The organism is Brasilonema sp. UFV-L1, assembly GCF_012912105.1.
GTDB lineage: Bacteria > Cyanobacteriota > Cyanobacteriia > Cyanobacteriales > Nostocaceae > Brasilonema.
Genome location: NZ_QMEA01000005.1, coordinates 115,343 through 164,673, shown reverse-complemented (window position 1 = coordinate 164,673; position 49,331 = coordinate 115,343). Strand labels below are relative to the sequence as shown.

General features: G+C 42.3%; 44 protein-coding genes, 3 pseudogenes and 1 CRISPR repeat array. Of the genes and pseudogenes, 22 read left to right on the top strand and 25 right to left on the bottom strand.

Annotated features, from left to right (window positions below):
* Window positions 1-326 (bottom strand): annotated as a pseudogene (locus DP117_RS03235) (outer membrane protein assembly factor); the annotation flags it as partial.
* Between the two features lie 403 nt (window positions 327-729).
* Here DP117_RS03235 and DP117_RS03230 point away from each other — a divergent pair.
* Window positions 730-2,106 carry a lipid-A-disaccharide synthase-related protein gene (locus tag DP117_RS03230; protein WP_169216886.1) on the top strand — a complete coding sequence of 459 codons (1,377 nt, stop codon included), beginning with the start codon at window positions 730-732 and terminating at the stop codon, window positions 2,104-2,106.
* 265 nt (window positions 2,107-2,371) lie between these two features.
* Window positions 2,372-3,109, top strand: a complete 738-nt coding sequence (locus DP117_RS03225) for a Uma2 family endonuclease (protein WP_169216885.1) — start codon at window positions 2,372-2,374, stop codon at window positions 3,107-3,109.
* 24 nt (window positions 3,110-3,133) lie between these two features.
* Here DP117_RS03225 and DP117_RS03220 read toward each other — a convergent pair whose 3' ends face one another.
* From DP117_RS03220 to DP117_RS03210, 3 genes are all read right to left on the bottom strand, one after another.
* Window positions 3,134-3,664: a DUF2085 domain-containing protein gene (locus DP117_RS03220; protein WP_169216884.1), complete on the bottom strand. Its 531-nt coding sequence runs from the start codon at window positions 3,662-3,664 to the stop codon at window positions 3,134-3,136.
* A 123-nt stretch (window positions 3,665-3,787) separates the two neighbouring features.
* A complete protein-coding gene (locus tag DP117_RS03215; protein ID WP_169216883.1) occupies window positions 3,788-5,899 on the bottom strand; it encodes a TIGR00300 family protein in 2,112 nt (703 codons plus the stop codon).
* Between the two features lie 970 nt (window positions 5,900-6,869).
* The gene (locus DP117_RS03210) at window positions 6,870-7,724 is read right to left on the bottom strand and encodes a TetR/AcrR family transcriptional regulator (RefSeq protein WP_169216882.1); all 855 of its coding nucleotides are present in this window, start codon (window positions 7,722-7,724) and stop codon (window positions 6,870-6,872) included.
* Between the two features lie 211 nt (window positions 7,725-7,935).
* Here DP117_RS03210 and DP117_RS03205 point away from each other — a divergent pair, with 211 nt between their 5' ends.
* From DP117_RS03205 to DP117_RS03195, 3 genes are all read left to right on the top strand, one after another.
* A complete protein-coding gene (locus DP117_RS03205) occupies window positions 7,936-9,243 on the top strand; it encodes an ABC exporter membrane fusion protein (RefSeq protein WP_169216881.1) in 1,308 nt (435 codons plus the stop codon).
* The gene (gene devC, locus DP117_RS03200; RefSeq protein ID WP_169216880.1) at window positions 9,240-10,418 is read left to right on the top strand and encodes an ABC transporter permease DevC; all 1,179 of its coding nucleotides are present in this window, start codon (window positions 9,240-9,242) and stop codon (window positions 10,416-10,418) included. The genes DP117_RS03205 and devC overlap by 4 nt, the downstream gene beginning before the upstream one ends.
* Before the next feature lie 266 nt (window positions 10,419-10,684).
* Complete coding sequence (locus DP117_RS03195) at window positions 10,685-11,389, top strand: DevA family ABC transporter ATP-binding protein (protein WP_169216879.1); 705 nt, start codon at window positions 10,685-10,687, stop codon at window positions 11,387-11,389.
* Between the two features lie 18 nt (window positions 11,390-11,407).
* On the opposite strand, the gene DP117_RS03190 is transcribed toward DP117_RS03195, so the two are convergent.
* The 9 genes and pseudogenes from DP117_RS03190 to DP117_RS03155 form a co-directional block, all read right to left on the bottom strand.
* Entirely contained in the window at window positions 11,408-14,233 is a 2,826-nt protein-coding gene (locus DP117_RS03190) for a DEAD/DEAH box helicase (RefSeq protein WP_169216878.1), read from the bottom strand.
* A 452-nt stretch (window positions 14,234-14,685) separates the two neighbouring features.
* Window positions 14,686-15,390 carry an ankyrin repeat domain-containing protein gene (locus DP117_RS03185; RefSeq protein WP_169216877.1) on the bottom strand — a complete coding sequence of 235 codons (705 nt, stop codon included), beginning with the start codon at window positions 15,388-15,390 and terminating at the stop codon, window positions 14,686-14,688.
* 7 nt (window positions 15,391-15,397) lie between these two features.
* Complete coding sequence (locus tag DP117_RS03180; RefSeq protein ID WP_248277505.1) at window positions 15,398-15,877, bottom strand: DUF2656 domain-containing protein; 480 nt, start codon at window positions 15,875-15,877, stop codon at window positions 15,398-15,400.
* A 2,309-nt stretch (window positions 15,878-18,186) separates the two neighbouring features.
* Complete coding sequence (locus tag DP117_RS36865; RefSeq protein ID WP_339381305.1) at window positions 18,187-18,270, bottom strand: hypothetical protein; 84 nt, start codon at window positions 18,268-18,270, stop codon at window positions 18,187-18,189.
* Window positions 18,271-18,356: 86 nt separating this feature from the next.
* Window positions 18,357-18,680: a HAMP domain-containing sensor histidine kinase gene (locus DP117_RS03170; RefSeq protein ID WP_282440247.1), complete on the bottom strand. Its 324-nt coding sequence runs from the start codon at window positions 18,678-18,680 to the stop codon at window positions 18,357-18,359.
* A gap of 87 nt (window positions 18,681-18,767) precedes the next feature.
* Window positions 18,768-19,051: pseudogene (locus tag DP117_RS35895) on the bottom strand (response regulator); the annotation flags it as partial.
* A 177-nt stretch (window positions 19,052-19,228) separates the two neighbouring features.
* Window positions 19,229-19,915 (bottom strand): NYN domain-containing protein, encoded by a 687-nt coding sequence (locus DP117_RS03165; RefSeq protein ID WP_169216876.1) that lies wholly within the window; start codon window positions 19,913-19,915, stop codon window positions 19,229-19,231.
* A 972-nt stretch (window positions 19,916-20,887) separates the two neighbouring features.
* Window positions 20,888-21,094 carry a ribbon-helix-helix domain-containing protein gene (locus DP117_RS03160; protein ID WP_348982990.1) on the bottom strand — a complete coding sequence of 69 codons (207 nt, stop codon included), beginning with the start codon at window positions 21,092-21,094 and terminating at the stop codon, window positions 20,888-20,890.
* A gap of 591 nt (window positions 21,095-21,685) precedes the next feature.
* Window positions 21,686-22,162 (bottom strand): hypothetical protein, encoded by a 477-nt coding sequence (locus DP117_RS03155; RefSeq protein ID WP_169216875.1) that lies wholly within the window; start codon window positions 22,160-22,162, stop codon window positions 21,686-21,688.
* Between the two features lie 338 nt (window positions 22,163-22,500).
* Between DP117_RS03155 and DP117_RS03150 the strand changes: the two genes are divergently transcribed.
* From DP117_RS03150 to DP117_RS03130, 5 genes are all read left to right on the top strand, one after another.
* A complete protein-coding gene (locus DP117_RS03150; protein ID WP_169216874.1) occupies window positions 22,501-23,574 on the top strand; it encodes a metal ABC transporter substrate-binding protein in 1,074 nt (357 codons plus the stop codon).
* An 88-nt stretch (window positions 23,575-23,662) separates the two neighbouring features.
* Entirely contained in the window at window positions 23,663-24,499 is an 837-nt protein-coding gene (locus DP117_RS03145) for a metal ABC transporter ATP-binding protein (protein ID WP_169216873.1), read from the top strand.
* Window positions 24,500-24,507: 8 nt separating this feature from the next.
* On the top strand, window positions 24,508-25,362 hold the full coding sequence (locus DP117_RS03140; protein ID WP_169216872.1) for a metal ABC transporter permease: 855 nt from the start codon (window positions 24,508-24,510) through the stop codon (window positions 25,360-25,362).
* Window positions 25,363-25,824: 462 nt separating this feature from the next.
* Entirely contained in the window at window positions 25,825-26,631 is an 807-nt protein-coding gene (locus DP117_RS03135; protein ID WP_169216871.1) for a DUF3050 domain-containing protein, read from the top strand.
* Between the two features lie 280 nt (window positions 26,632-26,911).
* Window positions 26,912-27,661, top strand: coding sequence for a globin family protein (locus DP117_RS03130; RefSeq protein WP_169216870.1), 750 nt, complete (start codon window positions 26,912-26,914; stop codon window positions 27,659-27,661).
* Between the two features lie 128 nt (window positions 27,662-27,789).
* Here the strand turns inward: DP117_RS03130 and DP117_RS03125 are convergent, their stop codons facing one another.
* The 4 genes from DP117_RS03125 to DP117_RS03110 form a co-directional block, all read right to left on the bottom strand.
* Window positions 27,790-28,620, bottom strand: coding sequence for an ABC transporter ATP-binding protein (locus DP117_RS03125; protein WP_169216869.1), 831 nt, complete (start codon window positions 28,618-28,620; stop codon window positions 27,790-27,792).
* Window positions 28,621-28,664: 44 nt separating this feature from the next.
* Window positions 28,665-29,462: a cobalt ECF transporter T component CbiQ gene (gene cbiQ, locus DP117_RS03120; protein ID WP_169216868.1), complete on the bottom strand. Its 798-nt coding sequence runs from the start codon at window positions 29,460-29,462 to the stop codon at window positions 28,665-28,667.
* Complete coding sequence (locus tag DP117_RS03115; protein ID WP_169216867.1) at window positions 29,446-29,760, bottom strand: energy-coupling factor ABC transporter substrate-binding protein; 315 nt, start codon at window positions 29,758-29,760, stop codon at window positions 29,446-29,448. Before DP117_RS03115 ends, cbiQ begins: the two co-directional genes overlap by 17 nt.
* Window positions 29,761-29,877: 117 nt before the next feature.
* The gene (locus DP117_RS03110) at window positions 29,878-30,642 is read right to left on the bottom strand and encodes an energy-coupling factor ABC transporter permease (RefSeq protein ID WP_248277504.1); all 765 of its coding nucleotides are present in this window, start codon (window positions 30,640-30,642) and stop codon (window positions 29,878-29,880) included.
* Window positions 30,643-31,130: 488 nt separating this feature from the next.
* Between DP117_RS03110 and DP117_RS03105 the strand changes: the two genes are divergently transcribed.
* The 8 genes from DP117_RS03105 (at window position 31,131) to DP117_RS03070 (ending at window position 38,489) form a co-directional block, all read left to right on the top strand.
* On the top strand, window positions 31,131-32,141 hold the full coding sequence (locus DP117_RS03105) for a multicopper oxidase domain-containing protein (protein ID WP_169216866.1): 1,011 nt from the start codon (window positions 31,131-31,133) through the stop codon (window positions 32,139-32,141).
* A 212-nt stretch (window positions 32,142-32,353) separates the two neighbouring features.
* Window positions 32,354-32,914, top strand: coding sequence for a phycobiliprotein lyase (locus DP117_RS03100; protein WP_169216865.1), 561 nt, complete (start codon window positions 32,354-32,356; stop codon window positions 32,912-32,914).
* A gap of 662 nt (window positions 32,915-33,576) precedes the next feature.
* Window positions 33,577-34,425 (top strand): phycobilisome linker polypeptide, encoded by an 849-nt coding sequence (locus DP117_RS03095; protein ID WP_169216864.1) that lies wholly within the window; start codon window positions 33,577-33,579, stop codon window positions 34,423-34,425.
* Between the two features lie 273 nt (window positions 34,426-34,698).
* Window positions 34,699-35,454, top strand: a complete 756-nt coding sequence (locus DP117_RS03090; protein ID WP_169216863.1) for a phycobilisome rod-core linker polypeptide — start codon at window positions 34,699-34,701, stop codon at window positions 35,452-35,454.
* Window positions 35,455-35,877: 423 nt separating this feature from the next.
* A complete protein-coding gene (locus DP117_RS03085; RefSeq protein ID WP_169216862.1) occupies window positions 35,878-36,642 on the top strand; it encodes a phycobilisome rod-core linker polypeptide in 765 nt (254 codons plus the stop codon).
* A gap of 221 nt (window positions 36,643-36,863) precedes the next feature.
* Entirely contained in the window at window positions 36,864-37,439 is a 576-nt protein-coding gene (locus DP117_RS03080; RefSeq protein WP_248277503.1) for a phycobiliprotein lyase, read from the top strand.
* Window positions 37,440-37,520: 81 nt separating this feature from the next.
* The gene (locus DP117_RS03075) at window positions 37,521-38,126 is read left to right on the top strand and encodes a chromophore lyase CpcT/CpeT (RefSeq protein ID WP_169216861.1); all 606 of its coding nucleotides are present in this window, start codon (window positions 37,521-37,523) and stop codon (window positions 38,124-38,126) included.
* Between the two features lie 12 nt (window positions 38,127-38,138).
* Complete coding sequence (locus DP117_RS03070; protein ID WP_248277502.1) at window positions 38,139-38,489, top strand: CpeR family transcriptional regulator; 351 nt, start codon at window positions 38,139-38,141, stop codon at window positions 38,487-38,489.
* A gap of 252 nt (window positions 38,490-38,741) precedes the next feature.
* Here DP117_RS03070 and DP117_RS03065 read toward each other — a convergent pair whose 3' ends face one another.
* Window positions 38,742-39,311: a cupin domain-containing protein gene (locus DP117_RS03065; RefSeq protein WP_169216860.1), complete on the bottom strand. Its 570-nt coding sequence runs from the start codon at window positions 39,309-39,311 to the stop codon at window positions 38,742-38,744.
* A gap of 509 nt (window positions 39,312-39,820) precedes the next feature.
* Window positions 39,821-39,997: a nitroreductase family protein gene (locus DP117_RS03060; protein ID WP_248277501.1), complete on the bottom strand. Its 177-nt coding sequence runs from the start codon at window positions 39,995-39,997 to the stop codon at window positions 39,821-39,823.
* Between the two features lie 25 nt (window positions 39,998-40,022).
* Between DP117_RS03060 and DP117_RS03055 the strand changes: the two are divergent.
* Together DP117_RS03055 and DP117_RS03050 are read left to right on the top strand one after the other, a co-directional pair.
* Window positions 40,023-40,428: pseudogene (locus DP117_RS03055) on the top strand (transposase); the annotation flags it as partial.
* A gap of 114 nt (window positions 40,429-40,542) precedes the next feature.
* The gene (locus tag DP117_RS03050) at window positions 40,543-40,809 is read left to right on the top strand and encodes a Uma2 family endonuclease (protein ID WP_339381300.1); all 267 of its coding nucleotides are present in this window, start codon (window positions 40,543-40,545) and stop codon (window positions 40,807-40,809) included.
* A gap of 144 nt (window positions 40,810-40,953) precedes the next feature.
* Here the strand turns inward: DP117_RS03050 and DP117_RS03045 are convergent, their stop codons facing one another.
* From DP117_RS03045 to DP117_RS03025, 5 genes are all read right to left on the bottom strand, one after another.
* Window positions 40,954-41,565, bottom strand: coding sequence for a HEAT repeat domain-containing protein (locus tag DP117_RS03045; RefSeq protein ID WP_169216859.1), 612 nt, complete (start codon window positions 41,563-41,565; stop codon window positions 40,954-40,956).
* An 11-nt stretch (window positions 41,566-41,576) separates the two neighbouring features.
* Window positions 41,577-42,854, bottom strand: coding sequence for a HEAT repeat domain-containing protein (locus DP117_RS03040; protein WP_169216858.1), 1,278 nt, complete (start codon window positions 42,852-42,854; stop codon window positions 41,577-41,579).
* A 377-nt stretch (window positions 42,855-43,231) separates the two neighbouring features.
* Window positions 43,232-43,726: a bleomycin hydrolase gene (locus tag DP117_RS03035; RefSeq protein WP_169216857.1), complete on the bottom strand. Its 495-nt coding sequence runs from the start codon at window positions 43,724-43,726 to the stop codon at window positions 43,232-43,234.
* A 73-nt stretch (window positions 43,727-43,799) separates the two neighbouring features.
* Window positions 43,800-44,354: a C-phycoerythrin subunit beta gene (gene cpeB, locus DP117_RS03030; protein WP_169216856.1), complete on the bottom strand. Its 555-nt coding sequence runs from the start codon at window positions 44,352-44,354 to the stop codon at window positions 43,800-43,802.
* A gap of 232 nt (window positions 44,355-44,586) precedes the next feature.
* A complete protein-coding gene (locus tag DP117_RS03025; protein ID WP_248277500.1) occupies window positions 44,587-44,763 on the bottom strand; it encodes an NblA/ycf18 family protein in 177 nt (58 codons plus the stop codon).
* Between the two features lie 321 nt (window positions 44,764-45,084).
* Here DP117_RS03025 and DP117_RS03020 point away from each other — a divergent pair, with 321 nt between their 5' ends.
* Complete coding sequence (locus DP117_RS03020; RefSeq protein WP_169216895.1) at window positions 45,085-45,738, top strand: phycobiliprotein lyase; 654 nt, start codon at window positions 45,085-45,087, stop codon at window positions 45,736-45,738.
* Window positions 45,739-45,791: 53 nt separating this feature from the next.
* Window positions 45,792-46,313 carry a hypothetical protein gene (locus DP117_RS03015; protein ID WP_211175887.1) on the top strand — a complete coding sequence of 174 codons (522 nt, stop codon included), beginning with the start codon at window positions 45,792-45,794 and terminating at the stop codon, window positions 46,311-46,313.
* 10 nt (window positions 46,314-46,323) lie between these two features.
* On the opposite strand, the gene DP117_RS03010 is transcribed toward DP117_RS03015, so the two are convergent.
* Window positions 46,324-47,400 (bottom strand): putative CRISPR-associated protein, encoded by a 1,077-nt coding sequence (locus DP117_RS03010; RefSeq protein WP_169216854.1) that lies wholly within the window; start codon window positions 47,398-47,400, stop codon window positions 46,324-46,326.
* Between the two features lie 360 nt (window positions 47,401-47,760).
* Window positions 47,761-48,973: a CRISPR direct-repeat array (repeat unit 36 nt; unit sequence GTTTCCAACTAATCCGATTTAACCCAATCGGTAGGG).
* Between the last annotated feature and the right edge of the window lie 358 nt (window positions 48,974-49,331).

Sequence of the window (49,331 nt, the reverse complement as noted above, 5' to 3'; positions counted from 1 at the left end):
GGGGAAGGTGAGGGAGATGAAAAACTCACTTCCCTCATCTGTTCTTTTTCGTTGTTTTCTTTGGGAGTTTCTTGTATGACGACTGATTTATTGCTACTGTCAGTTTGCACACTACCTGATTTTTGAGAGAATTGTCCAGTGACTACTGTCTCTGGGGGTGCAATCGTTTCTATTCGTGCGGGCGTTTCTTCTGTCGCTGGCACTACTACGTTATCAGGTTTTTCCGTTTGATGAGAAGTGTCAGAGGGTGCAGCTAACACCGCCTGATTTGCATGGCCAGCTGCCAAAGTTGTTAAAGTCAAAATTGCTGCAGAAGAAACTCGCATAATAATAGTAGCCTAATTAACAGGGAGTTAGTTTGTACTTTCTGTACTGAGGTTAGGTCATCAGGATAGTGAGCAATTGAAAATTCGCTGCCTACGGCACGCTACTAACACATTCAAAATTCAAAAAAGAAGAAGTCTAGTACGGTGGGCGTGTAAATAGACATACCATTTGACAAAGCCCAAGAGTCTAGATTATAAACTTTTGACTTTTTAGCTCCTGACTTTTCCGTTTTTGTACTAGTACTGGCAAACATTCTGTGTGTCAATTGTGTATAAATTGTGTATAAATTGTGTATAAATTAAAGGCGTGATAGCTTACTAACGTCTATCTACATTGCCGATTTATATCCCCCATTGATTGCTCTTGTTCCAAACGACAGTTATTTTTAAATTTTTGTTTCTCATGAGTGATTCATCACCTGCACCGCTAACTTCTGATTTCGATAAAGATACTCCAGACTTACGGTTACTCGTTTTAAGCAATGGACATGGAGAGGATGTGATTGCAGTCCGTATCTTGAAACAACTTCAGCAACAACCTAGCCCACCGGAAATCTTCGCTTTACCGTTGGTGGGACAAGGATACGCTTATCAAGGGTTGGATATTCCCCTGATTGGTTCAGTACGCACGATGCCATCGGGTGGTTTTGTTTACATGGACGGACGCCAATTTGTACGGGATGTACAAGGTGGTTTGTTACAACTCACCGTCAGTCAAATCAAAGCTGTACGTCATTGGGTAAATACTCAGAAAAAATCAGGTTACAGAATTGCGATTTTAGCAGTGGGCGATATCGTACCACTTATCTTTGCCTGGTTGAGTGGTGCTCAATATAGCTTTGTAGGCACAGCAAAATCAGAGTATTATGTGCGGGATGAAGTGAGTTTATTAAAACGGAAAGCAAAAGGAGCATGGTGGGAAAGTTTTTCTGGCTCAGTTTACCATCCTTGGGAACGTTGGTTAATGAGTCGTCAGCGTTGCAAGGCGGTGTTTCCTAGAGATTCGCTCACAGCAGAGATTTTGAAAAGCTTGTCGATTACTGCTTTTGATTTGGGGAACCCAATGATGGATGATTTGGAACCAACAATTTCACATCCAAGATTTTATAATACTGATGTCGAAAACCAAGAATTAGCTCGACCTTTAGTTGTCACTCTCCTACCTGGTTCTCGTCCTCCAGAAGCATATGCGAATTGGCAGCAAATGATGATTGCTGTCTCTGCAATCATGGCACTTTTTAGCGAGCAAGAGTTTCTCAGACACACTACTTGTGGAACAGTCGTGTTTTTGGGTGCGATCGCCCCAAGTTTACACATTGAAAGTATACGTCAAATTCTCGAATCTCAAGGCTTTTGTCCTTATGCTGAACCTCCAATCCAAATTCCCGACAAAAGTGCCTTGACATTTAAGCAAAAAAATGGGTTTTTTCTTCTTTCACAAAATGCGTATAACGACTGCTTGCATCAGGGGGATTTGGCGATCGCAATGGCGGGAACAGCAACAGAACAATTTGTGGGTTTAGGAAAACCAGTCATAACCATTCCCGGAAAAGGTCCTCAGTTTACCTATGCCTTTGCGGAAGCACAAAGCCGTCATTTGGGACCATCTATTATTTTAATAGAAGAACCTACACAAGTTGCTAAGGAAGTCAAATCACTACTTGCCAACCCAGACAGGTTACAACTGATTGCAGAAAATGGTATACGACGGATGGGAAAACCAGGAGCAGCCAAACGAATTGCTGAGTATTTAATGGAGCTATTATGGAATGAATATTGATTTTCAAGAGCTTCAATATGCTGACTGCGTTAATCAGGTGGAACACTTAGCTACATTAAATTTATTGGCGTTGCTGAATCCATGTATGAAAAAGATGTCGTGTGATTCCAAACCCTTGTAGAGAACGCCACATCGGGATACGCGGGAAACCCGCGCACGCGAGTGGCGCAGTTGCATGCAACGTCTCTACACTTGGATTCATACTTCAAATCAGCAACGCCAATTTATTAAATTTACTTTCTTATAATTTCGGCGAGGTCATGTCATGGTAAGTGAAACTAAAACTCAAATTTTACCAGACCATACCCAGTTACCAGAGTCTGATGGTACCTTTGTGAAGAACTTTCAAGAACATCCTCAGAGTATTTTATTGACCGACTCTATCCAACCTCGCTTGAAAGAAATTCATCCAGATGGGCAATATTGCATCGGGCAAGACTGTGGTATATACTGGCGGTTGACAGAACCTCCGGAAAGAGGTGCAGAAGCACCAGACTGGTTTTATGTATCTAATGTACCACCAACTCTTAAAGGTGAAATACGGCGTTCCTATGTTCTTTGGCAAGAACTTATCGCACCTCTTATTGTTCTAGAATTTGTTTCTGGTGATGGAAAAGAAGAAAGAGATAACACTCCTTACCAAGGCAAATTTTGGATTTACGAACAAGTGATTCGTCCACCTTTCTACGGAATTTATGAAGTCAAAAAAGCATCAGTAGAAGTTTATCGATGGGTTGCAGGAGGCTACGAACAAATAAATGCCAACGAGAGAGGACATTATCCTATTGTTCCTATGGGTGTGGAATTGGGTATTTGGCAAGGTTACTATTTAAATGCAGAGTTACCTTGGCTACGTTGGTGGGATGAAGCAGGAAATTTGTTACTCACAGGAGAAGAACGTGCTTTACAACAACGCCAACGAGCAGAAAAAGCAGAACAGGAGAATGGGCGTTTGCGGGAACAATTACGTGCTTTGGGTGTAGATCCAGAGAGATTAGAATAGTGAACAATTTCTCATAAATGAGTTCTAAATTGCATCTGCTCGCCGCCACTCATGCAAAATTGGCATAGTAAACAAACCCCATGCCAAACCTGTCATCAACCCAAAAAGCATAACAACATAATTATGAAAACTCCACCAACCTAAAACCTCTGCTGCCAATTCCAATGGATAAGCCATCATCAACACAGTAGCAAGCACTGCACCATTCCAACCGTACTGATTTAACCAGTAAAAACCTTTGCCACCCGTCACTCCATATAAAACGCGAGTGATCAACAATCCTGTAACAGTACCGTAGCAACGCATACACACAGCCATAATATAAGGTGGTGACAATGCTACCCCCATCTCCGGCTGTGGACACACATGAGTTCCCATGAAATAAATAATATTTGCTATCATTGGTAACATCGGTAACCCAGACGCCGCCAAAAATGGAGCAGCAAATGGTCCTACCACCATCCCTACTAATAAGAAATCAGCAATTGCACTCACCCAACGAATTTGAAAGTGCTGAGTGGAAAAACCTTTTTTAAAAACTAATCCTGGCAACATTTCTTTCTTCTTTCGTTTTTTCTTGGCGTCCTTTGCGTCCCTTCGCTTCGCTCGAGGGCAGGCTTGGCGGTTCGTTTTTTTAAACACGAAGGTGGGCAATGCTACCCACCCTACTTTCTTAACTTAACCCACTTTAGCAATATACGGACTAGTCAACTTCTGTAACTGCTGTACCAACAGACTGAGGAACAACCCAACATCTGTCACAACACCAACCGATTCTATAGAACCTCTGTCACTCAACTTTGTCACCACAGCTGGATTGATATCCACACAAACCATCTTCACACCAGCAGGAGTCATATTTCCCACACCGATTGAGTGCAGCATACTCGACAGCATCAAAATCATATCTGCACCTTTGAGCAGTCGGGCGTATTCAGTTTGCGCCGTTATCAAATTCATCTCGGTATCCGGCAAAGGACCATCATCGCGAATCGAACCGGCAAGACAGAATGGAATCTGATTACGGACGCATTCATACATAACGCCACTCTGAATGATCCCAGCTTCAACAGCTTTGGCTATGCTACCATAACGACGAATCGTATTAATCACTTTCAGGTGATGGCGATGTCCTCCGCGTACAGCCACACCCCGCTTCATATCCACACCCAGAGAAGTTCCCATCATTGCTTGCTCGATGTCGTGGACGGCGATCGCATTTCCACCCAGTAACGCCTGCACGTATCCTTCTCTGATTAGTTGTGACAGATGCTCACCGCCTCCAGTATGAATCACCACAGGTCCTGCTGTGACAACAACTTTACCACCACCATCTCGGATTTTACGTAATTCCCAAGCGACTTGCTCAACGACGAGTTCCACGCGCCGTTCACTGGAAACACCCGCCGACATAAAGCTGAATTCTTGAGCGTTACGTTGTTCCCGTGATTCTGTTTTCCGGATGGTGCGAATACCTAACACATCGACAACGACTTCTTCGCCAACTTCTAAATCACGTAAAATTTTACACTTTGCTAATATGCCTTTGGGTGTTCGAGTGATGGCGATCGCCCCATCCATCCGCTGATTTTGTACCTTCACCCACTCACCATTAATCCGCACTTCTGTGGGATAAATCGTGCTCACATAAAAATCATCCGGAGCAACCCCTGCTTGAGTTACCGGCTCCAATTTAGCATCGCGCTCATCTTGGGGCAAGTCTACCGCACCCAAATCAATCAGATGTGATATGATGCTTTCCATCACTTCATGGGAAGGCGCAGATACCTTCACCTCAGCTGCTGATGTACTTTGCCGCTGTTCTCCCAGTGAGAAATTCAGAACTTGAAAACTACCGCCGTTATCGACAATCAAATCCAAAGCGCGGTTAATCAAGCCAGAGTCAAGCAAGTGTCCTTCTAAGGTAAAGACGCGACTTTCAACTGACACATTGGCATGAACTTCTTCCCGTACTGGTTCGGTGACTCGTAGCGTCAAGCATTTTGCTGCGCCACCAGCTTTAAGAAACTCCGTCAATGGCGTTTCAAGCACTCGGAAACCAACTTCTGCAAGACGTGCTTTGAGTCGTTCACTCGCCTTATTCATGACGACGATGCTGTCCACATTCACCGCATTGCAAGCGAAGTGTACCGCGTCAGCTTCTGTAATAGCTATCCGCTTTTCTTGTGATACCCGCATTTCAATTAAGCGGTTAGAGTAGGAATCAAACGCAGGTGGATAGTACAGCAAGTAACCATTGGCAAGCGGACAGAAACAAGTATCCAGGTGATAGAAACGCTCATCAATCAGCCGCAACGAAAGCACTTCAATATCTAACCACTTTGCCAGGTAAGGGTGAGAATCTAACTCTGTCCGGAAACCGTATCCAGCCCAAAGCCAGCGTCCTTCCCGATCCAACAGTGCGTCTCCCGCACCTTCAAAAGGTAAGTCTTTCGGCAATTCGTGGACAGTGTACCCGTTCTCTTCAAACCACTGCTTGAAATAAGGCTCTTCGCCCTGACGCTCTTTATGTAAAAAACGACTTAATACAACAGTCTTTCCTAGTACCAAACCAGCGTTTGCCGTGAATACCATATCCGGCCAGCCTTTCTGAGCTGGTACTATGTCAACAATTGCGTGTTCTTTCAAGACGTGATGTAATTTGTCCCACTGTTCTACGGCACGCTCTTGCGATGATTTGTGAATGTTCCCTTCCATCCAAGGGTTAATCACATAATCCACATCATAGTGGTTAGGGGGACACATTAAAAAGCGAATCTGGGAAGTCATATGGTTAGATGCAGTTAGCCTTTATTTAATACAAATTTTTACTGATTTAATTTGTATATTTCAATACTTAATCGCTTTCTTGAAAATTAAGTTTTTGAATTTTTGTAAAAAGTCGCACGAAGACTATGGTCTATTGTATCTCGAAGAGGGCTTTTATTTGTAAGTTATTTTAATCCCTTACGGAAAAATCCACAGGTTTAGTATTAAATCTGTGTTAATCAACACAGATTTTTGTAATCTGAACTCCAGCTATAGAAAGAGTTTTACAAATACTCGTATCAGTAACATAAACAGATGAAAACGGTTTAGTGACAGCCTCCAGTAACACGCCTGGAGGCTTTTAATTGTAAGTCACTTCATCTTTTTCAAGGGGTTATTTAACTGAGTGTTGGTACTAAACCCGCTACAGCACTGACTGGGCGGGTTTTTTGTTGTTTTTACTTATCAGAGAGTAAAGTTCTTGTATTGATATTCGGATTACCATTGATGTGCTTCCCGACTAAAAGTTTGGGGGATTCTTAAAAGATGTTAAAAAGTAGGTTAAAATCATTATGCAGAAAAAAATTTAAATGAAGTAAACACTAAACCAGAACTTAAGAAAGAATGTATTGAAATACTGAATAGTATTAGGGATGAGTCAGTAGACAATTATTTTGAGAAGCGCAAAGCTGCCAAAAAAGTAGAAAATATAGCAGTCAGAAACATGGTAAAGAATACCAAGCTGGCTAAATCAATTAGCGATGCTGGATAGGGTCAATTTTGCACCATACTGAAGTGACAATGCTTGATGAGACGCAACAACCATGTATATACAATTACTTCTGTAATCAAGATTGCCAGTGCGGCCTTAAAATAATCATCATATCTTTAAGTTGTAAGACTAGTTTTTACTATAACCACTCAGATGATTTAAACTTTTACAACCATGTATATACAAAAAATGCTAAACCTGAAAACTCGTTCCAAGTCCTCAACTAAGTCCACCATCGCGAGCAATGATTTCAATCATCTCACTGCGAGTCAATTGATGTTTAGCTGCAACTTGGGCTAGTTTTTCCCAAGCTGTATCTGTTAGTCTGATAGATCTTAAACGTTTCGGCTCAGAGTTATAGTCTTGCTCAAATTGACCGGAATTTTTACGGTTACGCCTGGAAGATTTCTGCCTTGTCCCTGAGTATTGATCTACAGGTGAATGCTTTGTCGTCTGATTTATAGTCAACAAGTCAATCAGGTTGTTAATCAGACGCTCCGGCTCGATTGGTAAAATATCCTTGCCATATAGTATCTCCGAAATCAGGATGAAATGTACTAACGTCCCAACTAAGACTCGCGCAGCAACCTCTGAATCAGGTAAGTTGAGTTCAGTACGAGATTCGAGGAATTGACACAAATCCTCTAAGAATGGTTTTTCAATGTTAAGAACGAAGGCTCGCGCTAACTCTGGAAAACGTCCAGACTCACTAACTATCAAGCGCATTAATCCTAACACCTGTTGGTCACCTATAATGTGGTTTAGCATACTGAATGCCAACTGCCGCAGGATGATAGATGCTTCACCTTGCATAAGTTGAGCTTTTTGCGGATTAAACGATGCATAATACTTGGACAGTACCAATTGCTGCATGAGAGCAGTAAATAGTCCTTCCTTGTCTTGAAAGTGGCTGTAGACTGTTGTTTTAGACACACCTGCTGCTGCTGTCACCCGATCCATTGTTGTCGCAGCGTAGCCATGTTCTAGAAACTCTTGCATTGCACCTGCCAAAATGGCATCCATTTTTTCGTCTGACAGCTTACGATCGCGATTATTAGCTTCTGTCTTACTCATTTTTCACTTTCTCTACTTTTAGCAGGTTATAGCTGTTTGTAACTCTTGTGCAATAAAGGTTTTTTGTAGGGACACAACAATCCTCCCGAATACGGAATCTATATAACTAACCACTACTAGAAAATTTCTCTTGACAAAATTGTACTGTACAGTTTAGTTTAAAACAAGAAACTAAACTATCTAGTTTATTTTGTCCCATAGGAGGCACCTTATGGTGCGCGATGCAACAGCTAGCGGTTCCGTATTCTTCAAGCATAGCCGTCGCCCACTGACGATATTGGCGGTTGTCATAACATTTGTTGTTGCAGGGGTGACAACATACCGGTTTTGGCAATTAAAGTCACACCAGTCTAGTGTGACTCAAAAGTCTCAAGTGAGCATTCCTAAAGTCATAAAAGTCGTTGCTTTGGGAAGGCTAGAGCCACACGGAGAAGTCATTAAAGTTTCTGCGCCGACATCTAGTCAAGAAAATCGAGTTGAGCAATTGTTAGTAAAGGAGGGGCAAGAAGTTAAAAAAGGTCAAGTGATTGCGATTCTTGACAGCAAAGATCGTCTTCAAGCTGCTGTCATTAAAGCACAGCAACAAGTAAAAGTGAAGCAGGCAAACCTTGCTAAGGTGCAAGCAGGTGCAAAACGCGGTGAAATTGAAGCACAAAAAGCCACAGTTGAGCGACTCAAAGCGCAGTGGTTAGGTGAGAAGACAGCGCAACAGGAGACGATCGCCCGACTCAAAGCGCAGTGGAAAGGTGATAAAATAGCTCAGCAGGCAACTATTGAGAAATTCCAAGCAGAACTCAACAACGCTCAAGCTGAATATGAGCGCAATCAGCAACTTTATTCTGAAGGTGCAATTTCTAAGTCTTCATTTGACAGTAAGCGCCTCAGTGTAGAGACTGCAACACAGCAACTGAAAGAAGCCAGAGCAATACTTACTCGTATTGATGGTACGAGTAGTAGGCAAATCAGCGAGGCTCAAGTTGTTCTCACCCGCATTAACACCACGTTTAGCAAACAAATCAGCGAAGCTCAAGCTACACTCCAGAAAATAGCCGAAGTACGTCCAGTGGATGTGGAAGCAGCAAAAGCAGAAGTTGATGATGCTCAAGCAGATGTCAATAAGGCTGAGAAAGATTTGCAACAGGCTTACGTGCGATCGCCACAAAATGGTCAGGTGTTGGACATACACACACGTGCTGGGGAACTCGTGTCGAATGATGGAATTGTTGAGATTGGGCAAACCAGTCAAATGTATGTAGTTGCAGAAGTTTACCAAAGTGATATTAACAAAGTTCATCCAGGACAGAATGTGCGAATAGTCAGTGATTCTCTACCTGGTGAATTGCAAGGAAAAGTGGATCGAATAGGCTTACAAGTGCGTCGTCAGAGTGTCGTCAACACTGATCCTAGTAGCAATATTGATGCCAGAGTTGTGGAAGTACATATCCGACTTGATAAAATATCAAGCCAGAAAGCAGCTACGTTAACCAATTTGCAAGTTAAGGCGGTGATTTTACTGTGATTGGATTTATACAACAACAATTACAGCGGCGAACACCTCTAGGTTGGCTGCAGCTAAATCATCAGAAAAGCCGTCTGCTTGTCGCATTGTCAGGTATTGCTTTTGCTGATGTCCTTATGTTTATGCAGCTTGGTTTTCAGAATGCACTGTATGATAGTAATACTCGTCTCAACCGAGTTTTGCAGACAGACATCGTTTTAGTTAGTCCCAAAGCTCGTAATATGCAAAGTTTGTCTACATTTTCCCGGCGGCGACTGTATCAAGCTTCTGCTATATCAGGAGTGAAATCAGCAGAAGCATTATATGTCAGTCTGATCACTTGGAAAAATCCACAAACCCGTCGTGAAAGTTCAATTCAAGTGCTTGGCGTTAATCCTGAACAACCAGCTTTTGAACTACCAGAAGTAGACCAACAATTGGATAAAATTAAGTTACCAGATACTTTCTTATTGGACAAAGATTCTAAAGGCGAATATCAAGAAGCGATCGCCAAAATTGAACAAGATAAAACCGTTACCACTGAAGTAGAGAATCGCACGATTACTATTAGTGGCTTATTTAAATTAGGGACTTCGTTTGGGGCTGATGGTAACCTGATTACCAGTGAGCAGAATTTTTTACGACTCTTCCCTGCACGAAAAGCAGCGAGTATTAATCTGGGTTTCATTTCTCTTGAACCGGGCTATGATCCACAGCAAGTGGTAACAGCATTGAAAGCTTACTTACCCAATGATGTCAAAGTTCTGACTCATCAAGAATTTATCCAGCTTGAGGAAAACTATTGGCAGACAGAAAGCCCTATTGGCTTTATTTTTGGTCTGGGTGTATCAATGGGGTTCATAGTTGGCATCATTATTGTTTATCAAGTTCTTTCTACGGATGTCAATGCACACCTGAAGGAATATGCAACTTTTAAAGCAATGGGGTATCGCAATCTCTACTTGCTAGGAGTCATTTTTGAAGAGGCTCTCATTTTAGCATTTCTAGGCTTTATTCCAGGAACAATAGTTCCTTTAGGACTTTACTTTTTGACAAGAACAGCAACAAATTTGCCTATATATATGACTTTAACACGAGCTTTTGTGGTGCTCATATTGACCATTATTATGTGTGTTCTTTCTGGAGCGATCGCCACTCGCAAACTCCAAGCTGCTGACCCTGCTGATATGTTTTAAAAACCACAGGCTGCGCCCCGCTACGCTAACAGAACAGAGAATTCAGTAGTCATAATGATAAACACAAACAAATAAGAACACAAGCCCCATTCACTACGCTCAAATTCGTACAGTGAGAAATCCAAGGTATGACCTTCGGACATAACTTTGCATTGTGTTCGCTTAGCGTACACAAGAAAGCATATTTTGAATTTCCCAGAGGGGTGTTGCTAAAAACTGAGTTCTTCTTAAAGTCATTTACGAATAATTGAGTTTTTTCTCATATCATGAGTGAGTCTGTCATTTCTATCCAGAATCTTGACCATTATTTTGGTCGAGGTCAACTTAAGAAGCAAGTTCTGTTTAACATCAACTTGGAAATCAATGCTGGTGAAATTATAATTATGACAGGTCCTTCTGGTTCTGGCAAAACAACCCTTCTGACGTTAATAGGTGGATTGCGTTCCGCACAGTTTGGTAGTTTGCGTGTTTTGGGACAACAACTATGCGGTAGTAGTGCTGAAAAATTAACAATTGCACGACGCAGTAACGGTTATATTTTCCAAGCACATAATCTACACGGTAGTTTAACAGCATTGCAGAACGTCAGAATGGGTTTGGAACTGCACAAAAATGTGAGCGCCGAACAGATGGTGAGCCGCTCAATTGCGATGCTAGAACAGGTAGGATTAGGAAATCGCCTCAATTATTATCCTGACGATTTGTCGGGTGGACAAAAACAAAGAGTGGCGATCGCCCGCGCCTTGGTAGCAGAACCTAAAATTGTCCTTGCTGATGAACCCACAGCAGCACTCGATAAAAAATCCGGTCGCGATGTGGTAGAATTAATGCAACGCCTTGCGAAAGAAAATGGTTGCACAATTCTGCTAGTCACCCACGACAACCGCATTCTTGATATCGCTGACCGAATTATATATATGGAAGATGGTCGTTTGGTTGACAATAACAATGCTGTTGTCATGGCGGAGTGATGAATCCTCTACATTTTTCTATTTATATATTGCATCCAACAAAAACAATCCAATATCCTTATGTAGTCCCATATTCTGCTGTGAACACCCACAAATGTGCAAACATCGCGGACAACCCGCTTCACAATCACATTCGGCGGCTAGGGCATATGCTTTAGCAGCAAAACGAGGTAATTCATGAAAAATGGCTTCCGCTGCACCATTACCACCTTCGTTAGTGTCGAAAAAGTAGCCAATTGTTTCACCTTCTTTTTGCGTGACTATTCCATCCACATCTAGGCTAGAGGACAAAACTACCAGTGGTACAGCTTTGACTATCTGGTGTTCGATGCTATGTAAAGCCGTAAAATCAGCACTGCTAGTCCACAAAGCCTTAAATTGTTCCGGAATTTCCCTATCTTCACCAGAATGTTCGGCAATTTCTCTCTTGTAGAGATTAACTTGAGTAGAAAGTGCTTGTTTTAGAGGTGCGTTTACCTCCACCAACACGCAAGGTGCTTGATATTTAGTAACATATGGCTCTTCAAAAGCCACTTCTGATTGAACTTGTGTGACTTCTCCCGAATATAGAGAAAGCTTGCAAGAAGGACAGGTTCTACCTTCTAGGGGTTTTTTGTAATTAATGCAGCGCTGGTTTTTACAAGTCGTCCCGTAAATACGTTTCATCAACTTGTAACCAGTTACACTTGTTGTCATTTCTCCCCAAACTAAAGTTAACTGTAATTTACCATCTTTGATATTAGTGGGAATAATCTTGGGTTGTGCAAGTGTAGAAAGTGGTACGATATCAAGGTCTGATTCTGCTTCAGTAAATGAGTCGGTGTCTTTACCCAAAAAGGCGAGTTTTGCTTCTCCTCGTATTTGATCCAAACTTTCACAGCGGTAAGCAATCAGTTCGCCACTTTCATCTTGCACAGAATAGATCGCTTCGGGAAAAACTTCCCGGTAAGCAACAGAGAGTGACATTGTTTCTAAAGTTTCGCCTGTAAGCTTATCAATTAAAGAAATCGAAGTTTGAGTGCTGCTTCTAATATTGAGATCTTTGTGTGGGTATCCTTTCCCCCACAATTTGCCGTTATGACTTAAAAAAAGTTTATTTTGTTGCATGAGTGAATCTGCAACTGCACCAGCCACATTACCAAAACGGCTGTTTAATTCCTTCAAGGCAAGACTGCTTTCAACGCAGCCGCACTCCAAATGCTTGCCTAAAATTGTCGGATAATCTGGGTTAAAAGCCGCAGATTCAACTTCTTGCGACAGTAACTCTGTAGGATGTTGGGAGTAGAAGACATCAATTGGATTTTGTCCCACAGGTAAATACATTACCAACCCGTGTTTTTTGCGTCCGGCGCGTCCTACTCGTTGCCAAAAGGACATCAAACTACCAGGAAAACCACGAATTAAACAGCAATCTAATTCAGGTAAATCAATCCCAGCTTCCAAACTAGAAGTTGCAATAATGACTTTAATTTGTCCAGTTTGCAGGTTTTGGATGATTTGCTGACGGCGATCGCCTGTCAAAGAACTGTAGAAGATCGCCACTTTGTCAGCCAGTTGTGTCAATCCTTGGCGTTGTGTTTCCCGTTGGATTAATCCTAACAAACCTTTGACTGCTACGCGAGAATTGCAAAATACAATCCCGCTCAAATTGTGCTGCAACCAACCAATAACTATTTGGCAAGCTTCCACATTGGCGGCGCTACTTGGTGCAAGAGATAATAAAGTACGTCCGGCACTTGGCGCGCCACTGCGTGCAATCAGGTGTAACCTTTCGTGTTGATTACTTCTGCCGCTAAACCGCAATGCCATTTCTTGAGGATTGCCAATTGTTGCACTCGAACAGATAACTTGCAGCGAGTGAGAATTTCCGCCAACAGCATCAACTGCTAACCTGAACCGCCGCATGAGATTGGCAAAATGTGCGCCAAAAGCACCAACATAGGTGTGGCTTTCGTCAATCACCACCCAGCGCAACTGTCTTAAAAATTGCCGCCAGCCTTCTCCTTCCTCACGCCGCCGCACATTATATAGATAGTGATGCAACAAGTCGGGACTGACTGCCAGAATATTTGGGGGACTAGGGATAAACAAGCGCTGTCGTTCTTCTTTTGGTGTATCTCCCGTCATCAATGCGACTTTGAGGCGGTTGTTGGGTATTGCCTTCACCAATGAAAGCAACTTTCGCATTTGGTCGAGGGCTAATGCCTTCAGTGGAAAAATATACAACGCTGTTGTTTGCGGTTGCTTGATGCAAGATTCCAGAATCGGGAGGTTGTAGCACAACGTCTTTCCGCTTGCTGTGGGCGTAGTGATACTCAAGTCAAAACCAGCACGCAACTTTGCCAGTGCTTCTAATTGATGTGAAAAAATACTGGTGATACCGCTATTTTGCAAACCCAAACGCAAAGCGGGCGGTAAATCATTGGGTATGGGGTGAATCATCCCTTGGTTGGGATTTTTAATATCTACCGTGGTGACGGTTGCTATCAGTTCTTGAGCGATAGACTGAAATGCTATGTGGGGGATTTGTTGAATTTGTTCACGAATGATTACAACGTTGGGATTGGTTTCCTCAACGAAACCAGTGGAGTCAGCCAAATTGGTGTTGCTTGCTTTAATTGAGCCTTTCGCGAGTGCATCTTCCCAGTTAGCAAATTGGGTTGGCTTAACTTCTTCCACAAACTTGACAATTAACCGCTTGCCCAATATCGCCATGACTTCACCTACGCCATATTCAGGGGAGTAGACGTGTTTACCAGCTGCTAACCATTCGGGTGGTTCAGAAACAGTTTGGTTAGCAGCGCGGATGATGGCGGTGTAATCAGTTGGTTTGTTGTCGCTCACAAAGAAAATGTTTTTAACTTGTGGTTCTTATAATTTATAAGTGTGACACTCCCAGCACTTTCAGCCGTGGATTAAGGACAAATCTTTTTGTAACCGTTTGCAGTGTCCAAACCCGGTTTCTGCTGTCTTAACGAGCATTATATCAGAAATTACGCTCGTTAAAACGAGCCGTGCTCACATTCTTCGCCCCGAACTGAAGTTACGGGGCTACCACGCTCCCGTGTTATCTAGGTGTAGTGAGGTTCTACTGCAAATGCCAGTTTTTCATACTTGTTGGCAAAGTATTCAACCGATATTCCGCACCCTCAACTGTCACAATCGGTTTTACGTGTAAGACCCCCGCCCGTTTGTGGACTTCTTACTCGTTAACTTGTAATTCGGCACCGCAGTTTTTCAGTACGAGCGATGAAGCGGCACGGAGCTAACGCTATCGGCTCTTGGTGGGGAGAATGTCAATCGATTGCGCCTGCCTGTTGTAAAATTTGAGCCGCACTAATGGGACGAAACGATCGCTTGGCTTCACTCAATGCTGTTGCCCCCCAACGGTTTCTGGGACGAAAGTCCGCGCCATGCTCTAGCAAGAGTTCCATAACCTCTAAATCTCCTCGTGCCGATGCCATCATTAAAGGAGTCCAGCCACCGATGTTCTGCGTATTCACAGATGCTCCTCGTTCAATGAGCGCCTTCACTGTGTAAAACTGCCCATTGTCAACTGCCAAGTACAGCGCTGTATCGCCAATCTTGTTGGTTGCATGTACATCTGCTCCCAAGTCAATCAGGCGTAGAATCACATCTGTTAGACCAAACCGAGCAACGGACATGAGTACAGTCTCACTGTAGTGGTTTCTCGGATGGATATCAGCTCCATAATCTAGCAACGCATAAATGCATTCTGAATAGCCACCCTCTGCGGCGTACATCAGAGCTGTGTAGTTCGCATCATTGATGACATTTACATTTGCGCCATGCGTCAGTAGAACGTTAACTACATCAACATAACCTTCTCCAGCTGCCCACATGAGTACGGTATTGCTTTGTCCAACTGGGGTAACTCCCCCAGTTGTGTTGACGTTTGCCCCTTGATTTAAAAGGGTTGTGACCAACGTGGCATCTCCCCGAACAACTGCTCGGATCAATTCATGGTCTAACGAAGACATAATTTAGCTAGCCCCACTGCACTAGTTCAACCTTAAATATACTATCAGCAGGTTTTTGAGCAATGGTTGCTTCCCAAGCGATCGCCTGTAAAAACTGCTTTATCGAAGGAGTTTCCACCACATCCACCCCCCATTGTCCAGGTTGTAGCGATTCCGGAGCAGGATTGATTGCCAAAGTCGTTTTCATTCCACCCAAAACCAAAATATCTGGAAGTGGTTGTTCGCAAGACAACTGCTCTCGACGCTTTTGAGCTAGTATTTTAGCGCAGCGATCGCCTAGAAGCTGCGGCGAAAGTTCGTCGATGGAAAACAAAATTTCTAGGATCCAGTGAGGATTGTCCACTAGCCGACATTTGATATTTTCCTCATCACTGAATCCTTCAATAAAGATCGTGGCGAACTGCTCTCGACTGAGTTCGGGGACACTGTTGTCGGACACATTAAAGTTATGGGAAAGCAACATTCGTTGCTGGGGTAGGCTGCTCATCTGATTAAAGATTGTAGTTATCGAGACTGATAGCTTTCAATTTATAATTTTTCGGCTATCCTTCGTAACTCTTTTATTTTTCCTTCAATTGATAAGGTAAATTAATTCAATAACATTTATGCATCAGCTATTTCTATTCATAAATCGATACTTAATGCAATCTTCACTTAACATATGAAGAATAATTGACAACATTCTCAAGTATTCACGTATTTACAAGGCTTTGCTAATGTAGTATGATTTTTTATAATCTTGGCCTGGTTTGATCAAAAAACAAAAAAACTCAGTTTGTCTTCAAAAAACACTCTAGATTAGAAAAATCAGGCAACTTCATTGTAGTATCAACGCATTCTTGACTCCTATTTTGATGATTTTCACAGATAAAATAATTAATTTTTGTGAACTAGCTTGATAAAGAATTATTGCGCAAGTGTCTTACTCAGATCTTGGTCTGCTATGCGACGAGCAGTTTGCTCAAAGTCAGTTGCAGCAATTTTGTCTAAATAGGAAGCAATGTAATCTGCGCCCAAAGCGGCTGCAATTAGAACTTGGTGAATAGCGTAGGCCCTAGTTAGCGTAACTCGAGTCTCCTGTGCAATCAGCTTTGAGGCAGCCTTGGTTCCAATTTTGGTAATCAGCACCTTGACTACAATCCGTTCATTGATCGCTGTTCAGTTTTCACCAATGAATTAACTGTGGTTCCTCAGGTCTGGAGATGGACTTCTTTAGCCTTTAGAGAAAACGCTTGCTTGGCTAGAGCCTTTAACTGTGAAACCAGTTACAGTTGCTACTATCCACCAGTTTTTATATTTATGCCACCATATAACTTTTTAGTTTTTTGCGGGTGTAATGGTAAATGCAAAGTGGCAGTTTGTTTTATGCACAACAATTATGATACGCAAGGTACAGCCAATGTTAATAGCAAAAATCAAACTAAAAGTAACTAACCCATGTAAAGTGTAAGACTGAATGTAAAGACTGTAATCAGAACTGGAATCACAGTATTAAACTCTACTTTCTGTGTCTTTAATATTTTTAGAAAAGACATCGGAACAGTGATAGGCCATAAAATAGTACTGATGATAAGCATCACAAAAGACAAAAAATGATCATCTGGAGAAGAGCTAGGATGACGGATAAAAAATCTTAACCAGTTGATAAAAAAATAACAAGTTGTTAGCAGATAATTAATCAGAAAAGCCAATTGCACCTTATTCACTGTAGCGACTCCTTGGTTATCAAAGATTCAGAAAACATAACTTACGGCTCATCTATTACAAAAAATCATCAGTATAAGCTAGAGGTTAGTCAAACAACTATCCTAATTGATGAAGCAGGTACATACACTTTTTGATAATTTAGCTAAATGTTAATATAACCATAAAAAATTACAAATCAGTACATACACCTAATTCATACAAATTTGAATGGAACGGAAATTTTACGGATATGTTTTGACTATCTTACCTTTGCTTATCCATAGACCAGAAATTTTACTGATTCATCATAACTATCTCACCTTTTGTATAGTTTTAATATTAAAAAATTAAAAAATAAAATTGATATGTCATAAGTTAACTTGAACAAAACTGATACCACTTTGGAAGTTGCCCAACAGTCTTGAATATAAAGACATTTACATAGATACAAAAGAAAATCAAGTATAGAATGATTGATTTTGATTGGGCATCATCAATAGCTATATATGTCTTTTTATACAAAATAGTTTTCGGAAAAAGTTCAGTAACTCTTGGTTAGAATCCCAGATATCCTAATCAAAAAGCAACCCTGTGTTATAACGCACAACATAGGAAAGAGAAATTTATACTACACAAAAAGTTGGACTATACTTAAGTTCAATAGATAAAAAGAAGAGTATTACGCGTTTAATTGCTGTACAGTGAAGAAGTAAAGTACTTTCCAGTTGTAAATATTTTTATTTTTTGTTTTCAATTTTTGAATTTTGAATGATTTATGTACCATATCTTAATCTTGAGAATAGTTCTGTGAGAACAGATAAAGTGAGATGAATTTGACACAAGAGGTGTAATCAGTTGTGTCATTAGCTTGTATACTTAGTGCAGGTTAATTTTTAAAACAGTGAACAGTACACAGTGAAGGAGTCAGGAGTCAGGAGTCAGGAGTCAGGAGCGGAGCAAGGAAAGCTCCGCCTCCGGTCAGGAGTCGCAATTCTTTATTTATTTCTTCTGAATACTGAATTCAGAATTGCTGTTAGCGTAGCGGGGCGAAGCCCATTCTTCTTCAAACTGACAACTGATAACTGATAACTGGTAACTGTTAAAGTTAACTTAAGCCAAAGGCAGAAAAAAACGAAACGTGCTACCCAATCCTAGTTGACTTTCGACTTCAATCTGACCGCTTTGCAGTTCCACTAAACGGCGCGAGATGGTTAAACCTATGCCTGTTCCTCCAGAATGGCGATAGCTAGCCCCTTAGGGGGCCTGCGCTAACGCTTGCCTTACGAGCGCAAAGCGCACGCTACGCGCTTCGGCAGATCGCGAGATTTGTGAGCTCGCCAGAAGCGCTCAAAGACGTAGGGCAAATCTTCTTTGGCAATTCCCATTCCTGTATCAATGACTGCAATCCATAGCCTAGAGGGCTCAGCCCAAACACGAAGAGTAATCAAACCTTTAGTGGTATAACGCACTGCATTACCAAGAAGATTGACTAGCACCTGTTCTGTACGGTCAATATCTGCCAATACTATGGGGAGTTTCGATGGACACTCTAAGCGCAAAACTGGTCCATCTTCTAGTAGTTGGTCAGCAAATGTCTCGACCATTGACTCCAGCAAAGGACGCAGATTGACTGGCTGTATCTTTATTGGAAGATAACCCGCTTCTGCTTTGGAAAGTTCTTGCAAATGGTTGACTAAGCGCTCTAAACGCTTGGTTTCTTTTGCTAGTCGTAAATAAATTTCTGAATATATGGGTCTTTTCCACCAGGTTTCTGACGAATTCTTGCACAAACTTCCAAATCATCTAAACCAGGAATCATTAAATCTAAAATAATTAAATCTGGTGATTGCTACTGAAAGATTCGTAAGGCGTTCAAACCGTCGCTGCTTATGCAACAGGAAAAACCTTCTTTTTCCAAAGACATTTGGATTAACTGGGCAATTTCAGGCTCATCTTCAATAATTAAAATGTTCATATTCTACAGTAGGCAAGCAAGATATGGATAGTCATTTTCTGGCTTGCCATTGTCACTGATATTTGAGAGTAAAACTTTGAGTTGACAGTTCAGTAATAGTCGAATTATTTACAATTTGTTACTATGTTTTTCTCTATAGCGAAGTCTGGTGTAAGCCGTCCTTAGAAAAACCTTCTTTTACAAACTAGAATTCGACAAAGACCGGTAATTGTAACAGGGATGGGAATCTTTTTGAATATTTTGTTTGATTGTTTCTATGTCAACAAAATAATCAGTCACATCAATCAAACTGTCGCTCGTCATTGAGCGTATACTGACAACTTCAACTCGAACCCCTTGATACGAAAGAGCATTAACCGCATATGCTAAATCTCCATCTCCACTCACTAATACAGCAGTGTCGTAGTAAGGAGCTAAATTCATCATATCTACAGAAATTTCTACATCTAGATTGGCTTTTTTAGAACCATCTGGAAACTGTACTAAATCTTTGGTTACAACACGGTAGCCGTTTCGACGCATCCAGAGCAGAAAACCCTGTTGCTTTTCATTTGTGCGATCCACTCCAGTGTAGAAGAAAGCACGCAAAAGCTTTGCATTTTCAGTTAAACAACAAAGAAGTTTAGCGTAGTCTATTTCAAGACCAAGTTGTAAACCTGCATGAAATAAATTCGCTCCATCAATGAAAATGGCTACTCGACCACGATTGGAATTACCGAAAATGCATTTATCAACCTCAGAACCTGACATTTTTGCATCTTCTCCTTGGTTGGTTGTTTCTATGTGATGTTCTTCTTGCCAATGTGATTTCTCCTTGATTCGTTTATATTGATCTTTTTCTTTATCAAAAGCGGCAATGTTCATTGAGACCTCTGTATTTTAGATTTTGCAAGTTTTTTTTGGTAAGTTGACAATAGAGAACTTATACTAGGTGATGACCTTGTGACACAAAATGGTCCGAACATCAATTGGGTGAAATATACTCCACTCATCTTAACTTTCCATAGTCCAAAGTTCAAAAAAGGTTTTTGAGTTTATACTCTGAAGTCTCTACTTCAACAGATACGCCTGAGCTATAAAGAAGCGATATACTTGTTGATGAAGAGAATCTGAGTGAGCAATTGACTCTAATTTCATTGTAACTATGCAATCACTCATCGATATATAGCATAATATTGTCTTGATAATCTTTCTGGTCAAAATTCAAAAAATCAGCAAAATATAAAGGCTGTTTATTCTGGAAATATGTCTCACTTATTGATTGACAATCAAATCTAACTTGTACAGTGCGGCAGAAATCAGCAGTGCAAGTTGTCAGCAAGAACTGAAGGCAGAAGGCAAAAAAGCTTGTACAATAAGCTTTTTAACTTTTTTCAATTGGATAGTTATTTCCACCAACGTCCACTAGACAGTTAAAAATTTACACGAAATCTGATTTCATAGGTATTATAGCTTACCCTGCGGAAAGTACTTCATCTTAGATCAATATACTTAGAGACGTGGATTAAATAACTTGCAATTCTAAGTGTTGCTGGGGGTGATGGAGGGTTGGGTCTGAAATAGACAACAGGACCGCCTTATCCATTCATACCCAAGAAAGATTTCTCTTTGAGGCGGTGGTCAGTCGCTGGTATCATATAGTTACCAAATCTAACTAATCGAGCGCGACTGACCACCAAGGCGCTCGCATATTTGTCCATGCTTTATGAAGCGGTACGTAGCGCGACTTTACAGCGTTGATAGCAGAAAGCCCATCCCCACGCGCGGGGTGGGACGGACAGATACCTCTGTCGGGAGACCCTCATCAAGTACTGTCCTCATGAATGCGTGGCACTTTTAAGTGCCTGTTGCTAAGTTCTCAAGAGAACGAATCCATTCACGAACTAAGTCTGTTTTGGTTCGTTTTGTTTTCTTAGCATACTTCTCTAAAATTTTCATTTCATTTTCTGGGACTCTTATACTTAAATGTTTTTCTGTCATACGTATCGCAATAAGCGCTACATAGATGCTATCATTATTTGAGTGGGTAGGGTATTCAACCACTTAAAAAACCCAGAGCCGAAAGGCATCGCACCTTGAAAACTGAAGATAGGGGAGCCAGTGCGCCCTTGGGGGTCTCGCCCCCCAACCCCTTTGGGAACCCCTAAGCCCCCCGTTGTAGCACCTGGCGTGGTTCTGTGCACCGAATGCTTGCGCAGGTAAAATCTTCAAGCACCAAGTACCAGACAACCAAAGTTTTGGTCAAAACAGTACGGTAGGGCATACCGGATCTGGCTTCTGCAATGGAGCAAAAAGCTTGCGGACAGACCCACCTCTGGCATGATTAGGAAACTAATCATGGTAAGTGGACTGAGTGAACCAAGAATCCCACGGCTTTTTGTCCAAATGTTAGGCGCAGCCGTGCCGTAGGCAGCGCTTGCGCGATATTTGGGCTACCGTGGGAGTGTCAAGTTTCCATCACCCTGTTCTTGTGATGGAAGATAAAGAACGAGACGTTGAGAACGAAACCCGTGCTGTGATACGCCTTCTCATCGCAGGTTTTCAAGCTGGAATTTTGTAGATTTGCTGAACTACCAACACCCATAGTCTGACGATTGACAGTAGCACGCAAGTGCTACTGCAACCTCCTTAATCTCATTTTGATTCGCTACAGTACTTGTTCACCTCAGATGCTAAGACATCAGACTGCTTAGCAGCATCTGCAGCTGTTGTGAGAGCGGTATCGATGTCTCCTCTTGCTTTTTGAATTCTGGCTCTACCCTCTACTGAGGCTTTAGCAGTCTTAGCTGAGCCAAGAGCCTTACCTGCTGTAGCAATTGATTGACTAAAAGTCTCAAACACGTTGACAAAACTGCTCTGAAATTCTTGAAGCTTGAGGTTTTTTAACTTCAGCTCCTTGATTTCTTTGGTTACAGCTTCCAAATCCTTGGATAGTTGCAAGCTAGTTGTCACCTGCTGCCCTTTATTCTTATCAATCAAGTCACTTCCTTTGTTAATAAGGCTAATCAGTCGCTGACATTGAGAGGCTTTGCTGTCATTGCACGCACTCACTAACAAAGCCATACTCAAGCTTATAGGAACAATAACCGCATATCTACGCAAAATAGACATTAACATCTTACCATCAATAAAACCGAAACAATAGTAACCAATGATTCAGTCGTTTTTGTTGGTATTTCGATAATTTGCCTGAACTTAAGTGTACATAAGCAAAGTACAGGTCTACCTGGTTACACCTTCGTGACATCAAAACGGTAGTTACCGTTATGTAAAGCGCTTTATAGTCCGAGTTATCCCAAGCTGCCGTGTATATACATAAGGCAAAGTCTTCAGGATATCAATGACGAAAGATACTATCAAATTTTGACGATATCCCCAGGTGGAGGATTGCATTTTTAGGCAGAAAAACTCTCTATTAATGATAGAGAAATTCCTAATATTAACTGCCAATGAAAAAAATTTCTGCAATGGTGTTAGCACTGAGCTTTTCAGTGGTCGCTTGCAGTACACCAGGGAATCAAACAGTATCTTCAAGTCCGGAAGCAACAGCGACTCCTGCTCAGGCTAGAGACCAAAAAGCTCAGAATAAGCCTTTAGTTGTCACAACTGTAGCACCATTAACGAACATTGTCAGTAATATTGCAGGGGAGCGTATTCAAGTCACAGGCATTATTCCTGAAGGTACTGACTCTCACACCTTCGAGCCTCGTCCTTCGGATGCTGATTTGCTCTCCAAGGCTAAATTGATTATTGTCAATGGGTTGTACTTGGAAAGCCCGACAGCAAAACTGGCAAAAGCTTCTAAGCTTAAAGAAACTAATATTTACGAACTTGGCAATAATACTATCACCCAAACTCAGTGGATTTACGATTTCAGCTTTCCCAAAGATAAGGGCGAACCCAATCCCCACCTGTGGGTGAATCCCAAATATGCTGAAGCTTACGCTAAATTAGCTGCCGAACAGTTAACTCAGTTAGACCCAGATGGTAAAGATTACTACGATACCAATCTGAAAAACTACTTGCAACGCCTGGATGCACTAGATAAAGCAACTCGTGCAGTTGTGGAGAGCATTCCACCCAAAAACCGTAAGCTTTTAACTTACCACGATTCTTGGGCGTATTGGGCAAGAGAGTACGGCTTTCAAGTCATTGGTGCTATTCAACCATCAGATTTTAAAGAACCTTCTGCCAAAGACGTAGCAAAGCTCATTACTCAAATTCGTCAACTTGGGGTTCCTGCTATCTTTGGATCGGAAGTCTATCCTAGCAAGGTAGAAGAGCAAATTGCCCGAGAAGCGAAAGTGAAAATAGCCAACACTGCTGATGATGAATTACCTGGCGACGGATCTGCTAATGCTATTGAAAACACGAACCCTGAACATACATATATTGGCATGATGGTCAACAATCTGCGGATTCTTGCCGAAAATCTAGGTGGAAATCCTGAACTCGTGAAGAATGTCAATACTGCTAATATCGTTGGACCAACAGCTAACCAGACAAAAACTTCTCAAAAATAAATAAAAACCAAAGATAAGCCTTAAATACTTGACTTATCATTTAGTCTGAACAATGCATTCCGCCTGCTGCAAAGGTTATTTATTGCTAATGGAACAACCACTACTAGAAGTTAAAAATTTAACTTGTGGCTATGAAAACAAACCTGTGTTTACACAGGTCAATTTGTCTCTATACCGTGGTCAACTTTCTGGTTTGGTGGGACCATCAGGAAGCGGTAAAAGCACTTTAATGAAGGCAATTTTAGGGTTAATTCATCCTTGGGCTGGAGAAATTTGGTTTCGGGGAAAACGTTTGAAGCCAGGAATATCACCGTCGCGAGTGGGTTATGTACCTCAAGTGGAAACGGTAGACTGGAACTTTCCTGTCACAGCCCAAGAAGTGGTGATGATGGGGCGTTATCAAAAGCAGAGAATGTTACCTTGGGCTTCAAGAGGCGATCGCACTGCAGCCAGAGAACTCCTAGATCGCGTAGGAGTTGCTCATGTCGCCCGCCAGCCCATCGGTGAATTATCTGGTGGACAACAGCAGCGGGTTTTTCTCGCCCGTGCGCTGGTGGGAGAACCAGAAATCGTACTATTAGATGAACCTACCAGCAGTTCTGACTTGCAGGTTCAGCACGAACTCTTACATCTATTAGCCGATTTGAATCAGCAAGGTTTGACTATTTTACTCTCCACCCACGATCTTAATTCAGTCGCCACACATCTACCTTGGGTTGTGTGTTTTAATCACGGACTGATTTGTCAAGGTCAACCGCTTGATATCTTTACTCCTGCTAACCTTGAACGTACCTTTGGTGCCCAAATGGTTGTGTTTCACCAGCAAGATCGCATTTTGATCGCCAGTGGAGGAACTTCGTTGCGCCATCAAATGCAAAGCAACTTGCCTCCAAGCTTACTTCAAGGTCAATCAAAGTCTGCCTGATTTAACATATGAATCTTATATTTGAACCCTTCCGCTATGAATTTTTCAGCCGTGCCATTTTAGTTGGGATGATGGCAGGTTTATTATGTGGCGTGATGGGTGTTTATATTACAACTCGTCGGATGAGCTACATTGCTCACGGTTTATCTCATGCTATTTTGGGTGGCGCTGTATTAAGTTATGTCTTGGGACTTAATTTCTACATTGGTTCTGGAATATGGGGATTTGGTTCTGCTGTTTTGATCCAATATTTGACTGGACGCAAAATTTACTCAGATGCAGCAATTGGTATTGTCACCACCGCGAGTTTTGCTTTGGGGGTAGCTATTATCAGCACCTACCGGAAGTTCAGCCAAAATTTTGAAGCCGCTTTGTTTGGTAATGTGCTGGGAGTTTCTCCAACAGATTTATGGGTTGTGACAGGCGTAACCGTTGTTTTGCTAAGCTTGGTTTTCTGCTTTTATCGCCCTTTATTATTTTGGTGTTTCGACAGAGAAGTTGCTCAAGTTCACGGTGTTCCTGTCTTTTTTATGGATACACTCTTCGCTTTGATGCTGGCGACAATGCTTGTCGCAACGCTGAATGTCTTAGGTGTGACTCTGATTATTTCGGCGGTGGTGATTCCCGCTTCAATAGCACGGTTGTTGAGTAACCATTTTGGTTACATGATGATTCTTTCTGGTTTTTTGGGAGCTGCGATCGCCTTTATCGGTATTTACTTAAGCTACTACTTCGACATTGCCTCTGGTGCTAGTGTTGTGCTGCTCTCAACTATGATATTTGCTTGCGTATTGCTTTGGAAGACCTTTCAAAATCGTCGTAAACGCTATTCACCACCTGTTTTGTCACAACACTACAAATGAGAAGGCAGAGTTCAGGACTCAGAATCAGTATTCTAGTGATTTTTGTTTATTTAAAAACAAAACTAATATTTGATTCTCAGTAGCAATATTTACTAATACGTAGATATTATGTATTATATTACATGATGTTAGATTTCAGTATTTCTCATACCAGGGATGTTGAAAAATTATTGAATGTATACTCACAGAAACTCTGAAAAACAGTACTTAAAAGTGTCAGTAAATATATTTACATGAAGAAAAAAAGAAACAATCAAAGCAGAGGGATTGCCAAGTATTGCTAATGACAACAATAGTACTTGAAGAAGAACCCAGGAGCGTTTCCCCTGCCTACGTTCCTGAGGACAGAATTTTTTGAGGATTATACTATTGATGTTTGAGCTATAAATACATTGCTTAACTTTCTAACATCATTACAATTAAAAAGTAGAGTACATTCTATCAAATCTAACATTCTACCATATGTCAGACCGTTATTTACAGTTGATAGACTTTATTTATCCACTGAAACATCATCTGGTTAATCATCGAGTTTATACTGAGCTTGTGGACTTGTACTCTCTACAAATTTTTATGGAATCTCATAGCTTTGCAGTATGGGATTTTATGTGTTTAGTAAAAACACTTCAAAGAAAACTTACTTGTGTAACAGTACCTTGGTTACCACCAAAAGACATTTTTTCAGCTCGATTAATTAACGACATAGTTTTAGCTGAAGAAACTGATGAAGTTTCACCTGGTGTATTTATAAGTCATTTTGATCTTTATCTTGCTGGAATGCGTGAGATTGGTGCTAATACAATTCCTATTCAAAGTTTTATCGAGCAACTTCAAAATGGGAAATCTGTACAATATGCTCTGGATAGTGTCACAATTCCATCTGCAACTAAGGGATTTGTCCTCTCGACTATGAAAGCAACTTCTAAGTTAATTCACGAAGTCGCTGCTAACTTTTTGTTTGGTAGGGAAGATGTTATTCCATTCATGTTTCAACGCATCCTTAAAAGCTTAGATAATTCCAGATTCAACTGTCAGCAGTTATCTCTTTATCTAGAACGACATACCCATCTTGACGAGGACGTTCATGGACCAATGGGTGAGCAACTTCTGAAAAATTTATGTGGGGATGATGATGAAAAGTGGGAACAAAGCGCTATAGCTGCTCAAGAAGCTTTGTTATTCCGCATTTCTCTTTGGGACGGAGTGGTACTTCATATATTGAATGGTAAACGAAAAACTAGAGGAAGTCTCACCAGGTTGACTCTGTAGTCATCGCGGCGTTCACGTCGCAGCTAGTGACGTGAACTGAGTGGTCTTGGAGGGTTAAAGATACCCTCATCACCCGTTGAAACGATAAAACAGTAAAAGGCTTGGACGATTTATCCAGCTTTATCCAATAAAATTATAACTGAAGAAGCATTTAGAGCTAACGGCGCAGCGTATCCGTAAAAACTTACAGATGAGAACAAAGGTCATCTACCATAAACCCACAGTATAACTATTTACAAAGGTGTGTTCATCACATCTGAATATTTACAAGGTTTAAGCCATGTCTTTGAATTTCAAGATTCTGCAAGAAAGTTTTGCACTCATTAGACCGCACGCAACAAAATTTGCATCTAGATTCTATTACAATCTGTTTAATCAATATCCCGATCTGATGCCCTTATTTGCCAACACCAATATGGAGCAGCAGAACGAGAAGTTAATACAAACTTTGGTATTGGCAATTTACAATGAGCGTAACCTTGCTTACTTAGCAACTATACTAAGGGATTTAGGAGCAAGACATGTAAGGTATGGTGTCACGCTAGAACAGTATCCAATGGTAGGTGAGATGCTGTTAAAAACCTTTGAAGAATATTTAGGAACACACTGGACTCCAGAAGTGAAACAGGTGTGGACAGATGCTTATGCAGAGATAGTGAAGCTCATGCAAGAAGGGGCAAAGTCTTATGAAGAAAATCCTGAATTGGAGAATGAATTCAGAAGAATAAGTATCAACCCAGAAACAATAGAATTTGACTCGATAGAACCTTCTGTGACTACGTCTAGCTTTAATAATGATGAAGACAAGAATAATGAGGATATCTACAATGTAGAGAATGTATCGCAACCGACTACCAACCCAAACACGATGAATTCTGTTGCAACACCAACTTCTGTTACTACATCTAATAAATTGAACTTGAAGTTATTATTGATTATCGTTACAATTACTAGTGTATTGGGCGTTGGGCTGATATATGGTTTCAGTTTGGTCAAGGAACGACAAGAAATTATGACTCCAAAAGAATGAATAACCAACATTTTTAAAAATCTGAAAATTCAAGATTTTTACTTGTTATTGTTTCGTATGGTGCACATTTGCGTAAGCACAGAGTGTAAGCACAGTCTACTTTGGTGTTCAGATTCTGATTTTGAGCACTAAAAATAACGAAACAAATTCAATATTCGTTGTCGTAACCGTTCTAAAACAGGTCCTTCTTCAGCAACTCCGTCAGCAAATAACATTTCGTATATCAGTGGGACTCCTAACTGTAACTCTTCTAAAAGTGTACGTTGAGTAAACACATCTTGTGGCTTTCCTTCTAACAAAAGTCTTCCTCTATCCATGACTAATATCCAATCTGCCCAGCGATAGACTAAATCGAGATCATGAGTTGCCATCAAGATTGTTGTTCCAGATGCATGAATCTTTTTCAGAGTTGCCATTAAGTTACGCGTGTGTAGTCTATCCAAATAAGCAGTGGGTTCATCTAGCAATAATAGTTCTGGTTTTAGCACCATCACATCTGCTATTGAAACTCGTTTTTTTTGTCCCAAACTAAGATGATGGACTGGTCTTTGAGCAAGTTCAGTTAATCCAAATTCTACCAAAGCCTGCTCGACTCGCTGTTGAATTTCTACTTCTGGTAACCCCAAATTACACAAGCCGTAAGAAATATCTTCTTCAACAGTAGAGGCGACAAGTTGTTGTTCTGGATCTTGAAAAATCAATCCGACTTTTTGCCGTAACTTCATGAGGTAGTCACGGTTATATTGCAGTGGCTTACCCTGCCATGATATTCTTCCTTTATGAGGTTTATATAGACCATTAGCTAACAAAAATAATGTGGTTTTACCACACCCGTTTTGACCAATTAATGCACATCTTTTCTGAGCAGGGATTCGTAAAGTCAGACCATTTAAAGCCGACTGTTGTCCACCTGGGTAGGTATAATGTACCTGCTCAAATTCGAGTAACCATTCCTGCATATTGTCACCATTCTATAGATGCCTACAGGCTGAAATTTGTGAGGCTACGAAAGCAAGCTGTTCCATTCCAATCCTATTAACACTGCACATCCAACTATCGCTTCTATAGCGTAGCGCTTTGATGTTTGATAGCGATGCGGATGCCAAACCCGCAATTCTCCATTAAAACCTCGTGCTGCTAAACTTAAGGAGACTTGACGATAATTTTCTATTGTTCGCTTTAGTAATTGTCCAATCAACAGTGCTAAACTTTTCATTCCAGTTCTAAAAGTTCGATAGCCACCACGAGATTGTTGAGCTGTCCATAACTCGGCTGTGGTATTTAAAAAGACAAAAATAAAGCGGTACATCAGCAATAAAAGTTCTGTTAAAAGTACTGGAACTCCTATGCGACGCAAGATTTGCAAAAGTTCTGAAAAGGGAATAGTTAGCATGATAAAGTATAGGCAGGATAAAGAGGCGAGCGCTCGCGTTAAAATAGTCAATCCCTGCTCAATACCTTTGTGACTGATGTATACATAATAAGAGCCAAAACTCAACCCAGCGACTGAATCATTTGGCACTAAATGTATATGAGAAAAATCTACTCCATTCATGACTAAAGCAGGTAAACTCGTTAACCAAAATAGAGTAGCAAAATAAACTAATTTCAGATAAGTTTTAGCAGGAATCCCTGCATAAATAACAGTCCAAACGCTTATCCAAACTGCAATCAAAACTTGAACGAAAGGATGAGCAAAGGCAGTAATGAGTAGCAAAGCAGTTGCAAACAGCAATTTTTGTTCTGGCGGTAACCAACGTAAGCGATTTGTGTAAGCTAAGGTATCAATCTGAATTTTCATTTTGTTTTTTGCTTTGTTCAGAACGCCCCTTATATAATCCAATAACATAGCCAATCACACCAGCACCTATTGCTGCTTGCACACTAAACATGAGGCTTTCAACTTCTCCACTGGGCAACTCAATTAATGATTTAAACCAAGGTTCATATTGAGGCTGTATTTTTTTGATTTCCTCTTCAGCTTGACCATCTGCACCACCAAATTCTGCACCTTTGATTAGCAGAAGTGGACTGACAGTTAATAGGACTACTGCTAACAACAACAGCCAGTTATTCCATTTTTGATTTTGCTTAGTCATGATATTTCATATCAGCATGAATGATTGACTCGTCATGTGTAAGATATCAATTAACAGTTAGTTGTTAATTAGCAAAAAAGATAACTCAATTAATCTCTCACTACTTTCTACCATTTATTAGCTCTTGGTTTTCATAATATTTAACATTTCTAATTCTTGATGACCATAGTTAGAAAGCCAATTCCAAACTAAAACTGTCAACAACCCTTCACTAATTGCTAATGGTACTTGTGTGACAGCAAAAATTCCCGCAAATTTAATAAATGATGCCATAAAACCACCCGTGGCTGCGGGAAAAGCAAGAGCCAATTGCACAGAAGTCACAAGATAGGTTGTCAAATCTGCAACAGCAGATGCTAGAAATATCGCTAACCTTTGCTTGCCACTTTGCATAATCAAGCGGTATAGCCAGAAGGCAACAAATGGTCCTACAATTGCCATCGAAAATGCATTTGCCCCTAGTGTTGTTAACCCGCCATGCGCTAATAGTAGTGCTTGAAATAGCAATACCAAACTACCTAGCACTGACATAGCTAAAGGTCCAAATAGCACTGCTCCTAATCCTGTGCCTGTTGGATGCGAAGAACTACCTGTGACTGAAGGCATTTTCAATGCTGACAGCACAAAAGTAAAGGCTCCTGCTAATGCTAGAAGTAATTTTAGTTCAGGATTGGCTTTGGTGATGCGAGTGAGCGATCGCAATCCTAAAATGAAAAACGGTAATCCGACAATCCACCAAAAAACTGCCCAGCTAGGTGGTAAAAAACCTTCCATAATGTGCATGGCGTACGCTGGTTTCGGTAAGCACACAATCAAGTAAAAACTCACCATTGCCATCAAGATGAGACTCACTAACCTTGATATGACTTTTGACTTAGGCATAATTTTTAACACAATAACGACCTGCAGATGCTCAAGCTTTTAGTGTAAATCGGTGGGCGTCTTGACTTTAGAAATATCCTTCTGAGCGAAGGTTCCCGTTTTTGTAGTTAAGCATACGGAGATATCCTATAGCAAAAAGGTCTTAGCTACCATTTTGCCTTCAGCTACTAAGAAATACGCATCATATATTTTTGGTTGATTTTTTGTTGTTTTTAAAACAATAATATCCATGTGACTACGGTACGCAAGAAAGAAAAAGTTAAAATTCTTTCACGAGACCTTTTTTAGAATTGGAATCGCGAGTTGATAACGTTAAAAAAATTAGGCTTTTTTTATTGATAATCATTATCACACAGATAAGCATTTTGAAGAATATTGACAATTATTATTAATTGTTTTAGTATTCCATCAGGAAATAATCGAAAAATTAGCAACGTTATCAGCAATTTCATATTGCCGCTAGTTATTTACTAGTTATTTATACAATCATGCCTAACCATTCTGTTTTAGAGCAAGAAAGACTATGGAGCCGCCGTAATCTGTTGATGTTGGGCTTAGCAGGTACTGGTGTGGCTGGTGCGGCATTATGGCAAATACTGAATTCTCGAAGCCAGTCACGGGTAAAAGTGCCACCAATGGAGATGCAGACAACTGCTGATTTAGCAACCCCCTCCAAGATGGTACGAGAATTTGACTATGGTACGGTAAAGCGAGAAAATGGACGTGTCATTCGAGAATTTCGATTAACTGCTGGTACTTCTGCGATTCGGCTTAATAGTGCTGTTTCTTTCAACATTTGGGATTTAAATGGTCGGATACCAGGACCAACACTTAGGGCAAAACAAGGCGATCGCGTGCGGGTTTTGTTCTTCAACCAGGCGGGACATTCCCACTCTCTACATTTTCATGGCGTTCACCCCTCAGAGATGGATGGTATTCGTCCAGTTCGCCACGGTGCAGCAACGATCTATGAATTTGACGCGGAACCTTATGGCGTTCATTTGTACCACTGTCACATTGAACCAGTTACTCGTCATGTTGCAAAGGGGCTATATGGAATGTTTATCATCGATCCCCCCACTCCACGTCCTCCAGCAGATGAGATCGTACTTATCATGGCTGGGTATGACGTGAATGATGACAGTCGTAATGAACATTATGCCTTCAACGGTCTGCCCGACTACTACATAGATAATCCTATCCGCATTTATCAAAATCAGTTGATTCGACTGTACGTCCTGAATATCATTGAATACGACCCAGCAGTCACCTTTCACCTACACGCCAACTTTTTTAAGGTTTATCCCACAGGAATGACAACCAAACCGTCTTTTGAAACTGATGTGATTACAATGGGGACAGCCGAACGACACATCTTAGAATTTGCCTTTCGCTATCCAGGTAAGTATATGTTTCATCCTCATCAGGATGCGATCGCCGAAAATGGATGTATGGGTCAATTTGATGTCATAGCTCAAAGCAATCAAAAGATGACGTAACATCAGACTTAATGGTTATCCAATTCATCTACTATTTGTTATTCAATGGGACAATAGTTTTTTGCAATTCTATTTTGTAGTTAATTTTAGATGACTACCCGAATAGATAACTCATCAAAGTGAGTAATGCCGAGCAGTACAGATCGGTGTTACCCACTTGGCTTCAGCGTCAAGTTATACTGTAGCAAAAGCACTCTGGAGATTTGGTTGAGATGGATTCTATCCAGCAGTTCCAACAGTTTTTTGAAGCGTGTGTCGGTAACTGGACCACGGAACGTACCTACCATTACTTGAGCGAGCAAGAAGTAGAGCGATCACACACAGAATTTGTCATCCAACCAATCACCTCACAAATCAAAGCAAAGGTTTTGTCTGATAACGGGTATGCGACTCCGCCACTTTTAGATAGTCTACCAGGATATCATCTTGCTTTTGAAACCGTGTCCGAAAAAGGCGAGAAAGCTGCCCATGCACTGAATATGCTGTTTGTCTACGAGCAACCTGACTCCCTGATTTTGCAAGGCGACTATCTGCGCGATCGCGCCTACGAAGAAGCCCGACCGATGATCGCTAAATTTTGCTTTGACCCACAAAAGCGAGAATTGCTCATGACCACAACCTACACCCGTGTTGTGTCAGTGGACTCGATCACGCTGATTAACCCAAATCTCCGCATCCGCCGGATTCTTAACTATCACCGTCCTCCCACAGGACAATCTCTACAAGATGTCGTACTCGTGGGTTTTGGAGTTGAACAAAAAACTCATGCTTAAAACAGTACACAGTACACAAGTCAGGAGTCAGGAGTCAGGAGTCAGGAGCGGAGCCACCAGCCCTTCGGGTTCACAGTCGCCTGTTGTCGGGAAACCCTACCAAGAGCGCTGCTTCACCGCAGAGCCTCCGGTCAGAATAAAAGAGTTAATTGATTCTTCTATTCTGAATTCTGGATTCAGCAATACTGAATACTTCTTCAAACTGATAACTGATAACTGTTAAGTTTCTCATAATCTTTACAAGTTAATAAAGAAACGTTAATTTTTATATATTGCGAATGCTTACCTGGTGACTAGAGTTCTAGATGCCAGGATAGTCCAGTTTGAAAAACTAAATCTGGACTGTTGTCGCTATCGCAGCTTTAAACAAAAGCGATTGACTGCATCACAGTGATGTATGAGTGATGTCAAACTGATGTAACTAATCTACACAATAAAACTCCATGATTCTTAATATTTTTGGTTACAACGTTATATGAAGATTGAGGTTGTGCAAGGTGTCAAACCTTGGTAAAGGGTTAAAAAACTCAGTTTTTCTAGCTCTTGGAGTCAATAAAAACTCTAAACTCTAAAATTTGTTGCTTGAAAAAGCAATTCAAAATTTACTTAATCTTTTGAGACAATCGCTCTCAGCTTACGTCGTTAATCAGGAGATGAGCTTAATGCCTTTTGGACCAGCGTCACGCTTAGGAGTTAGCTTATTTGACGAAACCCCTCCACAGGAGTGGGTTCCCGGTCGTTCTGACGCAGAAGCAGAAACCCTCATCCAAGCCGTCTACAGGCAAGTGCTGGGTAATGCATACGTCATGGAAAGTGAGCGGCTAACAGTGCCAGAGTCACAATTTAAACGTGGTGAACTCAGTGTTCGTGAGTTCGTCCGGGCTGTAGCAAAGTCCGATCTCTACTTCTCCCGCTTTGGTGACTGCCCTCGCTATCGTTTTATCGAGCTAAACTTCCGGCATTTGCTCGGTCGCGCCCCCAACAGCTACGATGAAATGAAAGCTCATAGTGCCATTCTGGATGCAGGTGACTTTGAAGCTGAAATTGACTCCTACCTTGACAGTGACGAATATCAAAACACCTTCGGTGAAAACTTGGTGCCTTACATCAGAGGTTACAAGACCGAAGCATTGAGCCATATGATTGGTTTTACCCATACCTTCCAGTTAGTGCGAGGTGCTTCCACTAGTTCTCTCAAAGCAGATTTGGCAGGTAAGACACCAAAACTCAACTCATTAGTCATTAATGCAACGCCAACCGCAGTCGTTCCGCCAGGAAGCACCTTCCGTAACCCACCAGTAGGTGCGCGTGTTCGTCTTGGTGTTGGGGCAACTGAAGAAGGTAAAGTTTACCGCATCGAAGTCACTGGCTACCGTTCAAATGCCGTGAATCGGGTTTCTAAGTTCCGCCGTAGCAATCAAGTTTATTTGGTGCCGTTCGAGAAACTTTCGGAAGAGTATCAACGAATTCATAAACAGGGTGGTGTGATCGCTAGTATCACACCTGTATAAAAAAGAATTAGCAATGAGCCGTGATCTGGTGCATTGAGCAGATAGTGCTGTTGTGAAGCAGCGCTGTTGCGAGAGTTTCCCACGCCCAGGCGACAGTGCAAAGTACACACCCTTGGCGTGTTCAAAGGATACACTCATGAGTCCTATGCCAGCAGGGCACGTAGCAAACAGACTGTGTAAACGTCGTAGCGGTGCCGTAGGCATAGGTTTGACTCATAGCTATGAACTGAGTTTTGAATTCTGAGCAAAGTATTAGGAGTATTCACGTAAATTATGGCAACAATAACACCAATAGAACTCTGGCCCACTCGCACTCTGGAGGATGTGCAAGCAGTCATTCGGGCTGTTTATAAGCAGGTTTTAGGCAACCCTCATGTGATGGAAAGTGAGCGTCTGGCGTCAGCAGAATCACAACTAAAAGATGGTAGCATCACTGTACGGGAGTTTGTCCGCGCAGTTGGCAAGTCTGATTTTTATCGCTCCCGCTATTTTGAACAGTGTGCTCCGTACCGTTTTATCGAGCTAAATTTTAAACACTTCCTCGGTCGTCCACCCCAATCTCAAGCAGAAATTTCTGAACACATTGTTCGTTGTGTGGAAAAGGGATACGACGCTGAGATTGACTCCTACATCGATAGCGAAGAGTACCAGTCAGCATTTGGCGAAAATGTTGTACCCTACAATCGCGGAGTGCAAACACAAGTTGGTCGGAGTCAGGTTACATACAACCGGACATTCGCTTTAGATCGTGGTCCTTCTCAAATCAGTAGCGCGGTTAAGTCATCTCAACTGGTTTATGCAGTGGCTACCAACAGCCCGAACAAGATAAAACCAGCAGATGTTAGCCTTGGTGGTTCAGGTGAAGCGAACAAAAAGAAATTTAAGATTTTAGTGCGGGGTTCCAAGTTTGATAGTCCGCGCCGGTTCAGCACCACCGAATACATTGTTCCTGGTGACCGGATGACCCCTCAAATTCAGCGGATTAACCGCACCGGTGGTAAGATTGTCAGTATCACTGAGATTGTCTAGACTTTAATCTTTAAAAATTGCATAGGCATGTCCTTTGCAATTCAACAGAGCGATCGCCCTTGTTGTGCCAAGCTTGTTTACACAAGAACAGGCTTAAGCGTTCCAGAGAAACCGGGCAAAGTCGCTTTGTGACTTTGGGCAGTAGGGTACGCGGCTTGGGCGATCGCCTTTTAGAAATCAAAAATTGTCTTCAAAGGCGATCGCTCAAAGGATTAAAATTTTAGATGACGCCGTGCAATGACTCATGGAGCCGTTTCCTTACAAAGGACTCAGGTTAGTCATTTGCTGTAAATACTCAAAATTAACCTCGAACCTATCCAATCAGCTTTTAAGTCATTTTTCCTTTCGACGATTAAATCACTCCCAGCGATTGCTCAACTGTATCAAACTCAACAATAAAAACTCTTTTTAGGAGGAATTCTCATGGCACTTTGGATTGCAGATGCAGAATCCGTTGAACTACGCGCCAATACCTCAGAAGATGAACTACAGATCATCATTCGATCTGTCTATCGGCAAGTGCTGGGCAATGCCCACATCATGGAAAGCCAACGCCTCAGCAGTGCAGAATCCTTGCTACGCAATGGCGACATTACCGTCAGAGGATTTGTCAGAGCTGTTGCTCAATCCGAACTCTACCGCTCATTGTTTTTTGAGACTTCATCTTCCTACCGTTTCATTGAATTGAACTTCAAGCATCTGCTGGGACGTCCTCCGCTTGACCAAGCTGAAATTTCGGAACACGTCCAAACTTACAATCAGCAGGGCTACGAAGCCGAGATCAACTCCTACATTGACAGTGATGAGTATATCCAGAGTTTTGGCGAAAACCTCGTTCCTTACTCACGTGGTAATCGGACTCAAACTGGCATCAAAAATGTCACCTTTAATCGTACCTTTGCTTTAGACCGGGGATTCGCAGCCTATGATGCTGCTGGCAAAAAGGCAAAATTGATTAGCGATGTGGCGGGTAACCTCCCAACAAAAATCAAATTCCCAGCAGTTGGCTCTGGAGCTTACAGCAACACTGGCAAGCGTTTTCGGATTACTGTTTCCAAGGGTAGCTTTAATCCCCGTATGAATCAGGGCAAAGTCACTTTTGAAGTTGGCTACAACCAAATGTCACAGAAGATTCAGAACATCCAAAAGACTGGCGGCAAAATCCTCAGTATTACTGAAGTTGCTTAAATAATAATCCGGACAAGAGCTATGAGTCAACACTAACCAGTAAACAGAGCTACCAAGACGATAACTTTTGACTGGTAACTGTTCGCTGATTGATATGGCTTTTGGCTCTTGTCCTTCACCCCAAATGTCAGTTCTTCCCTCTTGATTTGATAAATCACAATCGTCATTAGTCACACAACGTTTCAGAATCGGCAGCAAGGTGGCAAACAAACAGCCAAAAAATGAGTGGTTCTTCTGTTGCGAAAACAATTTATTGCATGAAACCGATGGATATTACGCAGTTTGTTGAGCTTTCAATTGGACGTTGGCGATCGCAGCGCAGTGCTCATCATTTGGCATTTAGCCACTTTGAAGCTGTACAATCAGTCATTGATATCGTCACCCTCTCGCCGGATGATTCTGCTGTTATCGACCTTTGTAAATCCTACAAAATTGACACAACCCAGATAGTATCTCCTTTTCGGATGACTTGGGAAGGACAATCGGATTGGGATGAAAACGCAGAGATTAAAGGGAGTAGTATCTTGGTACCAGTTCCCGATCCTAATGTCCCCAATCAGGGCAAATTACTCAGAGATCAGGGATACGCTGAAACCGTAGCCGCTGCTGGTGACTATCACATAACAGAAGACGGGACATTTGTGCTGCTGACGACATATGATCGGGCGGCGGCTGAGGAAAAAATCTGGTTTGCCAATCCAAACTTACGATTTCGGGTATCACTCATCAAAACGAGTGGTGGAAGTGGAGTGGTGACTGCTTCCTTTGCCTCAGAAATTCGTTCGCTGTCTAAATAGTTCAGTAAGCGAGTTAATATTTATCAATTATAACTGATACTGGTAACTGACAATTCATAACTGACCTCACAACGCACGATCATGACTTCAGTAAAAGCCAATGATTTCATAACGCTGGCTCAATGGATGGCAGGTGATTTCAGTAATTACAAGCAATCCTACCAGAACCCTCAGCAATTTGCTCATATCCATATCTTTTTTCGTCCCTTACCTTTTGAATTTTTCAACGCGATTGGTTTTTACTCAGAACAAGTTTATGATCACGACTTATGGAGCCCCTATCGTCAGGGAGTGCATCGATTAGTTGATCAAGGAGAACAAATTTATATTGAAAATTACGGTCTTGACGATCCATTGCTCTATGCAGGAGCAGCACGGGAATTAAGTATTCTTAGAACAATCACACCCGATTGCATCGAACGACGATATCACTGCTCTATGATTTTTAAACGAGAAGGCGAAATGTTTCGAGGTAGTGTAGAGCCAGGAAACAAATGCCTGATCGAGCGAAAGGGATGTTTAACCTATCTGATCAGTGATGTGGAGGTTACGGAAACAACGTGGGTTAGCCTTGATAAAGGTATGAATGTTAATACCCATCAACAAGTCTGGGGTTCTACCTTTGGGGCGTTGCAGTTTGAGAAGCGTGAAAGTTTTGCAAATGAACTTCCTGTTGATCGTCTTTGAAGCAACTGTTTTATGAACGCATTAGGTGAGCAAACTGCAGCTGGGGTAAAAATAGGGATGTTACCACCGGAAGCTCAAAAAAAGATGCAATGCTGGATCCGGAGCCGACATCTGATCTGTTGCGGAAATTTTTTTGTTTTTGAATCGGTTGATTATAGTGCGGTGGAACGATTTTCAGAGTGTATTGCAGCGCTGGGAGGAGCGTTGTTATCCATTGAACCCATTGGCAAAATCTGGATGGGTGATCATCGTCAGGTGATTCTTTATCGGGCGAAAGCAAGTTTACATACACCTCATCATACCTTAAAGCAATACTGGCTGAAATACGGTGGTTTTCGGACAAGATTTGATGAACGTGTTTAAGAAAATATATGATATATAGCCGCAAGCGGTCAGAGGTAACAAGTGGGTTCTTTTGTTATGGATAAATAAATAAATTATCCATCTTGTGGGGTTGGCATCTTGCCCGCCCTTATCCAGAGGCAGGCGAGACGTCTGCCTCCACAAAAAGCAGTTGGATATTTTTTTCTTTGGAAGTTCCTTAACTTGTTACAAATGCGGTTCGAGTGACTCCAGCAAACGTGGAGGTAGCATCCTGAGTAGCTGCTAATAGCATTAGGACTGAGATGAGCGTTTCTTGACAATCGTCACAGGCTTCTCAATCTTCGGTAGGTTGCTGAAGAAATCGGCAGAAACACCAAACACCGCCGCCATAACATCGTTTGGCATGAGGCTAAGTGAGTTGACAATACCGATGTCGTTGCGTGGCTCTGGCAGACTACTGTTAAACAGAACCAGGACAACCAGGTCTTCATCATCGCTGGCATTTTCAAAGTAGTGAAATAAGCCTTGAGCAGCGAACACAATATCGCCCTGATCGGCTTCAAAGGTATAATGCTCCTGTTGAAGCCCTTGAATCGCCCACTTAGCCTTCCCAGATACCACGTAGTTCAACTCCCACGCACTCGGATGCCAATGGGGTTCCCGAATGCCGCCAGGTTTGAGGCGGATTAAATAGGTGGCTCCCTTTTGATCTGCAAGAGCAGGCCAATTGTCTCCGTTTGCACCCCGTAGATCTCCTCCGTCAAATGTACTCGGAGTTAAAGCCTCAAGATGAAACAGGTAGGGGCATGAGGGATCTACACCCCCATTCACATTCTTGGGACCTGTACTCGCATTTGTCATATCTGTATCTCCTTTTTTAGATAGGTAACGCAAGTTGCTAGTTAGTACCCCTAAACAGTATCTTAAAGATACAAAAACTTGGTTTTCAAGTATTGCGAGTTACAAAAAGCTAAAGCTTTGTACTTAAAAAGGGGCGCTTTTTGATAACTAGCAACTTGGGTTAGGTAAAACGTTGATGTTCAATAGCCTCACTAATCAGAGTGGTCGATGGTTAACACATCGCCCTTTCAGACATATCATCGTTCTATTCATTGGACTATCTGGCAGTGGAGTGCCCGAATCGATGCGTAAGTGCTAGCACTTACGCATCATATATTATATATATCATACTATTTTTGGGCTTTTGAGCCTTGTCTAACACTCAACACAGTAAATTACGCAACTAAATCAGAGTTGTACGAACCTGTATTTCTCACAAGTTCCGTGATTGCCCAACCGGCTGTGCGCTCCGCGCAATCGCACTCCTCATAATCTTTACTCAGAAAAAGTTTTGCCATTATTTTCAGTCATTAACGATCTCGGCGGACGCCTTGAGCAAACACCATCCGCCACGGCTGAATATTTGAATTCGACGGCGCACACTGCGCTACAGCGAGGGCTTCATAAAGCAAAGCCCGTGGCACTGGTTGAGATAAGAATTTGCGTGTTGAGTGCCGGTCTTTGATAGTTTGATCTCGATCAAACATATTAACTGTACGTTCGCTCAATTTTGAAGTCACCAATTACTTATGCAAAAACCACGCCGTGATAGTAATTGAAGACTTGAATATTTCGGGTATGATGCAAAATCATGGATCTTGCGAAATCCATATCTGATTGCGGATTCTATGAATTTAAGCGGCAGCTTGAATACAAATGCAAGAAGTTTGGAAGCAAGTTAGTTTTAGCAGATAGATGGTATCCGTCTTCTAAAACCTGTAGTAATTGCGGTTGCAAGAAAGAATTCCTGTCGCTGAGTGAACGTGTTTATTCATGTGAACATTGCGGACACATAATGGACAGAGATTTAAACGCTGCAATCAATTTGAGCCAGTGCTCCGCTTGTGTTAAGCGCGTTGTAGGCGGAACGCCTTCCCGCAGGGTAGCACCTGGCGTATCGCGAAGGGCTAAGGCGTGAATGCTTTCTGTTAGCGCAGCGGCGCGTTAGCGCGGGATAACCGCTCCCATGCTCCCTATGAAGAAAGAAGTAAATGTCTAGACTTGTCTAGGTTTTATATAGCAGAATTGATGAATGTGTCAGTCACCACCGCTGTTGATTGTAGAAGTCGTCAGTCTGGAGTTGATAAAACGGGATTATCGCTACAAACGCTCTGAATACGCAGCACTGGAAGTCCCTGAATATTGGATTGTAGACCCAATGGAAGCGAAGATTTCAGTATTGTTGTTAGAAGAAGGGCTGTATGAAGAAACAGTGTTTACCAATAGCCAAAGAGTTATATCACGGACTTTTCCCGAATTGGCGATAGCTTCGCTGCTGCCTTCGGCAGATCGCTCCTGAGCAAGTGTTTAGCGCTGATCTTTAAAAGTGAGTTTCCAAACATCCTTTGTTTATTTCAACTTGATAGCGATCTGCCGAACGCTCATGCGCAAAGCGCTTTGCAAAGTAAGACAAGCGGAGCGCTCCGGCCCCCTAAGGGGCTAGCTATCGCCGAGCATTCAAATTAATCACTTGCTCCAAACGAGATAACGCACTCAACGCCGACTCCCGTACATAAGAATCAGCAGAATCATCAGTTGTCAAAGCTTTGAGGACTTCTATTGCTCGTTCATCTCCAGTTGAAGCGAGTGCGTTGACGACTGACACCGCCACCGCTACATTATCTGTCGTTTTCAGCGCCTGGGCCAAGATATCAAAAGCAGGCGAACCAACCTCACCCAATGCCATTACAGCAGCAATATGAACCACCGGATTGGAGTCATTGATTGCAATTTGCAATCCTTCCAAACCTTCGCTTGGAAAAGGAACGTCTGGATAGTTAACTGCAATTTGTGCTAAAGCCTTCGCACAGCTACCCCGCACAGTCACATTGTCGCTGTTAAGTAACGATTCTACCAAAGGTGGTACACTATCTACACCAATCATCCCCAATGCCTTGACTGCTGCTCGACGATAGACGACATCTTCGTCATTAAGAATGCTCATCAGGCGAGGAATCGTATTTTCATCGCGGTTTTCTGTCAACTGTAGCATTGCTCGTTCCCGTAGGTTGGGATTGGGATGTTTGAGTTGTTCAAATAGCGAATCTACTGTCATGGGTTTTATCGTTATAAGGATGCAGGAGTGTGAGTTGCTTTGGCTCGAATTAACCAGTTGTTGTCATTTGCCACAATTGCATGAGCAGTGGTATCGCCGAGTTTTTCTAAAGCCATTAATGCAGCATACTTCAAATCCCAGATTTTCGTCTCCAGAACAGCTTTCAAAAGGGGAATAGCACTAGGATCGCCGAATTCACCTAGAGCGATCGCCGCCCCTGCGCGAGATTTTTGAAACTGAGGTTCGCGATTGTGCAACGCTTCAACAAGCAAATCATAGCCTGGAGCATACTTTAGCCATCCCAAGAGTTTCATCACATGGTAATGCGCCCCATAGTCGTTGTGAGCGTGAGCAGTATAAGTTGCCATAAGAGCTTCACCTGCACTTTCAGGATATGCTTCTAGTAAGGTCTGAGTTGCCAGATAACAACGCCCAAAATCGGTGTCATACAGTTCCCGAATCAGGAATTCTACTGTTGGAGTCTCGTCGTAAGCGTGTACTAACCTCAATGATTTTGGATGGTCAAAAATCACCTGCTCTAGTGACGGTTGAATCTCTGTAAAAGTTATCGCTCCGGCTGGAATACCAGCTTCTGCCAATAAACGAATCCCGCGCAGCCGAAAGACAAGTGATACAGGACATTGGGCTATTTGAGGAATCGCATCGTAATACCGTGAGTCAATCAAATCTTGGATGCACAACCGACGCGCATAAACATTCGGGTGTTGGAGTAGCGCTATCACCTGATCGATAGTCGTGTAGTCCCCAGTAAAGCGACAAACGGCAGAAATTGCTGCACTTGCTGTAGGTTTGTCATTGCTATCTACAAATTTGCGGATGCGTTCCAGTGCTGGCTGATAATCTAAATTTGCCAGAGTATGAATAATCACCCGATAGGTTTGCCCTGGTTTTTCGAGCAATTGAGCGATTTCTTCGAGTATGTCTGAGTCTTGGGTGCCAATCTCACCAATAGCCCATACCGTATTTTCAACTAGATAACAGTCTTCATCTGCAAGACATGTACGGATGACGCTTAAGGCTTGCTGTGCTTGCAACTTCCCCAGCGATTCCACTGATTTCCGTCGCACGATGCGGTTATCTAGGGAGGGGTCAGTGTTCTGTACCGCCCTCATCAGCGCGTTGATAGAGCGCTCTGTCGGGAAGTTTACCAACTCGGAAGCAGCCACGTAGCGAGAGTCATCCTCCGCCAACTGGTCTAGAGGCGTATCCAAGAGCGCAATAGCCTCTTCTTCGGTTAATCCAAAAAGGTTGGAAAAGCGCTTATCCATAAGTTACCAGTTAACAGTTAACAATTACCAGTTACCAGTTATCAATTATCGGTGACGACAACCTGCTGCAGGGGGATCTCCCTCCGTAAGCATCTGGCGTATGCCCAGAGGGCACGCTTTGCGCATACCCGGAGGGTAAGCTTGTTCACCCTCCGGGGAAGACCTCCGGTCTCGCTGCGCGTTCCGCCAGTCGCCTGGGCGTGGGAAACCCGCCTCATGCGCGCCCTTACTCACTGATAACTGATGACTGATAACTCATGAAAAACATAAACCTGGGGATTCTCAAACCAATACTTAACCTCTTTTGGCAAAGCACTAGATTAAGAATCCCCAGGACTGACGAACCTAAGTCCAATCAGCAGAGATTATGAACTCACCTATGAGAGGGAGTTGATAACATAGTCGAGCAGAGAGTTGTATTCAACCAAAGCTTGAGCGGACATATCGCGAGGAGCGCAACCACGGTTACGAGCAAATCTCAATGCTTCAACGTAAGGAGCGGTAGGCAGATCTAAAGCACGATAAACTTCACGACCACCAGCAATACCCCACTCATCCAATGGACCAGTACCGCCAACTACCAAGCTGTACTGAACTAGGCGCATGTAGTGTTTGATGTCGCGCAGGCACTTGTCTTTTTTGACTTGAGTGCTGTTAGCTTCACCATCATTGTTCAGGTAAGGATACTTTTTGATGCAAGCATCGTAAGCTTCTTTAGCTACGTTGTCGAGATTACCACTGAGCTTTTCAGCAGCTTCTAGACGAGCGCTAGCACGTTGGATGCTACCTTGAAAGGATTCTAAGTCAGAGGTGCTGGGGAAACGACCAGCAGCATCAGCAGCTGCGATGACTGTCGTAACAACTGATTTCATGTTTTGATATCTCCAGAAATAGATATTTAACCGTTTATTTCAATTCAAGAGCGCTAATTGCTTCGGCTGTTGTTTAGCTCAGAGCAGCAATAACACGATCAAAGTAGCTAGCAGCTTCAGCTGTTAAAGCAGAGCAGTCACCTTGAATAGCTCCCATTTTGCGGAATTTCTTACCACCATTAGCTTCTGTATTGGTGTCGTTGATGTGAGCCAATGAGCTAGCTTTCATGATTTGAACTGCACGTACTGTGGAGGTGGTGGGTACGCCCAGAGCTGCATAGGTTTCTTTCAAACCATTCAAGCAACGATCATCGAGAACAGAAGCATCACCAGCCAACAAAGCGTAGGTGACATAACGCAGGACGATTTCACCATCGCGCAGACAAGCAGCCATGCGGCGGTTGGGGTAGCAGTTACCACCAGCTTGGATCAAGCCTTGGTTTTCACAAATCATCCCAGCGATCGCATCAGAAACGATACAGCTAGCGTTGCTAGCAATCGCGTTCACAGCATCAAGACGCTTGTTACCTTCAGAAACAAAGGAGCGAAGCGCACTAATTTCGCCTGAGCTTAGAGTGCCAGTTTTTGCATCTGCCGCAACAACGGCTCTGGAAAATGCGTCGAGCATTGAACTCTCCTTATCTTCTATGTTCTTAACCTTGCCCTAGACAACACATCTTTGGACAAGACATTTATGAAGATAAAAGAAGATGTATACAACCGTCTCAGTTATGAGAAACAAAGCAACAATCTGTAACAATTTCAAGCCCCTAGCGTCAGAAAGTTTGCTAGGGGCTTGAAATCTGGAGAGTTTCGACGCCTGGAATCTGTTCGTTGAAATACCGACTCCACCTGGATGATCACGATTCAATCTGGGCGATCAGGTGTTTAATCACATTTTCTTTAATCATTAATTGCCGCAGGACTTCCAACAACAGTCCTTGAGCCTGATCCTGATTCAACCCTTTAACCTGTTGCTCATATGTTTTCAGGCTGAATTCTTGCTCCAAGCTAAGTGCTAAAGGAATTTCCATCATAAATGTGCCCTCAATCGACGAATGACATATGAAAGAGCCAATAAAGTTCAAGCTTGAACTGCCATGGTGTAAAATGACACTTTTGGCAGCGAGTTTCTCTAAATATTTAGAATATTGTATTCTTGTTACTTAATATAACAAAATCTTGACAGAGTGTCTACTTTGTAAATTGTTCTTAGGTCGGCAATGAACATGAACTGATGCAGTAGAAGCTTTATCATAAAAAATGGAGTGCAGTAGGTTATCTAAAATTTCTACACCTACCCCAAATTACTGAGTGAGTTGGAGTAAGAACATCAGTCTGGAGGCTTGGACTTATTAATGGACGCAATGGAGTTTTTTCAACAAAGTGCTGGCTGTTGGCGATCGCAGCGCACAACCCATCACCTCGCCTTCAAACGATCTGAAGTTGGTGAATCTCAAATCAAAGTAGATACTCTGGCAGCAGATGATCCAGAAGTGATTGCTTTGTGCGAATTCCACTCCATTGATGCAAATCTGGCGGTTGGGGGTTGCAGCGTCAGCTGGGGAGGCTCAATGGGCTGGGATCAAGAAGGCGAGAATCATGAGGGCAAAACTGTGTTTGCCCTAGTACCAGATGCAGATAATCCCCGCAAAGGTCGGTTACTCCGTGATAGAGGCTATGGCGAAATCGTACCAGTTGTCGGTCAGTACCATATGGATGATGATGATGGATTGGTTCTGATTACCGAATATGACACCATGAGTTCAATAGAACGCTTCTGGTTTGGGAGTCCCGATTTGCGAATGCGAACCAGTACTGTGAAGCGCTTCGGCGGATTCAGCACAGCATCATTCTGCACTGAAACCCGCATTGGGACAGATTCATTGAGTCATCCAGAAGTCAAGCCAGGAGATGCTGTCATCTCGGATGTCACCCCCACCCAAGCTCAAGAAATCCTTCAAGCCCGACAAGACATCTCCAGACAATATTTCTCCTTGTTAGGTTGGTGATTGATAGTCACACAAATGACGCATACACCCGTGGAGTTGAGTATCTGCGGGTGATGCAAGGCTTTGTGTTAGCTCCAGCGATGGTAGATGTGATAGAGAACTTACGCGATAGCACGATTATCTGCACATGGATTGGTGAAAACATTGATGTGGTGAATCAAGCTCTTCGATGCTGTCTGGAAGATTGCCACGAATGTTTTTATCCTAAAATGCGCCCCGCCATCAGAATTTTTGCGGTTCCCCTGGCTCAAAAATTTGGGCTAGATGGTTTATGTAATATTTCGACAAGCCCAATCACAATCCTCATTGATGCAGGTCGGGTTAATCCTAAGAATTGGTTGAGCATTGTTGCCCATGAATACGTTCATGCTTATTTGGGCAGTCCCGGTCATGGTCAGGATTTTGCAGCCGTTCTCTCTCATCTTTGTCTGGGGTTAGGACTAGAAACACCACCAGAGAAAATGGACGCGTTCAGCTTACGTCGCTGGCCTCCTTATCCTTCAATCGTAGACCCCCTGGCATTTTGGAGAGGAGAGACGGGAATCTGTGAACTACCAAGAATGAAGCTTGGCTAGATCTATTGAATTAAGAATTGAGTTGGGGACGGATGTAGAGATCACAAAATCTCAAAGTCTGAGCCTGTCCACGTGCTGTGGTGCGAATTGTGATGTTAACGGCTTTGTTATTATCTGCCCACAGAACGCGAATAGAGCCATCATCATCAACTTTTTTGACTCGTCGCATTGTGGTATTTTCAAAATGTCCAGCAATAATTTCTTCCACTGGTTCAAGTTCAGCTAGTTTTTGAGCAAATGCTAATGTCCCTTTAGGATAATGATGCTTAACTTCATCAAGTGAGCTAGAGATTTTATCAGCAGGAGAAACCGAAGAAGCATTAGGTTGTGCCAACAATTCTCCTATTTGTCGTTGTTGATGAACTCGCTTCCAGAGAATCTCACCTGCGGGAGAGAGAAATACATACTCTTCTAAATCAGGAGGTAGAAGAAGTTGCCAAACGCGATCGCGCTCTGGTTCTGAAATAACTTTGAGACGTTGTTCGACTTCAGATTGTTTTCGCGGTTCTTCATCCAGCCATGCAAAAAAGCTTTCATACTCCAGCAATAAATCTATATTCCAACTAACAGGTAAAGCTGGAAAAGTAATAGGTTGCTGAAAATATTGGTAAATATATTTTACTGGCACTTGAAAAATCATTCCGACCATAGTCGTGTAGGCAATTTCTGCTTTGAAGCCGCCAGTAGCATTGATGATGACTTCCCGATGTTGTCGCTCCGCCTCGTTAATTTCATCTATGAGAATATTAACCAACTCTCGTAAGCCATGACGCTCAAATTGAGCCTCATTTTGTTCTAAAGGCAACTTTCTGCTCCGAACTTTTGACCAATTTTGATTTTGCAAGTATCTCTGGATTTCTTTGGCACACTTTTCCCCTTCTGGCGTAGTCGTATACAACAACACAATTTCATCATCACAGTGAGCAATTTTCAGTAGAGAATTCGTTTCTGCTGAAGCAGCTTCTGCTCCTACTTGTTTCCAAACAAAGCGTAATTCCTCATCAGTTACCTCGTTTTGACGCTTTTTCAGTTCACGAGCAGCATTGCTCAATAAAGATGTTCCTGTTGTTGTGATAATTGTTCGCATACTTTTACTCCTATCAAGTTGATAATATCTCTCAATTCCACCTCTTCTGAACTAGCAGAGGTTTAGCATCTGAAGCTGCACAGACAGGGCCAGGGGTTAGGTTCTCCCATCTACCGATGTAACAGATGCACTCATCTGTCTTAAACAGTACTATTTTATACGGTTAATTTTTCAGATTAAGTGCGATCGCTCATCTTGAGCAAAAATTAGTCAACAATGAGAAAGCAGCTTTCTTCAAACCTTATCTGTCCAACTCTTCACCCAATCTCAAGAATCAGTCACTCTTGTATTCAGAACCCCGACTTCTTAAAGAAATCGGGGTTCTAGTTTTTTGTGTTGGTTTTGTTTCAGTTTCATCTGGTTTCCAACTAATCCGATTTAACCCAATCGGTAGGGAGTTAAATGCCAAGAAGTAACAGGAGGCTCTATAAAGTTTCCAACTAATCCGATTTAACCCAATCGGTAGGGGCTATTTCTTTTTCCGCCGCCGCCGATGCTGCTGAAAAAGTTTCCAACTAATCCGATTTAACCCAATCGGTAGGGTATAAAATTACCAAAATTAGACAAGTGAACTCAATTGTTTCCAACTAATCCGATTTAACCCAATCGGTAGGGCTAGGTCAGATCACTTATGGCATTTGTCTAGTAAAAAGTTTCCAACTAATCCGATTTAACCCAATCGGTAGGGTCTCAAAATCAACCTCAACCTACTCCTTCATCTAACAGAGAGGTTTCCAACTAATCCGATTTAACCCAATCGGTAGGGACTGGTTCAAAAATCTTGATCGCGACACTCAAGCGTTTCCAACTAATCCGATTTAACCCAATCGGTAGGGACGCCTGGTATATGGAGAGGACGACAGCTCCTAAGGTTTCCAACTAATCCGATTTAACCCAATCGGTAGGGATACCTGTAGAGTTATCGTCTTGAGCATTTGCTTTAATAAGCGTTTCCAACTAATCCGATTTAACCCAATCGGTAGGGTCAAAATACGAGCAATTTTAAAGAAGGAGAACTTAGGTTTCCAACTAATCCGATTTAACCCAATCGGTAGGGGTTTAGTGATTGTTGGCTTAATCGTTGTCCCTACTACTGCCGTTTCCAACTAATCCGATTTAACCCAATCGGTAGGGTTGCCGCAGACTTAGCAGCACATGTAGCAGCTGTAGGTTTCCAACTAATCCGATTTAACCCAATCGGTAGGGGAGACTGTTCGTCCTGCTGTCGCTAAACCCTGATGTTTCCAACTAATCCGATTTAACCCAATCGGTAGGGAACCACCAATTGAAATAAGTGGTAGCGGTAGTAGTAAAGTTTCCAACTAATCCGATTTAACCCAATCGGTAGGGTGCCGCTTCTTTCGCTGTTGTCTCCTCTTTCTCTTTTGTTTCCAACTAATCCGATTTAACCCAATCGGTAGGGTGTTTGGTCCAGACGGAATTTTGGAGAGAACTCTAGGAATGACGTTTCCAACTAATCCGATTTAACCCAATCGGTAGGGCCAAATAACCAGTTATGGTTTTGGCTAGGAGCGGCGTTTCCAACTAATCCGATTTAACCCAATCGGTAGGGAGTTCGTCTAGGAGCCTTTACCCAGTAAGGATTCTAGCCGCCAAATCGACACACCTGTTAAATCATTATAGATCCTCAAGAAAAATTGACCAAACCACATGCCTCAAACCCGCTCCCTGTAATCAATCGACACACCTTGACGAAAAATATAGGCTTTCGGGGATTTCCAGAGGTGTGTCGATGAACGCGAACCGCGTTAAAATCCGTTATGGAAATCCTGCTTAAAGCTACCTAAATTCTCGGTTATCTCAGGCAAGCTGATCTACAAATCGAAGATAGATCTAGACAAAATGTGCCAAAGTGATGTAACGTCCATCAGATGGAAGCCTTATAGTTTCAGGTTTTATCTTAATGTTAA

Excerpts from the sequence above, each read along its gene's own strand:
- DP117_RS03230 (WP_169216886.1), top strand. The coding sequence starts at position 730 with ATGAGTGATTCATCACCTGCACCGCTAACTTCTGATTTCGATAAAGAT.
- DP117_RS03225 (WP_169216885.1), top strand. The coding sequence starts at position 2,372 with ATGGTAAGTGAAACTAAAACTCAAATTTTACCAGACCATACCCAGTTA.
- DP117_RS03220 (WP_169216884.1), bottom strand. The coding sequence starts at position 3,664 with ATGTTGCCAGGATTAGTTTTTAAAAAAGGTTTTTCCACTCAGCACTTT.
- DP117_RS03215 (WP_169216883.1), bottom strand. The coding sequence starts at position 5,899 with ATGACTTCCCAGATTCGCTTTTTAATGTGTCCCCCTAACCACTATGAT.
- DP117_RS03210 (WP_169216882.1), bottom strand. The coding sequence starts at position 7,724 with ATGAGTAAGACAGAAGCTAATAATCGCGATCGTAAGCTGTCAGACGAA.
- DP117_RS03205 (WP_169216881.1), top strand. The coding sequence starts at position 7,936 with ATGGTGCGCGATGCAACAGCTAGCGGTTCCGTATTCTTCAAGCATAGC.
- DP117_RS03195 (WP_169216879.1), top strand. The coding sequence starts at position 10,685 with ATGAGTGAGTCTGTCATTTCTATCCAGAATCTTGACCATTATTTTGGT.
- DP117_RS03185 (WP_169216877.1), bottom strand. The coding sequence starts at position 15,390 with ATGTCTTCGTTAGACCATGAATTGATCCGAGCAGTTGTTCGGGGAGAT.
- DP117_RS03180 (WP_248277505.1), bottom strand. The coding sequence starts at position 15,877 with ATGAGCAGCCTACCCCAGCAACGAATGTTGCTTTCCCATAACTTTAAT.
- DP117_RS03170 (WP_282440247.1), bottom strand. The coding sequence starts at position 18,680 with ATGGTCGAGACATTTGCTGACCAACTACTAGAAGATGGACCAGTTTTG.
- DP117_RS03165 (WP_169216876.1), bottom strand. The coding sequence starts at position 19,915 with ATGAACATTGCCGCTTTTGATAAAGAAAAAGATCAATATAAACGAATC.
- DP117_RS03155 (WP_169216875.1), bottom strand. The coding sequence starts at position 22,162 with ATGTCTATTTTGCGTAGATATGCGGTTATTGTTCCTATAAGCTTGAGT.
- DP117_RS03150 (WP_169216874.1), top strand. The coding sequence starts at position 22,501 with ATGAAAAAAATTTCTGCAATGGTGTTAGCACTGAGCTTTTCAGTGGTC.
- DP117_RS03145 (WP_169216873.1), top strand. The coding sequence starts at position 23,663 with ATGGAACAACCACTACTAGAAGTTAAAAATTTAACTTGTGGCTATGAA.
- DP117_RS03140 (WP_169216872.1), top strand. The coding sequence starts at position 24,508 with ATGAATCTTATATTTGAACCCTTCCGCTATGAATTTTTCAGCCGTGCC.
- DP117_RS03135 (WP_169216871.1), top strand. The coding sequence starts at position 25,825 with ATGTCAGACCGTTATTTACAGTTGATAGACTTTATTTATCCACTGAAA.
- DP117_RS03130 (WP_169216870.1), top strand. The coding sequence starts at position 26,912 with ATGTCTTTGAATTTCAAGATTCTGCAAGAAAGTTTTGCACTCATTAGA.
- DP117_RS03125 (WP_169216869.1), bottom strand. The coding sequence starts at position 28,620 with ATGCAGGAATGGTTACTCGAATTTGAGCAGGTACATTATACCTACCCA.
- cbiQ (WP_169216868.1), bottom strand. The coding sequence starts at position 29,462 with ATGAAAATTCAGATTGATACCTTAGCTTACACAAATCGCTTACGTTGG.
- DP117_RS03115 (WP_169216867.1), bottom strand. The coding sequence starts at position 29,760 with ATGACTAAGCAAAATCAAAAATGGAATAACTGGCTGTTGTTGTTAGCA.
- DP117_RS03110 (WP_248277504.1), bottom strand. The coding sequence starts at position 30,642 with ATGCCTAAGTCAAAAGTCATATCAAGGTTAGTGAGTCTCATCTTGATG.
- DP117_RS03105 (WP_169216866.1), top strand. The coding sequence starts at position 31,131 with ATGCCTAACCATTCTGTTTTAGAGCAAGAAAGACTATGGAGCCGCCGT.
- DP117_RS03100 (WP_169216865.1), top strand. The coding sequence starts at position 32,354 with ATGGATTCTATCCAGCAGTTCCAACAGTTTTTTGAAGCGTGTGTCGGT.
- DP117_RS03095 (WP_169216864.1), top strand. The coding sequence starts at position 33,577 with ATGCCTTTTGGACCAGCGTCACGCTTAGGAGTTAGCTTATTTGACGAA.
- DP117_RS03090 (WP_169216863.1), top strand. The coding sequence starts at position 34,699 with ATGGCAACAATAACACCAATAGAACTCTGGCCCACTCGCACTCTGGAG.
- DP117_RS03085 (WP_169216862.1), top strand. The coding sequence starts at position 35,878 with ATGGCACTTTGGATTGCAGATGCAGAATCCGTTGAACTACGCGCCAAT.
- DP117_RS03080 (WP_248277503.1), top strand. The coding sequence starts at position 36,864 with ATGAGTGGTTCTTCTGTTGCGAAAACAATTTATTGCATGAAACCGATG.
- DP117_RS03075 (WP_169216861.1), top strand. The coding sequence starts at position 37,521 with ATGACTTCAGTAAAAGCCAATGATTTCATAACGCTGGCTCAATGGATG.
- DP117_RS03070 (WP_248277502.1), top strand. The coding sequence starts at position 38,139 with ATGAACGCATTAGGTGAGCAAACTGCAGCTGGGGTAAAAATAGGGATG.
- DP117_RS03065 (WP_169216860.1), bottom strand. The coding sequence starts at position 39,311 with ATGACAAATGCGAGTACAGGTCCCAAGAATGTGAATGGGGGTGTAGAT.
- DP117_RS03060 (WP_248277501.1), bottom strand. The coding sequence starts at position 39,997 with ATGTTTGATCGAGATCAAACTATCAAAGACCGGCACTCAACACGCAAA.
- DP117_RS03050 (WP_339381300.1), top strand. The coding sequence starts at position 40,543 with ATGTGTCAGTCACCACCGCTGTTGATTGTAGAAGTCGTCAGTCTGGAG.
- DP117_RS03045 (WP_169216859.1), bottom strand. The coding sequence starts at position 41,565 with ATGACAGTAGATTCGCTATTTGAACAACTCAAACATCCCAATCCCAAC.
- DP117_RS03040 (WP_169216858.1), bottom strand. The coding sequence starts at position 42,854 with ATGGATAAGCGCTTTTCCAACCTTTTTGGATTAACCGAAGAAGAGGCT.
- DP117_RS03035 (WP_169216857.1), bottom strand. The coding sequence starts at position 43,726 with ATGAAATCAGTTGTTACGACAGTCATCGCAGCTGCTGATGCTGCTGGT.
- cpeB (WP_169216856.1), bottom strand. The coding sequence starts at position 44,354 with ATGCTCGACGCATTTTCCAGAGCCGTTGTTGCGGCAGATGCAAAAACT.
- DP117_RS03025 (WP_248277500.1), bottom strand. The coding sequence starts at position 44,763 with ATGATGGAAATTCCTTTAGCACTTAGCTTGGAGCAAGAATTCAGCCTG.
- DP117_RS03020 (WP_169216895.1), top strand. The coding sequence starts at position 45,085 with ATGGACGCAATGGAGTTTTTTCAACAAAGTGCTGGCTGTTGGCGATCG.
- DP117_RS03015 (WP_211175887.1), top strand. The coding sequence starts at position 45,792 with ATGCAAGGCTTTGTGTTAGCTCCAGCGATGGTAGATGTGATAGAGAAC.
- DP117_RS03010 (WP_169216854.1), bottom strand. The coding sequence starts at position 47,400 with ATGCGAACAATTATCACAACAACAGGAACATCTTTATTGAGCAATGCT.